This window comes from Pantoea graminicola, assembly GCF_048452665.1.
Lineage (GTDB): Bacteria > Pseudomonadota > Gammaproteobacteria > Enterobacterales > Enterobacteriaceae > Pantoea.
On sequence record NZ_JBLWSJ010000009.1, the window covers coordinates 112852 to 170054 of the forward strand.

At 58.3% G+C, this 57203-nt stretch carries 53 protein-coding genes (2 of these 53 only partly in view); 25 read left to right on the forward strand and 28 right to left on the reverse strand.

Annotated features, from left to right (window positions below; genetic code table 11):
• Positions 1-828 carry the 5' portion of a high-affinity branched-chain amino acid ABC transporter permease LivH gene (livH, locus tag ACNY69_RS18645; RefSeq protein WP_111140405.1) on the reverse strand. 99 nt of this gene lie to the left of the window's left edge, so the window shows 828 of its 927 coding nt (coding positions 1-828); the start codon lies at positions 826-828; its stop codon lies off the left edge, out of view.
• A 133-nt stretch (positions 829-961) separates the two neighbouring features.
• On the reverse strand, positions 962-2074 hold the full coding sequence (locus ACNY69_RS18650) for a branched-chain amino acid ABC transporter substrate-binding protein (protein WP_111140406.1): 1113 nt from the start codon (positions 2072-2074) through the stop codon (positions 962-964).
• Positions 2075-2468: 394 nt separating this feature from the next.
• On the opposite strand from ACNY69_RS18650, the gene panM reads away from it, so the two are divergent.
• Positions 2469-2864: an aspartate 1-decarboxylase autocleavage activator PanM gene (gene panM / locus ACNY69_RS18655; RefSeq protein WP_111140407.1), complete on the forward strand. Its 396-nt coding sequence runs from the start codon at positions 2469-2471 to the stop codon at positions 2862-2864.
• Positions 2865-2939: 75 nt separating this feature from the next.
• Here panM and rpoH read toward each other — a convergent pair whose 3' ends face one another.
• The 4 genes from rpoH to ftsY all read right to left on the reverse strand — a co-directional run bounded on the left by rpoH (position 2940) and on the right by ftsY (position 7301).
• Positions 2940-3797 carry an RNA polymerase sigma factor RpoH gene (gene rpoH, locus ACNY69_RS18660; protein WP_010253314.1) on the reverse strand — a complete coding sequence of 286 codons (858 nt, stop codon included), beginning with the start codon at positions 3795-3797 and terminating at the stop codon, positions 2940-2942.
• 243 nt (positions 3798-4040) lie between these two features.
• Positions 4041-5024 (reverse strand): permease-like cell division protein FtsX, encoded by a 984-nt coding sequence (gene ftsX / locus ACNY69_RS18665; protein WP_003852199.1) that lies wholly within the window; start codon positions 5022-5024, stop codon positions 4041-4043.
• Positions 5014-5682, reverse strand: a complete 669-nt coding sequence (ftsE, locus tag ACNY69_RS18670; RefSeq protein ID WP_111140408.1) for a cell division ATP-binding protein FtsE — start codon at positions 5680-5682, stop codon at positions 5014-5016. The genes ftsX and ftsE overlap by 11 nt, the downstream gene beginning before the upstream one ends.
• A gap of 5 nt (positions 5683-5687) precedes the next feature.
• Positions 5688-7301, reverse strand: a complete 1614-nt coding sequence (gene ftsY, locus ACNY69_RS18675; RefSeq protein ID WP_111140409.1) for a signal recognition particle-docking protein FtsY — start codon at positions 7299-7301, stop codon at positions 5688-5690.
• 232 nt (positions 7302-7533) lie between these two features.
• Between ftsY and rsmD the strand changes: the two genes are divergently transcribed.
• Together rsmD and ACNY69_RS18685 are read left to right on the forward strand one after the other, a co-directional pair.
• Positions 7534-8133, forward strand: coding sequence for a 16S rRNA (guanine(966)-N(2))-methyltransferase (gene rsmD / locus ACNY69_RS18680; RefSeq protein ID WP_111140410.1), 600 nt, complete (start codon positions 7534-7536; stop codon positions 8131-8133).
• A complete protein-coding gene (locus ACNY69_RS18685) occupies positions 8123-8395 on the forward strand; it encodes a DUF1145 family protein (RefSeq protein ID WP_009087803.1) in 273 nt (90 codons plus the stop codon). Before rsmD ends, ACNY69_RS18685 begins: the two co-directional genes overlap by 11 nt.
• A gap of 25 nt (positions 8396-8420) precedes the next feature.
• On the opposite strand, the gene ACNY69_RS18690 is transcribed toward ACNY69_RS18685, so the two are convergent.
• On the reverse strand, positions 8421-8777 hold the full coding sequence (locus ACNY69_RS18690; protein WP_111141899.1) for a DUF2500 domain-containing protein: 357 nt from the start codon (positions 8775-8777) through the stop codon (positions 8421-8423).
• 145 nt (positions 8778-8922) lie between these two features.
• Here ACNY69_RS18690 and ACNY69_RS18695 point away from each other — a divergent pair, with 145 nt between their 5' ends.
• Both ACNY69_RS18695 and ACNY69_RS18700 read left to right on the forward strand, forming a co-directional pair.
• Entirely contained in the window at positions 8923-9552 is a 630-nt protein-coding gene (locus ACNY69_RS18695) for a lysoplasmalogenase (protein WP_111141897.1), read from the forward strand.
• An 85-nt stretch (positions 9553-9637) separates the two neighbouring features.
• Entirely contained in the window at positions 9638-11923 is a 2286-nt protein-coding gene (locus tag ACNY69_RS18700; protein ID WP_418799485.1) for a zinc/cadmium/mercury/lead-transporting ATPase, read from the forward strand.
• A gap of 37 nt (positions 11924-11960) precedes the next feature.
• Here ACNY69_RS18700 and tusA read toward each other — a convergent pair whose 3' ends face one another.
• Positions 11961-12212 (reverse strand): sulfurtransferase TusA, encoded by a 252-nt coding sequence (gene tusA / locus ACNY69_RS18705; protein ID WP_010253330.1) that lies wholly within the window; start codon positions 12210-12212, stop codon positions 11961-11963.
• A gap of 204 nt (positions 12213-12416) precedes the next feature.
• Here tusA and ACNY69_RS18710 point away from each other — a divergent pair, with 204 nt between their 5' ends.
• The gene (locus tag ACNY69_RS18710) at positions 12417-13082 is read left to right on the forward strand and encodes a 7-cyano-7-deazaguanine/7-aminomethyl-7-deazaguanine transporter (protein ID WP_111141893.1); all 666 of its coding nucleotides are present in this window, start codon (positions 12417-12419) and stop codon (positions 13080-13082) included.
• Positions 13083-13261: 179 nt separating this feature from the next.
• Positions 13262-13816 carry a DcrB family lipoprotein gene (locus ACNY69_RS18715; RefSeq protein WP_111141891.1) on the forward strand — a complete coding sequence of 185 codons (555 nt, stop codon included), beginning with the start codon at positions 13262-13264 and terminating at the stop codon, positions 13814-13816.
• Positions 13817-13865: 49 nt separating this feature from the next.
• On the opposite strand, the gene iolE is transcribed toward ACNY69_RS18715, so the two are convergent.
• From iolE to iolD, 3 genes are read right to left on the reverse strand one after another with little or no spacing between them, the layout of a single operon-like run.
• Positions 13866-14762: a myo-inosose-2 dehydratase gene (gene iolE / locus ACNY69_RS18720; RefSeq protein WP_111141889.1), complete on the reverse strand. Its 897-nt coding sequence runs from the start codon at positions 14760-14762 to the stop codon at positions 13866-13868.
• A 32-nt stretch (positions 14763-14794) separates the two neighbouring features.
• Positions 14795-15805, reverse strand: coding sequence for a bifunctional inositol 2-dehydrogenase/D-chiro-inositol 1-dehydrogenase (iolG, locus tag ACNY69_RS18725; RefSeq protein ID WP_111141887.1), 1011 nt, complete (start codon positions 15803-15805; stop codon positions 14795-14797).
• Positions 15806-15856: 51 nt separating this feature from the next.
• Positions 15857-17797, reverse strand: coding sequence for a 3D-(3,5/4)-trihydroxycyclohexane-1,2-dione acylhydrolase (decyclizing) (gene iolD / locus ACNY69_RS18730; RefSeq protein ID WP_418799487.1), 1941 nt, complete (start codon positions 17795-17797; stop codon positions 15857-15859).
• A 546-nt stretch (positions 17798-18343) separates the two neighbouring features.
• Here iolD and ACNY69_RS18735 point away from each other — a divergent pair.
• A complete protein-coding gene (locus ACNY69_RS18735; protein WP_293773265.1) occupies positions 18344-20257 on the forward strand; it encodes a bifunctional 5-dehydro-2-deoxygluconokinase/5-dehydro-2-deoxyphosphogluconate aldolase in 1914 nt (637 codons plus the stop codon).
• Between the two features lie 423 nt (positions 20258-20680).
• A complete protein-coding gene (locus ACNY69_RS18740) occupies positions 20681-21523 on the forward strand; it encodes a MurR/RpiR family transcriptional regulator (protein WP_293773263.1) in 843 nt (280 codons plus the stop codon).
• A 73-nt stretch (positions 21524-21596) separates the two neighbouring features.
• On the opposite strand, the gene iolB is transcribed toward ACNY69_RS18740, so the two are convergent.
• Together iolB and ACNY69_RS18750 are read right to left on the reverse strand one after the other, a co-directional pair.
• Positions 21597-22415: a 5-deoxy-glucuronate isomerase gene (gene iolB, locus ACNY69_RS18745; protein WP_111139268.1), complete on the reverse strand. Its 819-nt coding sequence runs from the start codon at positions 22413-22415 to the stop codon at positions 21597-21599.
• A gap of 117 nt (positions 22416-22532) precedes the next feature.
• The gene (locus ACNY69_RS18750) at positions 22533-24038 is read right to left on the reverse strand and encodes a CoA-acylating methylmalonate-semialdehyde dehydrogenase (RefSeq protein ID WP_418799490.1); all 1506 of its coding nucleotides are present in this window, start codon (positions 24036-24038) and stop codon (positions 22533-22535) included.
• A gap of 422 nt (positions 24039-24460) precedes the next feature.
• On the opposite strand from ACNY69_RS18750, the gene ACNY69_RS18755 reads away from it, so the two are divergent.
• Positions 24461-25276 (forward strand): TIM barrel protein, encoded by an 816-nt coding sequence (locus ACNY69_RS18755; protein WP_418799492.1) that lies wholly within the window; start codon positions 24461-24463, stop codon positions 25274-25276.
• 65 nt (positions 25277-25341) lie between these two features.
• Here the strand turns inward: ACNY69_RS18755 and ACNY69_RS18760 are convergent, their stop codons facing one another.
• Complete coding sequence (locus tag ACNY69_RS18760) at positions 25342-26553, reverse strand: MFS transporter (protein ID WP_418799495.1); 1212 nt, start codon at positions 26551-26553, stop codon at positions 25342-25344.
• Between the two features lie 276 nt (positions 26554-26829).
• Here ACNY69_RS18760 and ACNY69_RS18765 point away from each other — a divergent pair, with 276 nt between their 5' ends.
• Positions 26830-27885, forward strand: coding sequence for an AI-2E family transporter (locus ACNY69_RS18765; RefSeq protein WP_111139272.1), 1056 nt, complete (start codon positions 26830-26832; stop codon positions 27883-27885).
• Here the strand turns inward: ACNY69_RS18765 and ACNY69_RS18770 are convergent.
• Complete coding sequence (locus ACNY69_RS18770) at positions 27874-28557, reverse strand: FadR/GntR family transcriptional regulator (RefSeq protein WP_418799498.1); 684 nt, start codon at positions 28555-28557, stop codon at positions 27874-27876. The two genes, ACNY69_RS18765 and ACNY69_RS18770, sit on opposite strands and share 12 nt — an antisense overlap.
• A gap of 146 nt (positions 28558-28703) precedes the next feature.
• Here ACNY69_RS18770 and uxuA point away from each other — a divergent pair, with 146 nt between their 5' ends.
• The 5 genes from uxuA (at position 28704) to ACNY69_RS18795 (ending at position 35894) form a co-directional block, all read left to right on the forward strand.
• Entirely contained in the window at positions 28704-29888 is a 1185-nt protein-coding gene (gene uxuA / locus ACNY69_RS18775) for a mannonate dehydratase (protein WP_111139274.1), read from the forward strand.
• A 271-nt stretch (positions 29889-30159) separates the two neighbouring features.
• Positions 30160-31764, forward strand: coding sequence for an EAL domain-containing protein (locus ACNY69_RS18780; RefSeq protein ID WP_418799501.1), 1605 nt, complete (start codon positions 30160-30162; stop codon positions 31762-31764).
• A 449-nt stretch (positions 31765-32213) separates the two neighbouring features.
• Complete coding sequence (gene proP / locus ACNY69_RS18785; RefSeq protein ID WP_111139276.1) at positions 32214-33719, forward strand: glycine betaine/L-proline transporter ProP; 1506 nt, start codon at positions 32214-32216, stop codon at positions 33717-33719.
• 127 nt (positions 33720-33846) lie between these two features.
• The gene (gene hemB / locus ACNY69_RS18790; protein ID WP_418799504.1) at positions 33847-34824 is read left to right on the forward strand and encodes a porphobilinogen synthase; all 978 of its coding nucleotides are present in this window, start codon (positions 33847-33849) and stop codon (positions 34822-34824) included.
• 101 nt (positions 34825-34925) lie between these two features.
• Positions 34926-35894: a GGDEF domain-containing protein gene (locus tag ACNY69_RS18795; protein ID WP_418799507.1), complete on the forward strand. Its 969-nt coding sequence runs from the start codon at positions 34926-34928 to the stop codon at positions 35892-35894.
• 16 nt (positions 35895-35910) lie between these two features.
• Here the strand turns inward: ACNY69_RS18795 and ACNY69_RS18800 are convergent, their stop codons facing one another.
• Positions 35911-36933, reverse strand: coding sequence for an alpha/beta fold hydrolase (locus ACNY69_RS18800; protein ID WP_418799510.1), 1023 nt, complete (start codon positions 36931-36933; stop codon positions 35911-35913).
• 308 nt (positions 36934-37241) lie between these two features.
• Here ACNY69_RS18800 and ACNY69_RS18805 point away from each other — a divergent pair, with 308 nt between their 5' ends.
• A complete protein-coding gene (locus ACNY69_RS18805; protein ID WP_418799513.1) occupies positions 37242-37739 on the forward strand; it encodes a helix-turn-helix domain-containing protein in 498 nt (165 codons plus the stop codon).
• Here the strand turns inward: ACNY69_RS18805 and ACNY69_RS18810 are convergent, their stop codons facing one another.
• On the reverse strand, positions 37740-38399 hold the full coding sequence (locus ACNY69_RS18810) for an epoxyqueuosine reductase QueH (RefSeq protein ID WP_111139281.1): 660 nt from the start codon (positions 38397-38399) through the stop codon (positions 37740-37742).
• Between the two features lie 271 nt (positions 38400-38670).
• On the opposite strand from ACNY69_RS18810, the gene ACNY69_RS18815 reads away from it, so the two are divergent.
• Positions 38671-40059, forward strand: a complete 1389-nt coding sequence (locus tag ACNY69_RS18815; protein ID WP_418799516.1) for a sugar porter family MFS transporter — start codon at positions 38671-38673, stop codon at positions 40057-40059.
• 15 nt (positions 40060-40074) lie between these two features.
• On the opposite strand, the gene ACNY69_RS18820 is transcribed toward ACNY69_RS18815, so the two are convergent.
• The 3 genes from ACNY69_RS18820 to ACNY69_RS18830 form a co-directional block, all read right to left on the reverse strand.
• Positions 40075-40752 carry an SDR family oxidoreductase gene (locus tag ACNY69_RS18820; RefSeq protein WP_111139283.1) on the reverse strand — a complete coding sequence of 226 codons (678 nt, stop codon included), beginning with the start codon at positions 40750-40752 and terminating at the stop codon, positions 40075-40077.
• Between the two features lie 173 nt (positions 40753-40925).
• On the reverse strand, positions 40926-41753 hold the full coding sequence (locus ACNY69_RS18825) for a hypothetical protein (protein WP_111139284.1): 828 nt from the start codon (positions 41751-41753) through the stop codon (positions 40926-40928).
• A gap of 1 nt (position 41754) precedes the next feature.
• Positions 41755-41952, reverse strand: a complete 198-nt coding sequence (locus tag ACNY69_RS18830) for a hypothetical protein (protein ID WP_111139285.1) — start codon at positions 41950-41952, stop codon at positions 41755-41757.
• Between the two features lie 284 nt (positions 41953-42236).
• Here ACNY69_RS18830 and ACNY69_RS18835 point away from each other — a divergent pair, with 284 nt between their 5' ends.
• Positions 42237-43223, forward strand: a complete 987-nt coding sequence (locus ACNY69_RS18835) for an aldo/keto reductase (RefSeq protein ID WP_111139286.1) — start codon at positions 42237-42239, stop codon at positions 43221-43223.
• A 6-nt stretch (positions 43224-43229) separates the two neighbouring features.
• On the opposite strand, the gene ACNY69_RS18840 is transcribed toward ACNY69_RS18835, so the two are convergent.
• Positions 43230-44414: a BaiN/RdsA family NAD(P)/FAD-dependent oxidoreductase gene (locus tag ACNY69_RS18840; RefSeq protein ID WP_418799522.1), complete on the reverse strand. Its 1185-nt coding sequence runs from the start codon at positions 44412-44414 to the stop codon at positions 43230-43232.
• A gap of 243 nt (positions 44415-44657) precedes the next feature.
• Here ACNY69_RS18840 and pitA point away from each other — a divergent pair, with 243 nt between their 5' ends.
• Positions 44658-46160: an inorganic phosphate transporter PitA gene (pitA, locus tag ACNY69_RS18845; protein ID WP_293773232.1), complete on the forward strand. Its 1503-nt coding sequence runs from the start codon at positions 44658-44660 to the stop codon at positions 46158-46160.
• Between the two features lie 35 nt (positions 46161-46195).
• On the opposite strand, the gene uspB is transcribed toward pitA, so the two are convergent.
• Complete coding sequence (gene uspB / locus ACNY69_RS18850; RefSeq protein WP_111139289.1) at positions 46196-46531, reverse strand: universal stress protein UspB; 336 nt, start codon at positions 46529-46531, stop codon at positions 46196-46198.
• A gap of 415 nt (positions 46532-46946) precedes the next feature.
• Between uspB and uspA the strand changes: the two genes are divergently transcribed.
• Positions 46947-47384, forward strand: coding sequence for a universal stress protein UspA (gene uspA / locus ACNY69_RS18855; RefSeq protein ID WP_293773229.1), 438 nt, complete (start codon positions 46947-46949; stop codon positions 47382-47384).
• Positions 47385-47609: 225 nt separating this feature from the next.
• Positions 47610-47834 carry a hypothetical protein gene (locus ACNY69_RS18860; RefSeq protein WP_418799526.1) on the forward strand — a complete coding sequence of 75 codons (225 nt, stop codon included), beginning with the start codon at positions 47610-47612 and terminating at the stop codon, positions 47832-47834.
• Between the two features lie 180 nt (positions 47835-48014).
• Here ACNY69_RS18860 and rsmJ read toward each other — a convergent pair whose 3' ends face one another.
• Both rsmJ and prlC read right to left on the reverse strand, forming a co-directional pair.
• The gene (gene rsmJ / locus ACNY69_RS18865; protein WP_111139292.1) at positions 48015-48779 is read right to left on the reverse strand and encodes a 16S rRNA (guanine(1516)-N(2))-methyltransferase RsmJ; all 765 of its coding nucleotides are present in this window, start codon (positions 48777-48779) and stop codon (positions 48015-48017) included.
• A gap of 8 nt (positions 48780-48787) precedes the next feature.
• Positions 48788-50830 carry an oligopeptidase A gene (gene prlC / locus ACNY69_RS18870; protein WP_418799530.1) on the reverse strand — a complete coding sequence of 681 codons (2043 nt, stop codon included), beginning with the start codon at positions 50828-50830 and terminating at the stop codon, positions 48788-48790.
• Between the two features lie 293 nt (positions 50831-51123).
• Here prlC and ACNY69_RS18875 point away from each other — a divergent pair, with 293 nt between their 5' ends.
• Both ACNY69_RS18875 and ACNY69_RS18880 read left to right on the forward strand, forming a co-directional pair.
• On the forward strand, positions 51124-51966 hold the full coding sequence (locus ACNY69_RS18875; RefSeq protein ID WP_111139294.1) for a 23S rRNA (adenine(2030)-N(6))-methyltransferase RlmJ: 843 nt from the start codon (positions 51124-51126) through the stop codon (positions 51964-51966).
• 7 nt (positions 51967-51973) lie between these two features.
• Positions 51974-52792: a CPBP family intramembrane glutamic endopeptidase gene (locus ACNY69_RS18880; RefSeq protein ID WP_418799533.1), complete on the forward strand. Its 819-nt coding sequence runs from the start codon at positions 51974-51976 to the stop codon at positions 52790-52792.
• On the opposite strand, the gene rnz is transcribed toward ACNY69_RS18880, so the two are convergent.
• Entirely contained in the window at positions 52789-53700 is a 912-nt protein-coding gene (gene rnz / locus ACNY69_RS18885) for a ribonuclease Z (protein WP_111139296.1), read from the reverse strand. The two genes, ACNY69_RS18880 and rnz, sit on opposite strands and share 4 nt — an antisense overlap.
• A 127-nt stretch (positions 53701-53827) precedes the next feature.
• Between rnz and gorA the strand changes: the two genes are divergently transcribed.
• Positions 53828-55180 carry a glutathione-disulfide reductase gene (gorA, locus tag ACNY69_RS18890; protein WP_111139297.1) on the forward strand — a complete coding sequence of 451 codons (1353 nt, stop codon included), beginning with the start codon at positions 53828-53830 and terminating at the stop codon, positions 55178-55180.
• 110 nt (positions 55181-55290) lie between these two features.
• Here the strand turns inward: gorA and ACNY69_RS18895 are convergent, their stop codons facing one another.
• The 3 genes from ACNY69_RS18895 to ACNY69_RS18905 form a co-directional block, all read right to left on the reverse strand.
• The gene (locus ACNY69_RS18895; protein ID WP_140917398.1) at positions 55291-56187 is read right to left on the reverse strand and encodes an alpha/beta hydrolase; all 897 of its coding nucleotides are present in this window, start codon (positions 56185-56187) and stop codon (positions 55291-55293) included.
• Positions 56188-56355: 168 nt separating this feature from the next.
• Complete coding sequence (locus tag ACNY69_RS18900) at positions 56356-56700, reverse strand: hypothetical protein (protein WP_111139299.1); 345 nt, start codon at positions 56698-56700, stop codon at positions 56356-56358.
• A gap of 23 nt (positions 56701-56723) precedes the next feature.
• Positions 56724-57203, reverse strand: the 3' end of a protein-coding gene (locus ACNY69_RS18905) for a cation:proton antiporter (protein WP_293773212.1). The gene runs 867 nt beyond the window's last position; the window shows 480 of its 1347 coding nt (coding positions 868-1347); its start codon lies beyond the right edge, outside the window; it ends in the stop codon at positions 56724-56726.

A 57203-nucleotide genomic window follows, 5' to 3' on the forward strand; every position in this document is an offset into this window, starting at 1 on the left:
ACTGAGATAGGCGGAGGTCAGCGCCTCGGCGATCCCCAGCACCAGGCCACCAATCATCGCGCCAGGAATACTGCCAATGCCGCCCAGCACGGCGGCGGTGAACGCCTTCATACCGGCCATAAAACCGATGAAGGGGTTAATCGAACCGTAGAACTGACCCAGCAGTACGCCAGCAACCGCGGCCATCGCGGCCCCGATCACAAAGGTCAGGGAGATCACGCGGTCGGTGTTAATGCCCAGCAGGCTGGCCATTTTCAGATCTTCTGCACAGGCGCGACAGGCCCGGCCCATGCGGGAGTAGCGAATAAACGTGGTCAGGGCCAGCATCGCCAGGAAGGTCACGACCCAGATCACCACCTGCATGGTGGAGATAGTGGCGGCAAAGCCGTTGCTCTCACCCACCGTCCACTGCCCGGTGATCAGACTCGGCAACGCCAGGTCGCGTGAACCCTGCGTCAGGCTGACGTAGTTCTGCAGGAATATCGACATCCCGATGGCGGAGATCAGCGCAATCAGGCGCTTCGAGGCACGCACGGGGCGATAGGCGACACGTTCAATGCTCCAGCCGTAGGCGCTGGAGATAATCACCGCCATCACAAAGCCCGCCGCGATCATCAGCCAGGTGGTGTCGATGCCCATCATCATCAGGGCAGCAATCACGATAAAGGAGACGTAGCTACCGATCATGTAGACCTCGCCGTGGGCGAAGTTGATCATGCCGATAATGCCGTAAACCATGGTGTAACCGATGGCGATCAGCGCATAAGTGCTTCCCAGGGTCACACCGTTGAACATCTGCTGAATAAAATAGAGAAACTGCTCCGACATACCTTAACCCTTACTTGTCCGATCGCAGGCGACCGGGGTACAAAAAACGCCTGGCAGTGAGGTGCCAGGCGTTCATGTCGCAGGTCAGGCAAACCGGTTACCCGGCCTGCCATCTACCCGAAAATGACCTGGTTTACTTCACAGCGGTCGAGGTGCCATCGGCATGCCATTTGAAGACGCCGAATTCAAAGCCCTTAAGGTCGCCCTTCTCATCCCAGTTCAGGTTGCCCATTACGGTTGGCACTGCGGCACCCTCTTTCAGGTTTTTCACGATGGCATCCGGCTCGGCACTCTTGCTGCGCTCCATGCCGGTCGCCAGCGACTGCAGTGCGGCGTAGGTGGTCCAGACGAACGGACCGGTCGGATCCAGTTTCTTCGCTTTCAGCGCATCCACGATAGGTTTGTTGGTCGCCACCTGGTCATAGCGTTTTGGCAGGGTCACCAGCATGCCTTCAGAGGCGGCACCGGCAATGTTCGACAGCGAGGCGTTACCCACCCCTTCCGGCCCCATGAACTGGGTTTTCAGACCAGCTGCACGCGCCTGGCGGACGATCTGGCCCATTTCCGGGTAGTAACCACCGAAGTAGACAAAATCGACGTTCTCTTTCTTGAAGCGAGCCACCAGCGTGGAGAAATCTTTATCCCCGGCGGTGATCCCTTCAAACATCACGATGTTCGCGCCCTGCTTTTTCAGGCTCTCCTGCACGGCGCGCGCCAGGCCTTCGCCATACTGCTGCTTGTCGTGTACGACAGCGATGCGCTGCGGTTTCAGCTCGCTCATCACATATTTTGCCGCCGTCGGCCCCTGATCGGAGTCAAGGCCGGTGGTGCGCATAATCAGTTTATAGCCGCGTGAGGTCAGGTCTGGTGCGGTCGCGGCCGGGGTGATCATCAGCACACCTTCATCTTCATAGATGTCAGATGCGGGCTGCGTGGAGGATGAACAGAGATGGCCAATCACATAGCGGATGCCGTCGTTAATGACTTTGTTGGCGACCGCCACGGCCTGTTTCGGGTCACAGGCGTCGTCATATTTCACCGCCACCAGTTTGTTGCCGTTAACGCCACCTTTGGCATTGATATCTTCAATCGCCTGAGTAGCGCCCGCGAACTGCATATCGCCATACTGCGCCACCGGACCCGACATGGCGCCAACAATCGCCACTTTGATATCTTCAGCCAGCGCCGCATGGCTCATCGCCAGTGCTACACATCCCGCCAGTAATGCGCGACCTTTCATTTTCATCCTGACTACCCCATCTGTTTTATCGTGTATGTTGTGAGTGTTTGCGCTGCCAGATAAAGTGGAAAACTGATTAAGCATGAATGAGTTAGCTTACTTTTCTGGCATTTATTAGTAATAAGGCTTTATTTTTCAGGTTATTAAACAGGAAGTTTCTTCTGTAAATCAACTGACATATTCAGAATTGACTGAGTGAAACAGCATAATACACTGGAGGCAATGGCCGGTTTTTCACCACTTTGCCAGCGCGTTATGCTGGGTGACCATTCGCTGTCGCTGTTTACAACTATCATCCTGGCATCCAGGCCATCTTTTGACCTGTTTTATTGATGAAAATGTGGTGGCGCGCAGGTTGTATATTTTCGCTACACATTCCCCTATTACAGAGGTTTTTGTTATGAAGCTCACTATTCAGCGGGTGACGATGCTGACCGCACAGGACCGCATCGATCTGGGCAAAGTCTGGCCGGATCTGGAGATGGAAAAACTGGCGCAGCATCTGGATGAGCGGCATCGTCTCTATGCTGCGCGCTTCAACGACCGCCTGCTGGCTGGTCTGCTTCTGGAGATCGCCGGAACCCACGGCAAGATCCAGCGGCTGACCGTCCGCGATGTGACCCGGCGACGCGGCGTCGGTCAGTATCTGCTGGAGGAGACAATGAGGCAGAACAGCTCTGTGGCAGACTGGTGGGTCGCCGATGATGGCAGTGACGATCAGCAGGTGCGGGCGGCCTTTATGCAGGCGTGTGGCTTTCGGGCACAGAGTGATGGCTGGATAAGGTCGGCAGAGTAAGCGCCAGCGGCTGAGCAGAGAGGGGGAAACAAAAAGGGCGACATCATCTGTCGCCCCTTACGGTGTTAACGTGCGTTACGCTTCGATCGCCATACGCAGTTTTTTCATGGCGTTCTTTTCCAGCTGGCGCACACGCTCGGCGGAAACGCCATACTGATCGGCCAGCTCCTGCAGCGTGGTTTTGTTATCTTCGTCCAGCCAGCGGGCGCGGATGATGTGCTGACTGCGCTCATCCAGACCTTCCATCGCATAGCTCAGCTTGTCAGCCGCGTGCGCATCCCAGTTATCCTCTTCAATGCCGTCAGCAAAGTCAGAGGTTTTATCCTGCAGGTAGAGCACCGGTGCCATCGAGCGACCTTCGCTGCTCTCATCATCAGCAGACATATCAAAGGTCATATCCTGGGCCGCCATACGCGATTCCATTTCGCGCACGTCTTTGCTGCTGACGCCCAGTTCACGCGCCACCATCTCGACCTCATCCTGGTTGAACCAGCCCAGACGCTGCTTGGTTTTACGCAGGTTAAAGAAGAGCTTACGCTGTGCTTTGGTGGTCGCGACTTTTACGATACGCCAGTTGCGCAGCACATATTCGTGGATCTCAGCTTTAATCCAGTGCACGGCAAACGAAACCAGACGCACGCCCACTTCCGGGTTGAAGCGACGCACCGCTTTCATCAGGCCGATGTTACCTTCCTGCACCAGGTCCGCCTGTGGCAGGCCGTAGCCGGAGTAGTTACGAGCGATATGAACTACAAAGCGTAGGTGAGACAGGATCAGCGTCTTTGCCGCATCCAGATCGCCCTGGTAATGCAGCCGTTCAGCCAACGCTTTTTCCTCTTCTGCCGAGAGCATCGGCCAGGTGTTCGCCGCCCGGACGTAAGACTCCAGGTTGCCAAGAGGAGCAATAGCTAAAGTTTGCATTTCTTTGGTCATTCAAACCCTCACAAATTCAGTGGAATTGCCGCACATTTCCCTGCGCAGACGATACAGTAAGTCAACGTCGCGCGAAATCCGAAAGCAATCTGTGCTACTTAGAGTGGCAAAGTTATCCACAAGTTCAATTTTACCGGTGAATATTTTACACACAGATGACAGGAAGGGAAGAGGGGGGAAGCGATCCTCTGCACCCTTTGTCGGTAGCAGAGGACCATTATAACAAAAAAATGTTGCAGGCGTTTACTGCGGCGTAAATCGGCGTAAATGTTGGACTGTTGCCAGCCAGGCCGCGACCCAGCCGATGATGGCTGCGATCAGCAGCAGCAGCAGTGCCTCATCCCACGAGAAGCCTTCCAGTGAGAAGGTAGTACCAAATACGGTCGCCACGCTGGCCACCACAGACTGGAGTCGCAGCACCAGCACTTCCGACAGCAGCAGCGACAGCACCGCACCGCTGAAGCCCAGCAGCGCCCCGCCATAGAGGAACGGGCGCAGGATAAAGCCGTCGGTCGCGCCAATCAGCTTCTGCACGTTGATGGTGTCACGCCGGGCAAAGATACTGAGCCGCACGCTGTTACCAATCACCAGGAACACCGCCACGATCATCAGCACGCCAATCATGGAGGCGATCTGCCCGACCAGTCCGGTCAGCGCCGCCAGGCGGGCAAACCAGCTATCGTCCATGCGCACTTCATCCACGCCCTGCACTTTAGTAACCCGATCGCGCAGGCTCTGCATGGTGTCTGAGTTCTGGAAATTCAGTTTCGGCGTAATGATAGCGACCGCGGGCAGCGGATTCTGCTCCAGCATATCCATTGCACCGCCAAAGCCTGACCAGTTACGGAACTCGTTCAGCGCCTCTTCCCGCGTCAGGTAGTTGACGTTATCCACCCCTTCGACCTGTTTGAGCTGCGCCACCACGTTTTCTGCCGCCGTGTCATCCAGCGTTTTGGAGAGATAGACGGTTAACTGCGGGGCCGGATACCACTGGGTGGCCGCCTGGCTGACGTTTTTCCAGACCATGTAGCAGACGCTGGGCAGCGTCAGTGAGATGGCGATGACCATCACCGTCAGCAGGGTGGCCAGCGGCTGACGCCACATGTCCGAGAGCGTGCCGCGCAGCGCATAGCGCCACTGCTCCTGCCAGCCGCCCTTCAGTGCTTTACTCTTCGACGGCTGCTTAGCTTTCGGCGCAGCCGGGCGTTTAATGCGTTTATTGACCATCGTGGCCTCCGTGCAGACGTCCCTGATTCAGCGTCATCATCCGGTAGTTGCGCCGGGCGATCAGGCCGCTGTCATGTGTCGCCATCAGAACGGTGACGCCGACGCGGTTAAACTCTTCGAACAGACGAAGAATGTCTTCGGAGAGCGCGTCGTCGAGGTTACCGGTCGGTTCATCCGCCAGCAGCACGGCTGGCTTGTTCACCACCGCACGGGCAATGCCCACACGCTGCTGTTCACCGCCAGAGAGCTGAATCGGAAAACTTTTCGCTTTGTCGAGCAGCCCGACTTTATCAAGCGCCGCCGAGACGCGACGGCGGATATCTTCGCCGCTGGCCCCGGAGATAATCAGCGGGATCGCCACGTTGTCATAGACCGAACGATCCATCAGCAGATGGTGATCCTGGAAGATCATGCCAATCTGACGACGCAGGAACGGCACCTCGCTGTTACGCAGGCGGGAGATGTCATGGCCGCTGAACCAGATTCTTCCGGCACTCGGGCGCTCAATGCCACAAATCAGCTTCAGCAAGGTACTTTTACCGGCACCGGAGTGGCCGGTCAGAAACGCCATTTCGCCAGGGCGCAGATGAAAATCGACCCCCTGCAGCGCCTGACGTCCGCCGAGATATGCCTTACTGACCTCTTCAAAGCGAATCATCCTAATTAGTCCTCTCGGGCAAACAGTGCCTCAATAAAATCGTCCGCCTTAAACGGTCGTAAATCTTCAATGCCTTCGCCGACGCCGATGTAGCGAATCGGAATACCGAACTGATCGGCCACCGAGAAGATCACGCCGCCTTTGGCGGTGCCATCCAGCTTGGTGAGCGCAATGCCGGTCAGGCCGACCGCTTCGTTAAAGAGTCGGGCCTGGCTGACCGCGTTCTGTCCGGTGCTGGCATCCAGCGTCAGCATCACTTCATGTGGCGCGGAATCGTCCAGCTTTTTCATCACGCGGGTGATTTTTTTCAGCTCTTCCATCAGGTGCGATTTGTTCTGCAGACGACCGGCGGTATCGGCAATCAGTACGTCAACGCCGCGCGATTTGGCAGCCTGAATCGCATCGAAGATCACCGATGCTGAATCTGCACCGGTATGCTGTGCAATCACCGGAATGTTGTTGCGCTGGCCCCACACCTGCAGCTGTTCCACCGCCGCCGCACGGAAGGTATCGCCCGCCGCTAACATTACCGATTTGCCTTCGGCCTGATACTGGCGCGCCAGCTTACCGATAGTCGTGGTTTTACCGACGCCGTTAACGCCCACCATCAGGATGACAAACGGCGTTTTGCCTGAGACGTCCAGCGGCGCATCGACCTTCGCCAGGATCGCGGCCATCTCCGCCTTCAGCAGGCCATACAGTGCTTCGGCATCACGCAGCTGCTTGCGGCTTGCCTGCTGGGTCAGATGGGCGATGATGCGGCGCGTGGTTTCCACGCCGACATCGGCAATCAGCAACTGCTCTTCCAGCTCGTCAAACAGGTCATCATCAATCTTTTTGCCCCGGAACAGGCTGATAAAACCGGAACCGAGGTTCTGACGGGTTTTCACCAGGCTGCGCTTCAGGCGGGCGAAGAAGCCCTCTTTGCTCGGGCGCTCCTGCTCCTGCGCGATGAGTGGCGCGGCGGCCAGCGGTAGATCGCTGACGGTATCCGCTAACGGCTCGGCGGGTGCAGTCTCCGCCACGTCGGCGTCATCCAGCGCCAGCGCAGTCAGCTCCTCTTCAGAGAGCGGCGCCTCTTCTTCGTGGTACGGGGTTTCAACGACGTCTGCGTCGCCCGGCGCCAGCGCGGTCAGTTCATCCTCAGACAGCGGCGCCTCTTCTTCTTCGCGATGCGGGGTCTCCACGACCTCCGCGTCGCCCAGCGCCAGCGCGGTCAGCTCTTCTTCGCTTAACGGCGCATCTGCCGGTGCGTCATCGGCGATTGGCGTGATGACGTCGTCGGCGTCAATAACCGGCGTCGCGTCATGTTCAGGGGGGTCGATATCCACCTGCACTTCAGGATCGGCCTCAGCCGCATCCAGCCGCTCAGGTGCCGCTTCGTAGGGCGCGGCGGCGGTAACGTCCGCCTCACGCTGCTGGTCAGCTACCGTTTCGGTGATCGCAACCGTCTCTTCCGCCTGCGCTTCAGCCTGGCGGAGTGCCGGATCGTCCTGTTCAGTCTGCTGCTGAGCGGGTTCCGCGACCGTCGGGGTCTGCTCTTCCGCTACAGGTTGTTTCTCTTCCTCTTTGCCAAATCCCAGCCAGGAAAAAAAGCCACGTTTTTTCTCTTTTGCCATTGTGTGACGACACTCCTCGATGGCTTTGTCCCGGTCGCGCGTGGTTTCCAGGGGTAAATCAATGAAAGTTGGTCAGCGCCAGACCGGCGTAAACCGCAGAATAATGCATGACTTCAGCAACTCAGTAGTCTAACACTTTCCTGCCAGCTCACCACAGCACCCTTTTTTAACGTTTCTTCTCACCGATTGGCCCGTTAAACTACGCAACAAATTATGACGAGTTGTGAGCAATATGAATAAAAACCCCCGCAGTACAGGCGGTGCCGGGCAGATCCGTATCATCGGCGGTCAGTGGCGCGGACGCAAATTGCCGGTGCCGGACAGTGCCGGACTGCGCCCGACCACCGATCGGGTGCGCGAGACGCTGTTTAACTGGCTGGCCCCGGTACTGCCAGAGGCCCGCTGCCTCGACTGCTTTGCCGGTAGCGGCGCGCTCGGTCTGGAAGCCCTGTCGCGCTACGCAGGCTCCGCGACGCTGCTGGAGCTGGAGCGTCCGGTGGCGCAGCAGCTGACAAAAAACCTGCAGACGCTGCGCGCCACGAATGGCACCGTGATTCAGACCAATGCGTTAAGCTGGCTGGCGCAGCCCGGTGAACCTTTTGATGTGGTGTTTATCGATCCGCCGTTTCGTCAGGGATTGCTGGCGCAGACGCTGGCGTTGCTGGAGCAGAATCACTGGCTGGCCGAGCAGGCGCTGATTTATGTGGAAAGTGAAGTGGAAAATGGCGCGCCGCCGGTGCCGCCAGCGTGGGACCTCTATCGCGAAAAAATAGCCGGACAGGTCGCTTATCGTTTGTATCAACGTCAACAGGAGACGCAGGATGTTACTTAATTTGGGGCGTCTGTTGATGCTATGCGTGTGGGGATTTTTACTGGCCAACGTGGTACATCCCTACCCGAAACCGCTGACCTATTTTATCAACGTTGCCCTGTTTTTCATGATCATGATGCATGGTCTGCAGCTCGTTTTACTGCGCGCAACGCAGACCAAAGATGCGCCGCCGATTGACCGCGTTACACAGATTAAGGTGTTCCTGTTCGGCGTCTTCGAGCTGGTCGCCTGGCAGAAGAAACATTTCCCACGCAAAAAATAGGGCTGGCGGGCGTTATGCCCGCCCTCTACGGCAGGGGCGTGAAGCGGATAAAGCGCGTCCCCTGCATCGTCAGCTCGCCCCGGGCGCCTTTATCCAGCTGATGATACTCCCCTTCCTTTAGCTGCACCCTGATGTCGCTGGCACCGTTCAGGGGATGAAACAGCACTTCATAGCGCATCTCTTCTCCGGCGATAACTTCGCGCTGTCGTGAACGACGATTGGGCGCAGGAAATTCGCGCTTACTGCTGACCTCAACCTGCAGAGAACGCGCAGGCGCAGCGTCATTCATGGCCCCTTCGCGACGTTGCTTAATAAACTGACGGGTCGCCAGAACGGCAATGATCGCCAGGACGATAACAAAGATTAACGGCGGTTTACTCATCGCATTCTCACGCCTGTGAAGAAGAGGGATCAGGCGGCAAAGCATACAACCAGAGTTGCCTGATTGTCACATCGCAGAGGCGTAACCTAAACTGGAAGAGATATTTTGGGATCTTTCACCATTCTGAGTAAAAAAGGGAGAAACAATGCTCTGGTCTTTCCTCGCTGTCCTTTTCTCCGGCTGGCTCTATGTCGACGCCAGCTATCGCGGCCCGCAATGGCAGCGCTGGCTGTTTAAACCGGTCACTCTGCTGCTGCTGGTCGGGCTCGCCTGGCAGGCACCGGTATTGCAGAGCACGGACTATCTGATTCTGGCCGGGCTGGTCGCCACGCTGGCGGGTGATGCGTTAACGCTGCTGCCGCGTCAGCAGATGCTCTATGCCATCGGGGCCTTTTTCCTGTCGCACCTGCTCTATACCCTCTGCTTCGCCGCCAGCATGACCATGACCTTCTTCTGGCCGATTCCGCTGACGCTGCTGATCATCGGTGCTGCCCTGATCGGTATCCTCTGGAGCCGGCTGGAAGATCTGCGCTGGCCGGTCTGTACCTTTATCGGTATGACGCTGGTGATGACCTGGATCGCCACCGAGCAGTACTTCTTCCGTCCGACCGATTACAGCTTCTCCATCATGGTCGGTGCCGGACTGCTGCTGCTGGCGAATGCTGTGTGGTTCCTCTCGCACTACCGTCGTCGCTTCGCTGCCGACAGCGCAGTTGTCGCCGCCTGCTACTTTGCCGGTCACTTTATGATCGTGCGCTCGCTGTGGGTGGTCTGATAAAAGTGCCTTGACTCTGGAGTGGACTCCAGAGTGTAGGATAGCGGGATGGGCAGCGTCGCTCATCCCCTTATCCGGAGGTCATATGCAACACCATCACGCCTGTGGCTGTGGCAAACCCCGCGCCAGCCACACCGCCACAAAACCGCTATGCCAGGTTCCTCAGGCTCGTCCCCTTACCCTTTCGATCCATGCTGCCACGCCCGTCACGGCGGATACGGCAGGCTGTTGCTGCGACAGCGACAGCAGTCCCGGCAGTGATGGCGGGGCGGCAGAGGAAAGTGACCGGCGAGGCGGCGCTTATCCTTTCAGCTGGCAGATCCAGGGGATGGATTGCCCCGCCTGCGCCCGCACCGTTGAAACCGCCGTTCGTCAGGTGAGTGGCGTGACCGACGCCCGCGTTCTTTTCAGCAGCGAGAAGCTGATGGTCAGCGCCGACACTGACGTACAGAATGCGGTTGAACAGGCGGTGAAAAAAGCCGGATTCCGGCTCGCGGCCGCGTCCTCCCCCTCTGCCCCACAGGCCGCGCCAGGCTGGCAGCAAAACCGGATGCTGATTCTGCTGGCGCTGCTGGTGCTCGCCGGTACCCTGCTCAGCCAGCTTGCGCCGGTCTGGGGCGACCGGCTGTTTGTCGTGACCACGCTGGCGGGCCTGATCCCGGTGGCGCGCGCAGCCTGGCAGCGCCTGCGCAGCGGATCGCCATTTACCATTGAGACACTGATGACCGTGGCGTCGGCAGGCGCGCTGATGATTGGCGCACACGCAGAGGCGGCGATGGTGCTGGTCCTGTTTCAGCTGGGCGAACAGCTGGAAAGGTATGCCGCCTCACGGGCGCGCAGCGGCGTCGCCAGTCTGATGGCGTTGCGGCCCGAATCCGCGATCCGCCTGCAACAGGGCAAACGTGTTGAGGTATCGCTCACGGCGCTGCAACCTGGTGATGTGATCGAAGTCGCGGCGGGCAGCCGTTTGCCGGTCGATGGCCGGTTACTCAGCCCGATCGCCAGTTTCGATGAGAGCGCCCTGACCGGCGAATCCCTGCCCGTGGCGCGGAGCAGTGGCGAGACGCTGCCTGCCGGTGTCACCAGTATTGACCGGCTGGTGCAGCTGGAGGTGGTGTCGAAGCCCGGTGAGAGTGCCATCGACCGTATCCTGCAGTTGATTGAAGAAGCGGAAACGCATCGTGCCCCGGTTGAACGTTTCATCGATCGGTTCAGTCGCATCTATACGCCGCTGGTGATGCTGCTGTCACTGCTGGTGATGGTGGTGGTGCCGCTCTCTGGCGCAGGCGACTGGCAGCCGTGGATCTACAAAGGGCTGACCCTGCTGCTGATTGGCTGCCCCTGTGCGCTGGTGATCTCTGTCCCCGCTGCCATCACCTCCGGGCTGGCGGCGGCGGCGCGTCAGGGCGCCCTGATCAAAGGCGGGGCGGCGATGGAGCGGCTGAGTTCGCTGCGCTGCATCGCGTTTGATAAAACCGGTACGCTGACGCTGGGCAAGCCCGGACTGACGCAGATCCTGCGGTTTGGCGCGCGCGACGAGACCGCGATCCTGGCACTGAGCGCCGCCGTAGAACAGGGGGCGACGCATCCGCTGGCCAGCGCCATCGTGGCGGCCGCGCAGGCGCGCCATCTGACGCTGCCTGAGGCGCACGATCAGCAGGTGCTGGCGGGACGTGGCATCAGCGCCAGGGTCGCAGACCAACAGGTTCAGCTGCTGACGCCCGCGCATGCCCCCGGACTGACGCCGGAGCAAACGGCGCAGATTGCGCAGCGGGAAGCGGAAGGGGAAACCCTCGTGGTACTGCTGTGTGAGGGCGAGGTGCTGGGTGCCCTGGCACTGCGCGATCGGCTGCGCGACGACGCGGCCGCTGCGGTGCAGGCGCTGAAAAAACTGGGTATTGAAAGCCTGATGCTGACTGGCGATAACCCGCGTGCCGCTGCCACGATCGCCCGCCAGTTGCAGATTGATTATCGCGCCAGCCTGCTGCCCGCCGACAAAGTCGCGGCGGTGCGTGAACGGAGCCGGCAGCAGCCGCTGGCGATGGTCGGGGATGGCATCAACGATGCGCCCGCCATGAAGGCGGCGACCCTGGGGATCGCGATGGGCAGCGGCACCGATGTGGCGCTGGAAGCGGCCGACGCGGCGCTGACGCGAAATCAGCTCGGTCATCTCGCGCCGATGATTGCGCTGGCCCGCCGGACCCGCCGCATCATCCGCCAGAATATCGGCATCGCGCTGGGCTTAAAGGCGATTTTCCTGGTCACCACTCTGCTGGGTCTGACCGGACTCTGGCTGGCGGTGCTGGCCGATTCGGGGGCAACCGCGCTGGTCACCGCCAACGCGCTGCGGCTACTGCGGCGGCACGCCTGAGGATGGAGCAGGCTGACGGCGGTCCGTCCGGCCGTCGTTAACCTGCCATGCCTTTGCGGATCAGGAACTGATAGGGCAGCGTGTCGGTCTGCTGCGCCAGCAGGCCATGCTCCATAAAGCGGCAGAAGCCGGGAATATCGCGGGTGGTCGCCGGATCATCGGCGATGATCAGCAACGTCTCGCCATCCTGCAGGCTGCGTACGGTTTTGCGCACCATCATGACCGGCTCCGGGCAACGCAGGCCACGGGCATCCAGCTGATGGTCGGCAGAGGAAAAAGCATCGCTCATAATCGACTCGGTTCAGGTAAGGGGCGCTCATTCTAGCGCGTGCGGGCGGTGACGCAAGGCGATAACGATTGCGCTAAAATTAACCATTGCATAAAAAGCACAACGCGATAAGATGCCGCCGCTTTTTACTCATAAAACTGCCCGCCACCGCTCGAACGGTGTCGCGCAATGGGTTCCCTCACCCCAACATTAAAAAGGTCGATTATGCTCGCATTTTCTTCACGTCAGCGCATGCATGCGCTTTTCTGGTTGTCGCTGTTTCACCTGCTGGTGATCACCTCCAGTAACTATCTGGTCCAGCTGCCGGTTGCTATCTTTGGTTTCCACACCACCTGGGGCGCATTCAGCTTTCCGTTTATCTTTCTGGCGACCGATCTCACCGTGCGTATCTTTGGCGCACCGCTGGCCCGACGCATTATTCTGGCGGTCATGATCCCGGCGCTGTTTATCTCCTATGGCATCTCTTCCCTCTTCTATCAGGGAGAATGGCAGGGCTGGCAGGCGCTGGAACAGATGAACCTGTTTGTGGCTCGTATCGCCTGCGCCAGCTTTATGGCCTACGCGCTGGGTCAGATCCTTGACGTTCACGTCTTTAACCGTCTGCGCCGGCTGCCGCAGTGGTGGGCCGCACCGGGCTGCGCCATGTTCCTGGGGAACATCAGCGACACCCTGGCCTTCTTCTTTATCGCTTTTTACAAGAGCCCCGATGCGTTTATGGCGCAGCACTGGGTCGAGATCGCCCTGGTGGATTACAGCTTCAAGGTGCTGATCTGCATGATCTTCTTCCTGCCTGCCTATGGTGTGCTGCTCAACGCGGCGCTGAAACGCCTGGCGGAACGTCAGGCCACCCGCCAGGTCAACTTCGGCTAAACCTGGCCCGGCAGGCGTCAGGGGCAGACGGACAAACAGACGTCTGCCCGGCCAGAGGCTCATCCGCTCTGCCATTCCGGCAATTATCCGCTAAGATCTTCTGACAATCATCAGGTTGCGTTTGCAGCCTGATTCCTGTTGTATGAGTGCCTGACCGGAAACTGAAAAAAGGGATTCTGATGCGCAAGCTGGTGAAATATGTAGGAATGAGTTTACTGGTGCTGGGCTTAGCGGCCTGTGACCAGAAGAAAGAGGAGGCGGCGAATGACAACGGCGTCAGCGCCAGTCAGTCAGCCCAGACTGTCACACTTATGGATGGCAAGCTGAGCTTCTCACTGCCACCAGGCATGTCAGATAAAAGCGGTAAGCTGGGTTCGCAGACCACTAACATGCACGTTTATGCCGATGAAACCGGTGCCCGCGCCATTATCGTGATTGCCGGCGAGCCGACCAGTGACGCGCTGGATGTGCTGTCACAGCGCATGGAGCAGCAGCAGCGTAATCGTGATCCGCAGTTGCAGGTGGTGTCGAACAAAGCCGTGACGCTGAAAAATCAGCCCGCGCAGCAGCTGGATACCGTGATTTCCGCCAATAATCAGACCTCATGGTCGTCCGTGATTCTGGCGAAAGTCGATGGCAAGCTTGTGACGCTGCAGATTACGCTGCCAGGCGATAATCAGCAGCAGGCGCAGAGCGACGCTGACAGTATTGTGAAAAGTATTACCCTGAAGTAAATCGCAGGCTGACTTCTCTGCCCGGCAGAGAAGTCAGCTTAAAAGCCTTTTACAGACCGGCATTCTCGCGAATATATCTGCGGGCTTTAACCGCATATTCGAAGGGATTCGCCAGCGCCGGATCCTGCTCCGCTTCCACCACCATCCAGCCTTTATAACCATAATCATCCAGAATTCTGAACACCGGCTTAAAGTCGATCACGCCATCGCCCGGTACGGTAAAGGTGCCCTTTTTGACCCCTTCCAGAAACGAGAGATGGTTCTCGCGGACGTCGGCGACGACCTCATCGCGCACATCCTTGAGGTGAACGTGGAAGATACGCGGCAGGTGCGTTTCCAGTACCGCCAGCATCTTCTGCTGTGAGCCCTCGGAGTAGTAAATATGGCCGGTGTCGTAGAGCAAACCGACCTGCTCGTCAGTCATCGCCATAAAGCGATCGATCTCTTCCGGGGTCTGAATACCGGTGCCCATGTGATGATGCAGCGTGACGCGCATCCCCTTCTCTGCCGCAATCCGCGCCAGCTCATTGTAGCCTTCTGCGGTTAAGCGCCACTCTTCATCCGTGAAAACGGGTTTCTGCTCAAACACCGCCAGTTCGGTGCCCTGAATACTTTTGCTCTGCTCTGAGCAGCCAATCACCCGTGCGCCCATCGCATGCAGGAAGTTCATGTGTTCGATGAACGCGCTGAGCGTTTTCTCTCTGTCACCACGGGCAAAAAAGGTGCTGAACCAGGCGTTACAGATCTCAATGCCGCGAATGTCGAGCATCGGTTTCAGAATCGCCGGATCGCGGGGATATTTACTGCCGACCTCGCTGCCGGTAAATCCAGCCAGCGCCATCTCACTGACCGTCTGCTGAAAAGTATTTTCACTGCCAAGCGCCGGCATATCGTCATTGGTCCAGCCGATCGGCGCGATCGCCAGTTTTACATTCTCTTTGTTCATCGTCATGTTCCCGGGCCGCATTCAGGGCGAAATCAGTTGTAAAAAGCAGGGCGTGGCGGCATCTCTACCGGCTCAATGGCACCGCTGTTTTGCGCTTTAATGCAGGCATCGGCGGCCACAGAGGCGGCAAAACCATCCCAGGCAGAAGGACCGGTCAGCTGTCCTGCCTGAATGTCGTTGATAAATGCCTGCAGCTCCACGTCATAGGCTTCGATAAAGCGATCTTTCCAGTCCACCAGAATCGTGTTCGACAGACGGGCATCTTTACGCAGCTGTACCGAAGAGGGTTCCGGCAGACGGGCAATGCCCTCTTCGCCAACCACTTCGCACTGAATGTCATAGCCATACGCGCAGTTAACGAAGATTTCGACGTCGATGCGCACCCCTTTCTGAGTTTCAAACAGCACGATCTGCGGATCTTTCAGCTGACTGTGAGACTTCGACGTCACGCGCGGGAAGACCACCTGCACCGTTTTGTAGTCGTCGCTGGTCAGCCAGCGCAGCACGTCCAGCTCATGGATCAGGGTGTTGGTAATCGCCATCGGCGTGGTGTAGTTCTCCGGCACGGTCGGGTTGCGGTGTGCGCAGTGCAGCATCAGCGGCTCACCAATGTCGCCGTCGGTGATCACCTTTTTCAGCGCACGGTAGCCCGCATCGTAGGGACGCATAAAGCCGACCTGCACCAGACGTTTTCCTGCCTGAATCTCCGCATCGACGACCCGGCGGCAGCCCTCGGCGCTCATCGCCAGCGGCTTCTCGCAGAACACCGGTTTACCGGCGGCAATCGCCGCCAGGGTGAACTCTTCATGGGTCGGATCCCATGAGGTCACCAGCACCGCATCGACGTTGGGCGACTGAATCACATCATGGCCATTCTGGAACACCTCCGCCTCGATGTTCAGGCGCTGGAGGGCGGCACGCGCACCGTCGACATTAATGTCAGAGACGGCCACAACCTGGGCACCCTGCAGCACATGGCTGCAGCGGCGAATATGTTCCTGACCAATTGCACCTGTACCGATAACACCAAGTTTCAAAGTCATAATTACACCTGTGTAGGGTTCGTACGGAGAAGAGGAAAACGGCTCTTAAAATTAATATTTTCGTGCCTGATCCAGATGGCTGTTGAGCTTATCCGCCACCGCCTGCGCGCGTTCAGTGTTTGAAGCCTGCGCCACGCCGACATGCCACCAGCTGAAATATTTGTGGATCATGGTTTTTGGCAGCACTTTGATGTCGATAAGGGTCGAAACCGTCTGAGTACGTGCATCTTCCAGCGCGGCGCTGAGTTCCTCCAGCGTGGTCACACGGTAGGTTTTACAGCCGTAACCGGCGGCGATCGCGGCAAAATCGACCGGGATAAAGCCGCCATCCAGCCTGCCACTCTCCGGATTACGGAAGCGGAACTCGGTGGTAAAACTGTCCATGCCGTGTTCCATCTGCAGATTGTTGATGCAGCCGTTGGTCATGTTATCCAGCAGCACCACGTTGATCTTCGCCCCCTCCTGAACCGACGTGACCAGCTCAGAGTGCAGCATCATAAAGGAGCCATCACCGACCAGCGCATAGACCTCGCGCTGCGGCTGGGCCAGCTTCGCGCCCAGCGCCGCATTGACCTCGTAACCCATGCAGGAGTAGCCATATTCGACGTGATAGGCGTTGTAATCCCGGGTGCGCCAGACACGCTGCAGGTCGCCCGGCAGGCTGCCCGCGGCTGCCACGATGACCGCCTCTTTCGGCAACTGCTCATTGAGGGTGCCGAGCACGCTGCTCTGCGTCAGCAGGGATTGTGTCAGGCGGCGGAACTCCGCAAATACCGCCTCGCGATCCAGATGGTCAGCGATCTCCGGCACAAAGTCGCCATCGTGATATTCGGCCTGATAGACGCGCTGCGTCTCTTCCAGCAGCTGACGCCGCGCCTGCGCAATCTGACTGCCCCAGTCGTTGCTGTAGTGCTGTGAGGCCAGTCCCGCCGTCAGCGCCGTCAGTCCCTCACGGGCGTCGGCCAGCAGCTGGACACCGTCCAGCTTGTAGCTGTCGAAGTTGCTGACGTTAACGTTCAGGAAACTCACTTCGGGATGCTGGAAAATCCATTTCGAGGCGGTGGTGAAGTCGGTATAGCGGGTGCCAATCCCGATCACCAGGTCAGCCTCTTTCGCCAGCAGGTTAGCGGCCAGCGATCCGGTCTCGCCCACGCCGCCCAGGTTCAGCGGATGATCGGAAACCAGCGTGCCTTTGCCCGCCTGCGTCTCTGCGAAAGGGATCTGATAGCGTTCGGCGAACTGCCGCAGCGCCTCGCCCGCTTCGGCGTACTTCACCCCGCCGCCGCAGATAATCATCGGCTTGCGCTTACGGGTGATCAGCGTCAGGGCATCCGCCAGCTGTGCTGCCACCGGCAGGCGGCGATCCAGACGGTGAACCCGTTTCTGGAAGAAATAGTCGGGATAGTCCCAGGCTTCGCCCTGTACATCCTGCGGCAGCGATAGCGTTACCGCACCGGTTTCGGCCGGATCGGTCAGGACACGCATGGCATTGATGCAGGCGGACATCAGCTGTTCCGGGCGGCTGACGCGATCCCAGTATTTGCTGACGGCACGAAAAGCGTCGTTGGTACTGATGCTGAGATCGTAGCTCTGCTCAATCTGCTGCAGTACCGGATCGGGCTGCCGGGTGGCGAAGACATCGCCGGGCAGCAGCAGCAGTGGAATACGGTTAGCGGTCGCGGTTGCCGCTGCGGTGATCATATTGGCCGCGCCAGGCCCCACAGATGAACTGCAGGCGATAATCTGACGACGCAGTGACTGGCGGGCAAAACCGGTGGCGGCGTGGGCCATGCCCTGCTCGTTACGCCCCTGCCAGACCACCAGATCGCCGCTGTCCTGCTCCAGCGCCTGGCCCAGCCCCAGCACGTTGCCGTGGCCGAAGATAGCGAAGATGCCTTTAACAAACTTCGTTTCGACACCATCCACATCGATAAATTGATTATCAAGAAATTTAACCAGCGCCTGTGCCGTGGTCAGTCTGATTGTGCCCATATTCATCCTTACATGCTGGTGGACCCCGACCTCCGCGACACCCCGCCATACGTGGTTATCGACGGAACAGGCGACCGGAATAACTGAAACGTGAGGCGATTATAAACAAATATATTTTTCATAAAACATGATTACAGAAGAAACATTTCATTTTGCGAGTGAGATCAAATTTAGCGGTTGCAGCGGGTCTGGCGGGAGAAAGCGGCAGGAAAATCCGGAACGTTTTACCGTGCAGCGAGCGGGATGAAAAAATTCATTTCAGTGGGGGCAGCGTGCCCTGGCGACGAAGAGATCTCTGCGATCGGCCTCACAACCCTGACATGACGCGCATCGGGATAGCGGATTGCGCGCCGGTGGGTCAGGATCAGGAGTTTTACCTGGTTCACATATTTGCGACGGATATTTCATTACAAGTTGTTTATGAAATTTTTATTCCTCATACTGCCGCTACAGCCAGTGAGACATTCACAGACCCGGGAGCCAGGCAGACATGACGTTGCTCGTTTCGCTCGCCAGCTCTGCTAATCACAGAAGGAAACCACAGGTATGCGTACAGAACAGAAGCCGCTTGATGTGATTTGTATCGGGCGAATCGCCGTTGATTTTTATGGCCAGCAGATCGGGGCGAGACTGGAAGATGTCACCTCCTTTGCGAAATATCTGGGAGGTTCGTCAGGCAATGTCGCCTATGGCACCGCCATTCAGGGACTGAAATCGGCGATGCTGGCGCGCGTGGGCGATGAGCACAACGGTCGCTTTCTGCGTGAAGCGTTGCAGCGTGTGGGCTGTAACACTGACGCGCTGATCACCGATCCGCGGCGTCTGACCGCCCTGGTGATCCTCGGTATTAAAGATGAAGAGACCTTCCCGCTGATTTTCTACCGCGATAACTGTGCCGACATGGGCCTGGTGCCGGAAGATATCGACGAGGCCTTTATTACCTCTTCCCGCGCGGTGGCGGTGACCGGAACCCACCTGTCCCACCCACAGACGCGGGCAGCCGTGCTGAAAGCGCTGGATATCGCCCGCCGTCACGGCCTGCGCACCGCGCTGGATATCGATTATCGTCCGGTTCTGTGGGGGCTGACCTCGCCGGGCGATGGCGAAACCCGCTTCATTGAGTCCTCTCAGGTCACTCAGCAGCTTCAGGAAGTGGTGCACTATTTCGATCTGATTGTCGGCACCGAAGAGGAGTTTCACATTGCCGGTGGCAGCACCGATACTCTGACCGCGCTGAAGAGCGTGCGTCAGGCGAGCCAGGCTACGCTGGTCTGCAAACGCGGCCCGCTGGGCTGCGTGGTATTTGAGGGTGAAATACCGGATAGCTGGGACCAGACGCAGCTGCACACGGGCGTGCGGGTTGACGTGCTAAACGTGCTGGGTGCGGGCGATGCCTTTATGTCTGGCCTGCTGCGCGGCTGGCTGAACGATGAGGGCTGGGAACAGGCGTGCCGCTACGCCAACGCCTGCGGCGCACTGGTGGTTTCACGCCACGGCTGCGCCCCCGCTATGCCTACCAGGGCGGAGCTGGATGATTTTCTGAGCCGCGATGATGCGGTAAAACGTCCCGATCTCGACAGTCGTCTGAACCATCTGCACCGCGTCACCACCCGCAGGCAGTCCTGGCCAGAGCTGAATGTCTTCGCCTTTGACCACCGCAAGCAGCTGGCGGAGATGGCCCAGGAGGCGGGTGTCGATGAAAGCCGCATCCCGCCGCTGAAGCTGCTGCTACTGAAAGCGGCACAGCAGGCGGCCGAAGAGGCGGGATTAGAGAATAAAAGCGGCATTCTGGCCGATACCACCTACGGACAGAAAACGCTGAATGCCATTACCGGTAAGAACTGGTGGATTGGTCGCCCGATCGAGCTACCGGGCTCACGTCCGCTGCGTCTGGAGCATGGCAATATCGGCTCTCAGCTGATCGACTGGCCCGCCGAGCATGTCGTGAAATGTCTGGTCTTCTATCATCCTCATGACAGTGCTGAACTGCGAAAAGAGCAGGATGAGCTGCTGCTTGACGTCTGGAAGGGCTGCAACAAGAGCGGTCACGAACTGCTGCTGGAGGTGATTCTGCCTGAGAGCCATCCGGACAAGAACGAGGTTTATTACGTCGATATGCTGAGCCACTTCTACAGCCTGGGCATTAAGCCTGACTGGTGGAAACTGCCGCCGCTTTCGGCCGAATGCTGGCAGACGATTGGTCGCCTGATTGAGCAGCAGGATCCTGACTGTCGCGGCATTCTGCTGCTTGGCCTGGATGCGCCCGAAGAGAAGCTCAAAGCTGGTTTTGCGGCGGCGGCTGACGCACCCTGGGTAAAAGGTTTCGCGGTAGGCCGCACCATCTTTGGTCAGCCTTCCCGCCAGTGGCTGCAGGGTGAGCTGGATGATGAGGCGCTGATTGAGACGGTTAAGGGCAACTATCTGCGGCTGATTGAGCACTGGCGCACTGCCCGTGCCTGATTCACTGCGGCTCTGCCAGACGCCATCCCGGACGGGATGGTGTTAACCTTTCTGACGACGTCTGCATGGGCTGCTGTGAGGCCGTGCAGCCACAGTGAACAGGGTCAGAGCGGAGAAACGTCATCGCCGCCATCCCTGCTCGTTAAGCTAAGCCGCTGCAGCCAGCTCCGATTGTTCAGCACTCCGCCCTCCTCCCACCCGGATGTTATTCTGACCCGTGACGCTCCTCTCCCCCGCAGACATTCCACGCCGCTCTTTACACGGTTATTGCCTGTCTGGCGGCGCGCTGACGCTAATCTGTGAACCATTTCATAAAGACATGAAATAAATTGTACTGCTGACGCAAACAAATGAAATTTTCCATCCATCTGGTACTATAGCGCTCATTATGCAGCCATTATTTCCAGGACACGGGCAGACGTGATGAACAATAATCCCACCCAACTTTCTCTGTTGCAGGACGATATTCGTCGCCGCTACGAAACGCTGAGTAAGCGGCTTAAACAGGTTGCGCGCTATATCCTTGATAACAGTAACAGTATCGCCTTTGATACCGTTGCCTCAATTGCCCAGCAGGCCGATGTGCCGCCTTCAACGCTGATCCGTTTTGCCAATGCGTTTGGCTTCAGCGGCTTCAACGAAATGAAACAGGTTTTTCGTCAGCACCTGATGGAGGAGACGGTCAACTATACCGAGCGCGCGCGTCTGTTCCGTCAGACCGCCACGGACGACAGCGCCAGTGCGCCTGAGAGCCCGGCGGAGATCCTGAATGTCTTTACCATGGTGAACAGTCAGGCCCTGCAGCAGCTGGCGATGCAGGTTAATCCTGAGCAGCTCAACAAAGCGGTGAAGCTGCTGAACGAGGCGGAAAATATCTATGTCATCGGCCTGCGCCGCTCTTTCAGCGTGGCCTCCTATCTGGTCTATGCGCTGCGCCATCTGGAGCGTCGTGCGTTCCTGATCGATGGTCTGGGGGGGATGTTTACCGAGCAGCTCAGCCTGGTGAACCCGAAGGATGTGGTGATTGCGATCAGCTACTCACCCTATGCGCGCGAAGCGGTTGAAGTGGTGGAGATGGGGGCCAAGCGCGGCGCACATCAAATCGCCATTACCGACAGCCAGGTCAGCCCGCTGGCCGCCTTCAGCGATGTCTGCTTTGTCGTGCGTGAGGCCCAGGTTGATGGCTTCCGTTCTCAGGTCGCCTCTCTCTGTCTGGCGCAGACGCTGGCGGTTTCCCTGGCGCTCAACAACGCGGAAACCTCCTGAATCTGACCGGCTCGCCTTGCAGAAAGGGCAGCCCACGGGCTGCCCTTTTTCACTGCCTGAAACCGTTCCGGCGTTACTCGGTGCGCGGATAGCGGTCGCTGTTGACCCAGGCGTGATCTTTCTCCCAGCTGAATTTCCACAGCCGCACCGGCCCTGCCATGACATTCAGATAGTAGTTGTTGTAACCCGCCAGCGTTGCCACCGGATGATAGCCGCGTGGCACCATCACCACATCGCGATTGTAGGGGGCCATACAGAGATCCAGCGAACGGTCGTCGGTGTAAACGCGCTGCATGGCAAAACCCGGCTCCGGATCGAAACGGTGATAGTAGGTCTCTTCCAGATAGGTTTCGTTTTCACTCTCCTCCTGGTCGTGCTTGTGGCTGGGATAAGAGCTGGTGTCGCCCTCGTTGGTATAGACCTCAACCACCAGCAGACTGTCTGCCGGTTCACTGTCAGGCAGAATATTGTGGACCAGGCGCTGATTGCGCCCTTTTCCGCGATGTTCGACGCCGACATCCGCAGGTGAAATCAGTCGCGCCGGCAGATTCCCCTGACCGGGTGCGTTACAGACGGCCAGTTCGAGATCGCTGTCCGCGTAAACGACCACCTCATCATCATGCGGTACATAGACGGAATAGGGCGGCACGCGCTCAAAGGGCGACATGCGCTGACCAATGCCGGGGAACTCAGCATGGCGGGTTTTTACCGAGGCCAGCCCGGCAACCAGCACCAGGCACAGCTCTTTATCACCGCTGCTCAGGTGCAGGGTTTCCCCTTTTTTAAGCAGATAGGCATCAAAGCCAACATAACGCCAGCCTGCCCGCTCAGGCGTAACATGCTGAATACGGCCCTGCGCGTCAGGGGCCTGGGCTTTCGACAGTAAAGACATCCTGATCCTCCTCTCTGTCACGATTGACGCTGCAGTACCTCGCTGCGCGGTGCCAGCGAATAACGCGACCGGCAGAGTAGCCTGCCGGTCGCGCATCCTGATCAGCGTTGAAATAGATTAGCCGAGTGTCGGCATACTGAATTCAGACACGGTCTGCTGCCCGGATGGCCAGCGCACGGTGGCCGTCTTCATTCGGGTGTAGAAGCGAACGCCATCCGGCCCGTGAACATTGAGTGCGCCAAAGACGGATCGTTTCCAGCCGCCGAAACTGTGAAACGCCATCGGCACCGGAACCGGCACGTTAACGCCCACCATGCCCGCTTCCACGTTCTGCACAAATTCACGCGCGGTATGCCCGTTGCTGGTGAAAATCGCACTGCCGTTGCCAAACTCATGGCTGTTAACCAGCTGCAGCGCCTGGGTATAGTCGGGCGCGCGCATGATGCTCAGCACCGGTCCGAAGATCTCTTCACGCCAGATCACCATGTCCGGCGTGACGTTATCGAACAGCGTGCCGCCGACGTAGTAACCTCCGGCGTGGCCTTCCACCTGGACGCGACGGCCATCGACCACCAGCTTCGCCCCTTCCTGCTCGCCTTTGTCGATGTAACCCAGCACTTTCTTCTGGTGCGCCGCCGAGACCACCGGTCCCATCTCATTCTCATCCGCGCCCTGATTCATGCCAGGGCCGATGCGCAGCGCCTTCACCAGCGGTGTCAGACGGGCAATCAGTTTGTCGGCCGTATCATTGCCTACCGCGACCACGACCGGCAGCGCCATGCAGCGTTCACCGGCGGAACCAAATGCCCCGCCCATAATGGCGTTCACAGTGGCATCCAGATCGGCATCCGGCATCACAATCGCGTGGTTTTTCGCCGCGCCAAACGCCTGGACGCGTTTGCCATGGGCGCTGGCCGTTTTATAAATATGTTCTGCCACGCCCGAAGAGCCGACAAAGCTGACTGCGGCAATGCGGGGATCTTTATAGAGCTGTTCGGCATCTTCATTTGAGCTGTGGACCACGTTGAAGACCCCATCAGGCAGGCCCGCTTCGGTCAGCAGTTCCGCCATGCGCACCGAGGCCGAAGGGTCCAGCGCAGGGGGCTTCAGTACAAAGGTGTTACCGCAGGCCAGCGCGATCGGGAACATCCAGAGCGGCACCATTGCCGGGAAGTTAAACGGCGTAATGCCTGCCACGACCCCGACCGGTTGCATCAGCGAGAAGCTGTCCACCCCGCCGCCGACATTCGGCGAGTACTCCCCTTTAAGCAGATGCGGGATCCCGCAGGCAAACTCGATGACTTCAATGCCGCGTGTCAGTTCGCCCAGCGCATCTGACCAGACTTTGCCATGTTCAGAGACAATCAGTGCCGCCAGCTCATCGCGATGCTGTTCCATCAGGGCTTTAAAGTTAAACAGCACGCGGGCGCGGCGCAGCGGCGAGGTTTTCGACCAGTCGGCAAACGCATTGTGCGCCACGCCAATCGCATGGGCCACCTCATCAGCGGTGCTTTGCGTCAGTTCACGGATGACGTTGCCCGTGGCGGGATCGTAAACAGGAATGGTTTCGTTGCTGGCGCTGAGGGTAGTTTTACCGCCAATGAAGTTACCTATGATCGTCATGATGTTGCCTCTTTAAATGGTGAAGTTCCCTGCAGACGGCCCCTGCAACCTGCCACGCTGCCTGACCAGGCAAACCTGAAAGCGTGGTATGAAGCTATTACAGTGGAATAAATTTTTCAAATAGTTCTTTTTGGAAAATTTGCTTTTAGCGGCACAGATCGCATTTTCCCGGTTGCTCTTGCCCTGAAGGCGTGCTGCTGGTCGCAGGAGGTTATCTCAGGCCAGCACACGCCTGGCCGTGTCACATCCGGGGCGTACAGGGGAGAGAACAGTGCGAACCTTAGCGGGTTTTGAGGCATCTGACTGAAACGCAGCAGGGAATTAATGCGAGGCTGATCTAACAATTTAAATTTCACAATTCCCTATTAATGAAATAAATGTTTTCTTTAGTCGCCATACCCTCCCCTTCCTGGAGTTATCGCATGGCTATCGATCCCACCCGTTTCTGTATCAATCGTAAAATTGCGCCCCGGCTTCCGCTGGAGGCTTTTTTCCAGCTGGTTCAGCGCCTGGGGCTGAACAAGGTTGAACTGCGCAATGACATGCCGGGCGGCAGCGTCACCGACGATCTCAGCAGCGACCAGCTGCGGGCGCTGGCCGACAGATACCAGATCGATATCGTGACCATCAATGCGCTCTATCCGTTTAACCGTATTGATGACGAGCTGCTCGACCGCGCGGAGTCGCTGCTTCGGACAGCACAGCAGATCGGCGCGAAGGCGCTGGTCATGTGCCCGCTGAATGAGGGCATCGCCCTGTCCTCTCAGCAGACCCAGGCGGCGATGCAGCAACTGGCCCCGCGCTTTGCACATTACGGCATTCAGGGGCTGGTTGAGCCGCTGGGTTTCCCCGTCAGTTCGCTTCGTTCAGCCGTACAGACGCAACAGTTAATCGCTGCGGCGGGCGTGCCCTTTAAGCTGCTGCTGGACACCTTCCATCATCATCTTTATGAGGAGGCTGAGCAGGAGTTTCCGGCGGGCATTGATGCGGAACAGATCGGGCTGGTGCACCTGTCAGGCGTGGAAGATCGCCGTCCGACCGCCGAACTCACCGATGAGGAGCGCATCATGCTGAGTGACAGTGATGTGCTGAAGAGTGTGGTGCAGGTCAGACGCCTTGAGATGCTGGGCTATAAAGGGCTTTACGCCTTTGAGCCTTTCTCCAGCCAGCTTAACAACTGGACTCCGGCAGAGATTGAGCGCCAGATCCGCCATAGCATTGAACTGCTGCAGGCCTGAGTGCGGCATTGCACAGGTTGCGGGCGGGCACCGGACACGACGCGGCGCCGTCGTCGTGCCCGATCCTAGTCTGAAGCGGCGTCTGCCGCCTGACGCCGCTGCAGGCGCAGCGTGCAGAAAAACGCCACACAGACCAGTAAAGCCGTCAGCAGATAGACGCGGGAAACCCCGGCGTAGGTCATGATGAATCCGGCCAGCGGGCCGGTAATGCCCAGCGAAAGATCCATAAAGGCGGTGTAGGTTGCCAGCGCGCTGCCCTGATTCTGCTGTGGCATCACTTTTACCGCCACCACGCCCAGCGCCGGAAACACCAGCGAGAATCCGGCCCCGGTCAGAAAGGCGCCCGCTTTGGCCATCCAGGGCTCGCCCGCCGCGGCAACCAGAAACAGCCCGGCCGCTTCAACCGCCAGGCAGAGGCTGGCGACCCGCAGGCCACCGTGACGATTAATGGCATTCGGAAACAGCAGGCGCGCCCCGACGAAAGCGCCGCTGAACAGCGAGAGGGCAAAGGCGGCCCCTTCCCAGCCCTTCTCCTGATAGAATAGCGTGATGAAGGTGGCAATGACGCCAAAGCCAGCCGATCCCATCGCCAGAATGGCACCAAAACCCGCAACTTTTCCCAGCACCGCCCTAAACGGCAGCGGCCTGGCCCGGCTCGCTTTTACCGCCGGGCGCGGCACCGCGCAGGCGATACCCACAATGCAGATAGCCACAATCACCAGCGACAGCCACAGCAGTCCGCCCGCCCGGAATATCATCACGCCCAGCGGCGCGCCTATCGCCATCGCGCCGTAGGTGACGATGCCGTTCCAGGAGATGACCCGGCCGATGTGCAGCGAACCGACCCGCGCCACACCCCACAGTGAGGTGCCCGTGCCGGTAAAACTCTGACCCACGCCAAGGATCAGCCTGCCCAGACAGAGCAGCATCAGGCTTAGCAGCGGTGAAGCGATCAGCGCCGCCAGCAGAATACAGAAACCGCTGATCAGGCAGCCTGCCAGGCCTATCACCACCACTTTTTTTGGGCCCCAGAGATCGGCATAGCGTCCGGCATGCGGGCGGCTCAATAGGGTCGCCACATACTGCAGGCTGATCACCAGCCCGGCCCAGAACGCGCTGAACCCCAGCTGCTCATGGACCCATCCCGGCAGCACCGCCAGCGGCAGACCGATGGTGAGATAGCTGGCGAAGTTGTAGGCCACGATAGAGAGGATCAGCAGAGAGATGCTTACATTGCCGGTTGGCGTATTCGGTTCCGCTGCAGGCTGTTCAGGCATGAGTCCTCACGCGTGTATTTGGCTGAATGATAAGGTTTATCCTTTCACTATACCTGCTTTCGTCACCGGCGCATCCGAATGGCCGGCGATCCGGCCGCCGCGCCTGCCCAGCCAGGCCGCCGTACACCGGCCGGAAAGCGGTGACGATAGCGGAATGGGGTGGCGCTGATTATCCCGCCTTTCCACCGCTGCGATTTACCGTTTCTCTGATAAATCAGATTGTTAATTTTCTTTCAGCTAAACTGGTAACAGCCAATTTACGTCACGGGAGAGGGCATGAGCGAGCTGCAACGGGAAAAGATCGGACAAAACATTCTGATTAAACTGGCGATGCTGGTCATCATCCTCGCCGGTATCCGGGCTGCGTCCGATATTCTGGTCCCGCTTCTGCTGGCGGCGTTCTTTGCCATCGTCCTCAATCCGCTGGTCACGATGCTGATGCGCCGTGGCTTCCGTCGCGGACTGGCGATCGGGCTGGTAATCACAGTGATCTTCTGTGTGATCGTCCTGCTGGGGGCGGTCATTGCCAGCTCGATGAGCGAATTTTCCGAGCTCTATCCGCAGCTGCGCGCCACTATGGAGCAGAAAATGACGGTGCTGCAGCATCTGGCGGCAGGCTTTCATCTCAATATCTCCACCAATGCGCTGGTTCAGCATTTCGACCCGAATACCATGATGAACCTGGCCAGAGCGGCGCTGAGCGGCTTTTCCGGCGCGATGACCAATACCGTGCTGCTGGTGCTGACCGTGGTCTTTATGCTGTTTGAGGTCCATCACCTGCCTTACAAGATGCGCAACGCGCTGGTGAACCCGAAAATCCGCATCGCCGGGCTGCATAAGGCGCTGAAAGGGGTTACCCACTATCTGGCGCTGAAAACTCTGGTAAGTCTGATTACCGGGCTTTCGGTCTGGCTGACGCTCTATCTGCTGGATGTGAAGTTTGCGCTGCTGTGGGCGGTCGTGGCCTTTATCCTCAACTTCATTCCCAACATTGGCCCGATTATCGCCGGCATTCCCCCTTTCCTGCAGGCGCTGCTGCTGAACAGCCTGTTTGATGCGGCGATGGTGGCGGCGCTGTTTACCGCGATCCACATGGTGTTCGGTAACATGCTGGAACCACGTCTGATGGGACGCGGCCTTGGCCTGTCGACGCTGGTGGTGTTCCTGTCGCTGGTGTTCTGGGGCTGGCTGCTGGGCCCGGTCGGCATGCTGCTCTCGGTGCCGCTCACCAGCATTACTAAAATCCTGATGGAAACCACGCCGGGCGGCAGCCGTCTGGCGATCATGCTGGGCACCGGCAGACCGAAGCGGGCGCGGGGATTAACCAAGTAGCCGCTGCTGAACGTGCTGCAGATGGCGCGCCATCGCCTGGCGGGCGGCCACCTCATCACCCGCCACAATCGCCTGCGCAATCTGCTGATGGTCAGCATTCATCTCCTGCGCAACGCTGTTATCAGCGAAATAGCGTTCCAGCCGCTGCACATGCGGGCTGTGGCGTCGGTTCCATAATTGCTCCAGCATGTCGCGCAGGAGATCGTTACCGCTCATCTCGCTGATCAGCAGATGAAAGCGTTTATCCTGTGCCAGAAAAGCCGCATCGTTTTCATTGTGCTGCTGCAGTTCTGCGGTCAGTGCCAGCAGTTCTGCCCGCTGCGCGTCAGTACCGTGCCGTGCCGCCAGGCCTGCCAGCATCCCCTCAAAGGCTTCGCGCGCCTGCAGAAGATCCTGCAGACTGCAGGCTTCACTCTCCTGCGGCATCGCGCTCTGCGGCAGCGGCTGTGCAACAAAGACGCCGGTGCCGGTGCGGATATCGACCCAGCCAGTCATCTCCAGCGCAATCAACGCCTCACGCACTGACGAGCGGCTGACGCCCAGCTGCTTCGCCAGCTCACGTTCCGGCGGCAGCAGTCCTCCCGCGACGAAGTCCCCACGCGCGATACCGTCCATAATGGCGTTGGCAATCTGGCGATAGAGACGCTCAGTTTTGATTACAGCCAGGGTCATTACCTTCTCCTTTTACTCCGCTTAACAGCGGTCGCGGCCGATGCAGTTTGTCACGCTGCGATCCGGATCACGGCCCTGTTTTTCCCGCTATCATACTCTTGGTCCAGCGGCCTGACCACTGGGCCACATCACAGTAAGGAGTGAAGATGGAACATACATGGCGATGGTACGGCCCGAACGACCCGGTTTCACTGGATGATGCGCGTCAGGCGGGCGCGACCGGTATCGTGACGGCGCTGCACCATATCCCCAATGGCGAAGTCTGGCCGGTTGAGGAGATTAAAGCGCGTCAGGCCCTGCTGGCGGAAAAAGGGCTGGTCTGGTCGGTCGTGGAGAGCATCCCGGTTCATGAGGCAATCAAAACGCAGCGAGGTGACTACCTGCGCTATATCGCCAATTATCAGCAGTCGATACGCAATCTGGCCGCCTGCGGCATTGATACCGTCTGCTACAACTTCATGCCGGTGCTGGACTGGACGCGCACCGATCTCGCCTGGACGCTGCCGGATGGCGCAAAAGCCCTGCGCTTTGACGCCGACGCCTTCGCCGCCTTTGAGCTTTACCTGCTAAAGCGGCCCGGCGCAGAGCAGGATTACAGCGCAGCCGAGCAGCAGGCCGCCGCTCAGTGCTTCGCCGCCATGAGTGAAGAGGAGAAAAACACCCTGGTCCGCAACATTATCGCCGGTCTGCCGGGTGCCGAAGAGGGGTACACCCTGGAGCAGTTTCAGGTTCAGCTGGCGCAGTATGACGGCATTGATAAAGCAAAACTGCGTGAGCATATGGCGACCTTCCTGCGCGCCATCGTGCCGGTTGCGGAAGAGACGGGTATCCGGCTGGCGGTTCACCCGGACGATCCACCGCGCCCTATCCTGGGTCTGCCGCGCATTATCTCTACCCAGGAAGATATGCAGTGGCTGAAGGAGACGGTGGACAGCCTGCATAACGGCTTCTGTTTCTGCACCGGCTCCTATGGGGTCCGTGCCGACAACGCGCTGGTTGAGATGGCGGAAACCTATGCTGACCGCATTAACTTCGTCCACCTGCGCGCCACGAAACGCGAGGAAAATCCGGCCAGTTTCCATGAGGCGGCGCATCTGGCGGGCGACGTCGATATGGTCGGCGTGATTAAAGTGATTCTGGCGGAAGAGCAGCGCCGTCGCCGGAGCGGCCAGTTGAGAGCGATTCCGATGCGTCCCGATCATGGTCACCAGATGCTGGATGACCTGCACAAACGCACGAACCCTGGCTACTCCGCCATCGGCCGTCTGAAAGGGCTGGCTGAGCTGCGTGGCGTCGAAGTGGCGCTGACGCAGATCTATTTTGCCGACTGAGCAGCAGAACCCTGGCCCGCGAGCGGGTCAGGGTTCTGCTGCCGGCTGCGGCCGCCAGGCGCGCCGTCTCTCCTCCCGTTATCAGCGGATCTGCGCTGAAAGCCAACGAAGCCAAAACAACCTGTCAATAAATGCAAAGTCTGGTCGATAATTGACCTGAGTCAGTTCTGTCGATCGCAAAAACGCTAATCTGCACCGCCCGGAGAAATGCTATGCTGCACCACGTATTAGCCCCTCCGCTCAATACGAAAAAATCTCAGAGGATTTAGCGGTGCCGCTACTGAAACGAAAACGTGATTACGCCAGGCTGGTGATTATTATTGCCGGCCTGCTTCCTCTGGTTATTGGCCTTTTCTTTACCGCGCTTGATGCGCGCCACACCGTCCACCAGCAGCAGGTGAGCGCGGCAACTACGCTGCTCTCGCAGGCCGAACGAATGAGCGACAGCGCCTGGAATATGATCACCACGCTGCGCCAGTTTCAGCATCAGCCCTGCAGCCAGATTGAAAGCCAGTTACAGCGCATCGGCTCACTGAATCCCTATTTCCGCGCCGTCGGCAAGATCGAGCGGGGTGAGATCGCCTGCTCATCAGCCTACGGTTCAGAGCCTACCCCGCTGAAAGAGATGATCATGCGTGACAGGCCGATCACCGGCAAAGCCTGGTGGAGCCTGTCAATTGCCGGAACCTCCGGCGTGCCGGATCGGCCGGCCGTGATTTTCATGCGCGAGCTGCCCGACGGTGAAGGATTCTGGGCCGTGATCGACGGGCAGTATCTGATCGATTTTATGCGCGCGATCGGCAGCACACACCATTATCGTTTCAGCATGACCTTCAGCGACGGCGCACCGATCGCGTCTGGCGCACACATCACGGCATCCCGCTGGTTTGAGCCGCTGATTTATCAGACCCGCTCCGGCCGCTATCCGCTCTCCGTCACGCTCATCGCCTCTCCCTCTGAGCTGATCGCCGCGTGGCGTCAGGTGATGTTTATCATCATGCCGATGGCGGCCATTTTCTCTATTCTGCTGATGATACTGATGTCGAACTGGCTGCAACGGCGGATTTCATGGCGCGATGAGATACGACGGGCCATCGCCAGCGACCAGTTCAGGGCGCACTATCAGCCGGTTTATGATAATCAGCGGCAACGCTGCAGCGGCGCGGAAGTGCTGCTGCGCTGGATCACGCCCGATGGTCATGGCATCCGGCCCGATATCTTTATCGGTGCGGCCGAAGCGGAGGGGATGATTGTGCCGCTGACCCGCCATCTGCTCGATCTGGTCGCCGTGGATGTGCAGACGTGGCAGGTTGCGCCCCACTTTCATCTGGCGATTAACGTGGCGGCCGATCATCTCCAGCATCCCGACTTTGTGGACGACATGCTGCAGTTTGCCGAGCGGGTAAAGAGTAAACAGTTCCTGATTACCCTGGAGCTGACCGAACGCAGCCTGATCAAAGATGGCGCGGAGGTCGCCCGCAAGCTGGACCGGTTACGGCGCTGCGGAATGAAGGTCGCCATTGATGACTTTGGCACCGGCCACTGTTCGCTGAGCTACCTGCAGACCTTCACGATGGATTATCTCAAGATCGATCGCGGCTTTATCAACGCGATTGAATCCCTTGAGGGCCGCACCCCGGTGCTGGACGCGATTATCCAGCTCAGTCATCAGCTGGAACTGGAGGTGCTGGGTGAAGGCGTTGAGAGTGCGTTGCAGTTTCGCTATCTGCAACAGCGCGGCGTCGTCTTTATTCAGGGCTACTACTATGCCCGTCCAATGGATAACGAGGCGCTGGTCGCCTGGCTGGCCGCCCAGGGTGAAGAGCCGGTTAAGCTGGAACCCCATCTGCAGAAGCCGGAGAGCGCCAGCGCCTGATCCCGCCTTAAGCCGCAGTGAAACGCCAACGCTGCGGCTCCCCTTCATCCGCTTTCAGCGCAGTTCCGGCCCCGAAACCGCTGTTTCTGCTAATCTGAATCGGTGCCGGCAGCCGATTTTCGGCATTGCTCATCATTTGACGCTCATTTTTCCTGTTTACCCGCTGAAAAAACCGGCAGTCGTCACGCAGCGTGATAATTTTCTGGCGTCGCTAAACAGCGTAAATCCCCACCCCTGACGGTCAGTTATGGCTCAAACATGACAGATATCACACAAAAACGGTATACTCTGTCGCTGTTCGGAATAATTACAACAGTAATTATTGTATCGGCGAACGCCTGAATAGCGCTTATTTACGGCTATGCTTAAATTTCTCAACGCAGCGGTCTGACTGCTTCATCCCGGCTCGCGCCGTTGAGAACTTTCGTGTTCCATTACAGGGTAATTCTATGAAATTGCGTAGGAAGCGTGTAAAACCAATTGGGATCAATGATGTCACCATCATTGATGATGCCCGTTTACGTAAAGCCATCACCGCAGCCTCTCTGGGTAACGCGATGGAGTGGTTCGACTTTGGTGTTTATGGCTTTGTTGCCTATGCGCTGGGTAAAGTCTTCTTCCCCGACGCGTCACCGGGTGTGCAGATGATCGCAGCACTGGGCACCTTCTCCGTGCCCTTCCTGATCCGTCCGCTGGGTGGTCTGTTCTTCGGTATGCTGGGCGACAAATATGGTCGCCAGAAAATTCTCTCTATCACCATTATCATCATGTCGGTCAGTACCTTCTGTATCGGCCTGATACCTTCTTATGCCTCTATCGGCATCTGGGCACCGATTCTGCTGCTGCTCGCCAAGATGGCGCAGGGCTTTTCGGTGGGTGGTGAGTACACCGGCGCCTCGATCTTTGTCGCCGAGTATTCGCCTGACCGTAAACGCGGCTTTATGGGAAGCTGGCTCGACTTTGGCTCCATCGCAGGCTTCGTGCTGGGCGCGGGCCTGGTGGTACTGATCTCCTCGATTATCGGCGAAGCCAACTTCCTTGAGTGGGGCTGGCGTCTGCCGTTCTTCGTGGCGCTGCCGCTGGGGATTATCGGTCTTTACCTGCGCCATGCGCTGGAAGAGACCCCGGCCTTCCAGCAGCATGTGGATAAGCTGGAACAGGGCGACCGCGAAGGCCTGCAGGATGGCCCGAAGGTGTCGTTTAAAGAGATTGCGACCAAACACTGGCGCAGCCTGCTCTCCTGTATCGGTCTGGTTATCGCCACCAACGTCACCTACTACATGCTGCTGACGTACATGCCGAGCTACCTGTCTCACAACCTGCACTACAGCGAAGATCACGGCGTGATGATCATCATCGCCATCATGATCGGTATGCTGTTTGTTCAGCCGATGATCGGCATGATGAGTGACCGTTTTGGCCGTCGTCCCTTTGTGATTATCGGCAGCCTCGCCCTGATGATCTTCTCGATTCCCGCCTTCATGATGATCAACAGCGGCGTGCTGGGTATGATTTTTGGCGGTCTGCTGCTGATGGCGGTGATCCTCAACGCCTTTACCGGTGTGATGGCCTCTTCCCTGCCAGCGATGTTCCCGACGCACATCCGCTACAGTGCGCTGGCCAGTGCGTTTAACATTTCGGTGCTGATTGCCGGTCTGACGCCAACCCTGGCGGCCTGGCTGGTTGAAACCACGGACAACCTCTACATGCCCGCCTACTATCTGATGGTGGTGGCCGTGATTGGTCTGATTACCGGTCTGTTCATGAAAGAGACGGCGAACAAGCCGCTGAAAGGCGCAACGCCGGCCGCCTCTGACATGGAAGAAGCGCGCGAAATTCTGCAGGAGCATCACGATAACATTGAGAACAAAATCGAAGATATCGACGCAGAGATCGCCCGTCTGGAAGCGAAACGTAAAAACCTGGTGCAGCAGCACCCGGATATCAACGAGTAATCGTTCTGCTCTCCCGCCGCCCGGCGGGAGAGCACTTTTCCCCGCGCACGACCGCACACAAACCTTCATGCCCCGCAGGCAAAGAGAGTAAACTGTCGTTACTTTTTTCACCTGTGTAAGAATGAAAATGTCTGATTATTCCCTTATCCAGCGCCCAAGAAGATTGCGCGCCAGCGCCCCGATGCGTGAACTGTTCCAGGAGTCTTCACTGAGCCTGAACGATCTGGCTCTGCCTATCTTTGTTGAAGAAGAAGTCGACGATTACAAACCGATTCAGGCGATGCCTGGCGTGATGCGAATCCCGGAAAAGCGTCTCGCGTATGAAATCGAGCGCATCGCTAAAGCGGGCATCCGCTCGGTGATGACCTTTGGTATTTCACACCATACCGATGCCACCGGCAGCGATGCCTGGAATGAAAACGGTCTGGTGGCGCGCATGTCCCGCATCTGCAAGGAGACCGTGCCGGAAATGATCGTGATGTCCGACACCTGTTTCTGCGAATACACCAGCCACGGCCACTGCGGCGTGCTGTGCGATCACGGTGTCGATAATGACGCCACCCTGGCTAACCTGGGCAAACAGGCAGTCGTCGCAGCCGCAGCCGGTGCCGATTTTATCGCCCCGTCAGCCGCGATGGATGGTCAGGTGGAAGCGATCCGTCGGGCACTCGACGCGGCGGGCTTTACCCGGACGGCGATCATGTCCTACTCCACCAAGTTCGCCTCGTCGTTCTACGGGCCGTTCCGCGAAGCCGCTGGCACCGCGCTGAAAGGCGACCGTAAAACCTATCAGATGAACCCGATGAACCGCCGGGAAGCGATCCGTGAATCCCTGATCGACGCGACACAGGGTGCCGATTCGCTGATGGTGAAACCGGCGGGTGCCTATCTGGATATCCTGCGCGATATCCGTGAGCGCACCGAACTGCCGCTGGCGGCTTATCAGGTCAGTGGCGAATACGCGATGATTAAATTTGCGGCCCAGGCCGGTGCCATTGATGAGCGTAATGTGGTGCTGGAAAGCCTCGGTGCGATCAAACGTGCCGGTGCAGACCTCATTTTCAGCTATTTCGCCCTTGATCTCGCAGAACAAAAAGTGCTCTGATCCCCTCCTCATAAAGAGCGTGGTCGCTATGCCGCGCTCTTCTTCTCCGCCGTAAGGCAAACACCAGAACCTGGTTTCAGCTCAAACAAAAGGTCTCTGTGATGAAAGCACCTGGAATTCCTGCCGATGAGGCACAACGTTTATCGCAGTTGCGTGCGCTGAACATCATGAACACCCCAGCGGAAGAGCGTTTCGATCGTCTGACCCGCCTGGCGCGCCGCCTGTTTGACGTTCCTGTCGCGTTAGTCAGTCTGCTGGAAGCTGACCATCAGTGGTTTAAATCCGCCCAGGGCTATGAACCTGCAGGATCGCCACGCAACATCTCCTTCTGCGGTCACGCCATCCTGCAGGATGAGATCATGATCGTTGAAGATACGCACAATGATGTCCGCTTTCATGATAATCCGCTGGTGACCGGCGAGCCACACATCCGCTTTTATGCGGGCTGTCCGCTGCGCGCGCCGGGCGGTGCAAAGATGGGGACGCTCTGCATCATCGGTCGTGAGCCGCGTCAGTTTAACGAAGAGGATCTGGCCACCATGCGTGACCTGGCGGCAATGGCTGAAGCGGAGCTGGTCGCGTTTCAGACCGCCACCTGCGATGAACTGACGCAGATTACCAACCGGCGCGGTTTTATGACGCTGGGACAGATGGTGCTGAATGAGTGCCGGATGAAAAACCGCCTTGCCTGTCTGACCTTTCTCGATCTCGACAGGTTCAAGCAGATCAATGACACCCTGGGCCACTGCGAAGGCGACCGCGCGCTGATGGACTTTGCTGATGCGATGAAAGTGGTATTTAAGCACTCCGATCTGTTTGCCCGTCTGGGCGGTGATGAGTTTGTGGTGCTGCTGAACGGGCGATGCCAGCAGCAGAGTGAAGCTCTGTTAGCGCAGTTTGCCCGCTACCTGCGCCAGCAGTCTGTCAGCCTGAATCGGCGCTATCAGCTGCAATTCTCTTCCGGCGTCGTGGAGTTTGATCCGGCCCATCCGCAAACCCTGGAGCAGTTGCTGCACGACAGCGATCAGCAGATGTACCGGAGCAAAAAGCAGAAGCGGGCCACGGCATAAGGCCGGGCCCGGCGGTTCAGGGGCGCGCCAGATCGTCGAGCAGCGTCTGGTTAAATGTCGCCGGCGCCTCCATCTGTGGCGCGTGTCCCATGCCAGGAAATTCGATTAACCGCGCGCCCGGAATGCGTTGAGCCGCCGCTTTACCCAGGACCGCATATTTTCCCAGTTGCGCTCTGACCGCCGGTGAGGCGATGTCGCTGCCGATTGCGGTGGTATCGGCGGTGCCGATCATCAGCGTCGTGGGCACCTTCAGGTCACCCAGCTCATAGAACACGGGCTGCGTGAAGATCATGTCGTAGAGTAAGGCGGAGTTCCAGGCAACTTTCTGATGCCCTGGCCCCCCGTTGAGGCCCGCCAGCATATCGACCCAGCGATCGTATTCCGGTTTCCAGCGTCCGGCATAGTAAGTCTGCTGCTCATATTTCCGGATGCCCGCAGCGCTGAGCCTGAGCTCGCGCTGATACCACTGATCGACGGAGCGCCACGGTGCGCCCTTCGCCTTCCAGTCCTCCAGCCCGATCGGGTTAACCAGCACCAGCTTCTGCGTCTGATCCGGATACATCAGGGCATAGCGGGTAGCCAGCATTCCGCCCGTGGAGTGACCGATGATCACCGCCTGTTTCACCCCCAGCCGGGCAAGCAGCTGATGGGTATTGTCGGCCAGCTGCTGGAAACTGTACTGGTAGCGATCGGGCTTGGTGGAACTGCAGAATCCAATCTGGTCGGGCGCGATTACACGATACCCCTGCTGACTCAGCACCCGAATCGTCTCTTCCCAGGTCGCGCCGCAGAAGTTTTTGCCGTGCAGCAGCACCACCGTTTTGCCGTTGGCCTGCTGCGCCGGTCTGACATCCATATAGCCCATGCTCAGCGACTGCTGCTGGGAGTGAAACTCAAAATGGTGCAGCGGCCAGGGATAGGTAAAGCCTTCCAGCTGTTCGCCATACACCGGCGTGGCACTGGCAGAGGCCGGTGCAGATAAAGCCAGCAAGGTGAGCAAAGCGGCAAGCGGTTTTTTCAACGCGTATGTCGGGCTCATCCGGGGTTCTCCTGATGAAAGATGAACCCTAAGCCTGGCATGTCACCGTCAGAAATCTATTGATGCGACGTGCGATAGCGATAATGAGAAAACGTGTTTTCTGATAATGTGGCGCGGCGAATTATTTTTATTTCATTACTTCATAATTATCAACACATCAATTACAACTCATCCTTTTTATTAAAAAAGGATGGTCAAATGAGCATCTCTCGAAATAAATATTAAAATACTGAAAAATCTTTTACGCAAGGAATAAGCACATTAAGATAAATAATTCATCATTGCCGGACCTGAAACAGGGAGGCTCTATGACCGACAATAAACATAACGAAAGCGTAATTATTTCTATAACCGAGTGGATTAATCACAATCTCGATCAGCGTTTAAGCGTGGACGATATTGCAGAAAAAGCGGGTTACTCAAAATGGTATTTACAGAAGCTCTTTGCCCGTTATCACAATGAAACGCTGGCGCGCTATATCCGCAAGAAAAAACTCAACGCCAGCGTGAATGATTTAAAGAACAGCCGCGCCCCGATCATCGCGCTGGCGCTGAAATACCATTTCGAAAGTCAGCAATCTTTTACCCGTTCATTCAGGCAGATCATGGGCTGCACGCCCAGCGCCTGCCGGAAGCGTCAGCTGAGCGACGCGGCAAAGCAACAGCCGGGCTATACGGATAACCCCTGTGCGCAGTGCTGTTACGGGCAACACGACAGCGGACCGGACGGCAGCGTTACGCTGCGGCCGGTGATGACCGCCACGCACGGCCATGCGCAGGCCGCGGCGTTTCACGATGCCGGATAATCAGGACTCATCAGGCTGATAATATTGCACACCAATCTGAATACGCTCACGTCCCTGGGCGACGCGATGACGATTGGTGTCGCGCAGGGAATAGACGCAGCCGCAATACTCCTGCTGATAGAAACTTTCGCGCTTGCTGATTTCAATCATGCGCGCCGAACCGCCGCCTTTACGCCAGTTAAACTCCCAGTAAAGCAGGTCCGGATAGGCCGCCGCGGCGCGTACACCGCAGCTGTTAATCTGTTTCATATCTTTCCAGCGCGAAATCCCCAGGCAACTGGTCATGACCGGGAAGCCGTTCTCATGCGCATAGAGTGCCGTACGCTCGAAGCGCATATCAAAGCACATGGTGCAGCGCTCGCCCCGTTCCGGCGACCACTCCAGTCCGCGCGCGCGCTCAAACCAGTTATCCCGGTCGTAGTCAGCATCCACAAAGGGCACGCCAAACTTTTCGGCAAAGCGGATGTTCTCCTCTTTACGCAGTTCATACTCTTTAAGTGGATGAATATTCGGGTTGTAGAAATAGATCGTGTAATCAATGCCGGAGGCCAGCATCGCTTCCATGACTTCGCCCGAACAGGGCGCGCAGCAGGAGTGCAGCAGGACTTTGTTATGACCGCCTGGCAGAGGCAGTGGCTGACGCTGGAAAGGTTCAGACATAAGCACCTTCAATCAATGGCAGAAAAGCGGCAGTGTAATGCCGCAGGCGGAGAGTTGCAAAAGCCGCCCTTTCCTGCCTGGTTTTGCGTAATCGTGCCCCACTTCCCTTTTCCCGCCATTGGGCCATCCCGCTGATCTCTGGCGTTTTCTTTTCGCCATCCCTTCTGCCAGGCAGGGTGATGCGTAAAAGTGTGATCGGCACCACACCAGCATCAGCTATGTTTACATAACGTTAACAATATTGACATAACATCGGCGCAGGGAGACTCGCATGGGAGCAGCTAAACGATCGGGACATCAACAGAACCGCTTTACCTGGTTCGTCTGTTTTATGGCGGCGCTGTCCGGCCTGCTGTTTGGCCTGGATATCGGCGTGATTGCCGGTGCCCTGCCATTTCTGGCGAAGGATCTGCAGATCACTAATCATCAGCAGGAGTGGGTGGTCAGCGCGATGATGTTTGGTGCGGCGCTGGGTGCGCTGGCTGCAGGCTGGATGTCGTCAAAGCTGGGCCGTAAAAAAAGTATGCTGGCGGGCGCGACGCTGTTTGTCATCGGTTCGCTGTGGTCGGCCTTCTCTCCCGATGTCACCTCGCTGGTCTGCGCCCGCGTGATGCTGGGTCTGGCTGTCGGAATCGCCTCTTATACCGCCCCGCTCTACCTGGCGGAGATCGCGCCGGAACGGATTCGCGGCTCCATGATCTCGATGTATCAGCTGATGCTGACCACCGGCATTGTGGTGGCCTATCTCTCTGATACCGCCTTCAGCTACAGCGGCAACTGGCGCGCCATGCTGGGTATTATCGCTATTCCGGCGGTAATCCTGTTTATCGGCGTGCTGTTTCTGCCGAACAGCCCGCGCTGGCTGGCCGCCCACGGTCGCTTTAATGAGGCGCAGCGGGTGCTGGATCGCCTTCGCAACAGCAGTGAGCAGGCGCGCGAAGAGCTGGAAGAGATCCGCGAGAGCCTGCAGGTGAAGCAGCGCGGCTGGTCACTGTTCCGCTCGAACACCAATTTCCGCCGCGCGGTGTGGCTGGGGATGCTGCTACAGGTGATGCAGCAGTTTACCGGCATGAACGTGGTGATGTACTACGCGCCGAAGATCTTTAACATCGCCGGTTTCTCCAGCACCAGCGAGCAGATGTGGGGCACGGTGGTTGTCGGGCTGGTCAACATGCTGGCGACCCTGATTGCCATCTTCTTTGTGGATCGCTGGGGACGTAAACCGATGCTGACCACCAGTTTCCTGGTGATGGCGATCGGAATGGGGGCGCTGGGCACGCTGCTGCACGTCGGCGTGGAGACAGATTTCCGCAAATACTTTGCCGTCGCGATGCTGCTGATGTTTATTGTGGGCTTCGCTATGGCGGCCGGGCCGGTGATCTGGCTGCTCTGCTCAGAGATTCAGCCGCTGAAAGGGCGTGACTTCGGTATCACCGCCTCCACGACCACCAACTGGGTCGGCAATATGATTGTGGGCGCGACCTTCCTGACGCTGCTGGACCAGCTGGGCAACGCCAATACTTTCTGGTTCTACGGTGCGCTCAACCTGGTGTTTATTCTGCTGACGCTGATGCTGGTGCCCGAGACCAAGCATGTGACGCTGGAGCACATCGAACGCAATCTGATGAAGGGCAAAGCACTGCGTGATATCGGGGCGTAACCGCCCCGCGTCAGCCTACCATTGCAGCGTCTGGCCAGCGTAGTCGACATAGTGATGGCCACCGCGCCCCCGCCAGTGGGCGAGCTGCTGAACAATGCCCGCTGCGCTCTCTTCGGCGGTCAGGGGCGCACTCTCACCGCCCATATCCGTTTTTACCCAGCCGGGATGCAGCGTCAGCAGCGTCCCGCGCTGCGCGTCAACCGCGCCTGTCAGCGTGCGGCTCAGCATATTCAGCGCGGCTTTGCTGGCCGCGTAGATCGGCATCTGCGCCGTGGGGTTTTCGTTCAGGCTGCCGAGCTGCGAGGAGGTGATCGCCAGCACGCCCTCCGGCTGCAACAGCGGCAGCAGGATCTCTGCACTGCGCACCGGTGCAATCGTATTGGTCAGGAACAGCTGTGCCAGCGCCTGATCGTCACTCTGTAACAGCGACTGATGCGCAGGGCCGCTGATCCCGGCGTTGATCAGCATCGCCGCAAACGTCCCTTTATGCAGCTGGCCGGCAAGCTGCTGTACCGCCGCCGTGTCGGTCATCTCCAGCGCATGCCATCGGATGCCAGAGTGGTTGCCCTGCGCCGGTATGCCGCTGCGGTGCGTGGCCGTAACCTGCCAGCCCTCATCGGCAAACGCCCGGGCGACGGCCAGACCAATGCCGCGCGATGCACCAATAATCAGAATCTCTTTTTGCTGAGCCATATTCACTCCTGGTTGATTGTCTCATGACAAGCTTAACCGCTAATCCGCTCAGGCCATGGCCAGGTGTGCTGTCTGGCGGAGAGTGCGCCTCTGCCAGGGCAGCGCGCGGGTAGGGAGAGGTCAATGTATCTGATTGTCCTCTGGCCTGCGGTCAGAGGAACCCATGGAACGGTTTAATCCGGCGTGTCCCGGCTTTCTGCATCCGGGCGGTCGCCATCCTCGGTGCCCTGGCTCTTTTCGACCTCCTGGGGATGTCCCATGGAGAGCGCGGTGGCACTGGCAGGATCGAACAGCGACAGGCTCTCAATCTGGTCAACCATGATCACTTTGCGGAACGACATTGCATCCTTAGGCGATGAGTCGAGCGTGATGTTGTGCTCGGCGTACCATTTGCTGTAGTTGTGCTCCACCGCCAGCTTCAGCGTCTTGCTGTCGCGATACCCGCTCAGCATCGGGATCAGCACAATGTTCTTGGTGCTCTCATACTCAAAGGTGGAGGCGTGCACCATGCCGATATAGATACGGCGTGACTTCAGGGTAATCCACGCCAGCTCCCCCTCTTCCATGCACTGAAACAGCAACTGCTCTACGCCGTTGGAGCGCGAAAGGCGCTGATAGAGATCTTTACGACCGGAGACGTTGAGCCGCGCGCTGCCTGCCCAGTTCGAGCGATAGAGGCAGAGCAGAATGGCAAAGGCGAGCATGACCACCACCGGTGCCTGGATGCCGAGAAAGCTCCAGTTCATAAACTCCACCTGCCACTTCAGATGGACGCCAGGGATCATCTGTACGGCATTGGCGATGCCGGAGACGCAGAGCAGCAGCAGCCAGACCAGCCCGGTCGCGAATACCCCCTGCAGAACGAAGATACAGCCGTAGAGCGCCACCAGGAAGTAGACATCCCAGCCTGACGAGCGGCGGATTTTAAAGCGGCTGTTTAAATCACGGCTGGTATACCAGTAACCACTGACCATCAACACCATAAATATCGCGGTACCCACCTTATACTCCCTTTAATGTGTTCACATGGCGGGCAAAATCTTCATGGACTTCCTCGCTCAGCGTATTGACTGAGATATTGCCGTTCTCATCAATGATGATCCGCTCACCTTCCGCGATCGAGTCGTTGATATCCTGACGGCTCATGATCTGCAGAAACTTCTCGGGACTGGCAAAGACCGACGAAATAAATTTAAACATGGCGATCCACCTGGTAGCCTGAAAACATGAAGTATGTGACCGAATCCACACTCTCGCCTGTTTAATTTCAGGTGAAATTTCTTAAAATCAATTAATTAGCGAAGCGGTGAAGGCCCGGACGCCGCCGTTTTTCCCGGAAAACGTCAACGTTACCAGCAGCCTGCCGATGCGCTGCACCGCGACGAACTGCCGCATCATCCGGTCGCCTCTGCGCCGGAAAGCGCTAAGCTCAATGGTTAGCCCTCTTCTGTCACCCTGTCTGAAACGCATCGAGGAATGTTTGCATGAAACTACGAACACTGGGCCGTACCGGTCAGCGCGTCTCTGAAATTGGTTTTGGCGCATGGGCCATTGGCGGCACCTGGGGAGAAGTGAGCCTGGAGGATGCCAGAGCAGCCCTCAACGCTGCGCTGGATGCGGGCATAACCTTTATTGATACCGCCGATGTCTATGGCGATGGCCGCTCCGAAAAAATCATTGCTGAGGTGCTGAAGGCGCGCGGCGGGGAACGCCCGTTTGTGGCCACCAAGCTGGGCCGTCGCCTCTCGCCCCACGTCGCTCAGGGCTACACGGCAGAAAACCTCAACGCCTTTATCGACCGCTCACGGGAAAATCTGCAGACCGACACCCTGGATCTGGTGCAGCTGCACTGCCCGCCAACGGAGGTTTACTACAACCCGGACGTGTTCGCGGTAATGGATGAGATGGTGGCCGCCGGGAAGATCCGTCATTACGGCGTGTCCGTTGAAAAGGTCGAGGAAGGTCTGAAAGCGCTGGAATTTCCCAACGTCTCGTCGATTCAGCTGATCTACAACATTTTCCGCCAGCGTCCGGCGGAACGGCTGCTACGCGAAGCGAAACAACGTGAAGTGGCAATCATCGCCCGTGTGCCGCTGGCCTCTGGCCTGCTGACCGGTAAGATGCGCGCCGACAGCGTGTTCGCTGCGGACGATCACCGCAGCTTTAACCGTAATGGTGAAGCGTTCGATAAAGGCGAGACCTTCTCAGGCGTGCCGTACGAGGTTGCCCTGGAGGCGGTCGAGGAGATTCGGCGGCTGGTGCCGGGTGATATCACGATGGCGATGTTTGCGCTGCGCTGGATCCTGATGAATGAGGATGTCAGCGTGGTGATCCCTGGCGCGAAGAACCGTGAGCAGGCGGAAGCCAACGCCCGCGCCAGTGACGTTGAGGCGCTCTCTGCGGAGACAATGACCGCGCTGAAGCAGATCTATCAGGAGAAAATTGCACCGCATGTGCATCAGCGCTGGTAAACCGGCTTACAACGCCTGGGCGCAGGCCCAGGCGGAACTCCAGGCCCACTGGAAGTTATAACCGCCCAGCCAGCCGGTGACATCGGCGACTTCACCGATAAAGTAGAGTCCCGGCACCGTGCGCGCCTCCATCGTTTTTGAGGAGAGCTGGGTGGTATCGACGCCGCCGAGCGTCACTTCCGCCGTGCGGTAACCCTCGGTGCCATTGGGCTGGATGCGCCAGGCGTGCAGCGCCTGCGCCAGCTCGCTCTGCTGTCTGCTGTTAAGCTGCTTCAGGGTGACATCCGGCACCCTCTTCATCCCCTGTAATACTTCCACCAGCCGCTTCGGCAGGATCTTCGCCAGGCTGTTTTTCAGGCTCAGGTTCGGGTGCGCGTTGCGCTGGGCCGTCAGAAACGCCTCCAGCGGCGTAGCGGGCGACAGATCGATCGTAACGAACTCACCCGGCAGCCAGTAGCTGGAGATCTGCAACACCGCCGGGCCGGAGAGGCCGCGGTGGGTGAACAGCATCGCCTCTTTAAAGCGGGTGCCATCCTGCGCGTCGATGGTGGTATCCAGCGCAACGCCTGACAGCGTCTGTAACTGCTCCAGCAGCGGTTTATGCAGGGTAAAGGGCACCAGCGCCGCCCGCGTCGGATAGACGCTCAGGCCGAACTGCTCCGCGATTTTATAGCCAAACGGCGAGGCACCCAGGCCTGGCATCGACAGACCGCCGCTGGCGATCACCAGCTTCTGCGCCTGAACCGCGCTGCCGTTGAGTTGCAGCGTATAACCGCTGTCGTCACGCGCCACGCTGAGCACCTCGCTGCGCAGCCGCAGCGTCACGTTCCCTTTGTCGCATTCGGCCAGCAGCAGATCGACAATCTGCTGCGCGGAGTCGTCGCAGAAGAGCTGACCCAGGGTCTTCTCATGCCAGGCGATGCCGTGGCGATTCACCAGATCGATAAAATCCCACTGGGTGTAACGCGCCAGCGCGGATTTACAGAAGTGGGGATTGTGCGACAGATAGGCCGCCGGTTCGGTGTAGAGATTGGTGAAATTGCAGCGGCCACCGCCAGACATCAGAATCTTGCGTCCGGGCTTTTTGCCATTATCCAGCAGTAACACGCGGCGCCCCCGCTGCCCGGCCTGAGCGGCACAGAACAGCCCTGCGGCACCGGCACCAATGATGATAACGTCAAACTGTTCCACTGCGGTTCACTCACTTTACTGGAAAGGCGCAGATTGTAGTGATCTGCTCACGGAGACGCCAGCGTCAAAAAATTGCCGTAAATGTGTCATATTGTATCTGACTGATATCTGACCCTTTTTCACCCAGCTGACTGTTACTCTTACGACGAAAGGTCAAATCAGAACTATATTTTGCTTTCCCATACCGCACGTTGTCGCGGATAATGCGCCGCGTTCATGTCCTCCAAAAATGGCGTAACGTTTATGCTACATTTGTTTGCTGGTCTAGACCTCAGTACTAGCCTGTTATTGGTTCTTGCCCTGCTGTTTGTATTGTTTTACGAAGCAATCAACGGTTTTCACGACACGGCCAACGCAGTTGCGACGGTCATCTATACCCGTGCCATGCGGGCCCAGCTTGCTGTGGTCATGGCCGGTGTATTCAACTTCCTTGGCGTACTGCTCGGTGGATTGAGCGTCGCATACGCTATCGTTCACATGCTTCCCACCGATCTGCTGCTGAATGTTGGATCGGCGCACGGTCTCGCCATGGTGTTCTCTATGCTGCTGGCGGCGATTATCTGGAACCTCGGTACCTGGTATCTCGGGCTGCCTGCCTCCAGCTCCCATACGCTGATCGGCGCTATCATCGGTATCGGCCTGACCAATGCTCTGATGAGCGGAACCTCGGTCGTTGATGCGCTCAACATCCCGAAAGTGCTGAATATCTTCCTCTCGCTGATCCTGTCGCCGATTGTCGGTCTGGTGCTGGCGGGTGGCCTGATCTTTATTCTGCGCCGCTACTGGAGCAACACCAAAAAGCGGGCGCGCATTCATATGACGCCTGCTGACCGCGAGAAGATCGACGGCAAGAAAAAGCCACCGTTCTGGACCCGTATCGCCCTGATTGTTTCGGCAATTGGCGTGAGCTACTCGCACGGCGCGAACGATGGTCAGAAAGGAATTGGCCTGATCATGCTGGTATTGATCGGGGTAGCACCGGCCGGTTTTGTGGTCAACATGAACGCCTCCGGTTATGACATCACGCGTACCCGCGATGCGGTCAATCATCTGGAGCAGTACTATCAGCAGCATAACGCATCGCTGACGCACATCATCCAGATGGCACCGCCTGCGCTGCCAACACCGGAAGAAGTGCCTGCGAGCAGCCCGAAAGAGTTCCACTGTGACAGCGCGCGGGCACTGCAGGCGGTACAGGGTGCACAGGTGCTGCTGAACAATCTGCAGAGCTACGACCAGCTGACCGTAGACCAGCGCGGTCATATGCGTCGCCTGCTGCTCTGTATCTCTGATACCGCAGACAAAGCGGCCCGTCTGCCGGAAACCTCAGCGGATGACAAACGCTTCCTCAACAAACTGAAAAGCGACCTGCTTGGCACCATCGAGTATGCGCCGATCTGGATTATTGTGGCCGTCGCGCTGGCGCTGGGCACCGGTACGATGATTGGCTGGCGCCGTGTTGCCACCACCATCGGTGAGAAGATTGGTAAAAAAGGGATGACCTATGCGCAGGGTATGTCAGCGCAGGTGACCGCCGCGCTGTCGATTGGCATTGCCAGCTACACCGGGATGCCTGTCTCCACCACGCACATCCTCTCCTCTTCGGTGGCCGGTACGATGCTGGTCGACGGCGGCGGATTGCAGAGCCGGACCATCAAGAATATCGCTATGGCGTGGGTCTTCACCCTGCCGGTCTGTATTCTGCTCTCCGGTTCGCTCTACTGGATTGCCCTGAAACTGGTGTAATCTCCGCGAAAAAGGGCGACTCAGGTCGCCCTTTTTTAATGCCAGATCGCCAGCCCCACCAGACTGATCACCACCAGCCCGCACAGTGCACTGGTCAGAATAAACTGTCCTCTAACCCGCTCACAGCGCCGGATGAATTCATCATCATGGTGGTCAAGGTAACGCTTTGCCCAGATATAGGTCACCAGCCGCACCTGTTTGCTCGGCTGGCCGTGAGAAGTGAAAAATCCCGCACCATCGACATACTGATACAGCAGCGGATCACAGCCCCGCAGAACCGCCAGCAGCGCGCGCAGCGATGAAAAATAGCGCGCCATATTTACGATACATACCACACAAAGCGCCCAGAAAAGTGCAATAGTGCTGATCATTTTCTCCCCCTCCCGGCCGGAATCGCAGCCACAGACCCCGCATCATGCACTGAGCCCGCCTGCCGATATAACCCGCCACTGAATCACCGGACTGCCAAAGTTTTCGACCCCCTGAGCGGCTGCGAATCGGACCGCCTTTTTTCAGTGTAGGAGAAATCTTTACATTTTTTCCAACGATGATTTTCGTTCAGCGCGAGTAAATTCTGAACAGCCTTGATCTGCTGCACAAGCCAGGCGGCAACGGCAGCATTTGCGGTGAGAGAAGGCTATACTCAGGGGATAACAACATCATCACCTGCAACGCAGGCAGACACGTTGGTGGCGCTCATCGCCCGCTCGCGCAAGGGATTTCGCTAAGCTGTGACGCGGCAGGAACACTGGATGCCATCCTTAATCTCGTGAAAGGAGTTTTATCATGGCTTATAAACACATCCTGATTGCAGTAGACCTTTCCCCGGAAAGTCAGTTGCTGGTGGATAAGGCCGTCTCGCTGGCTCGCCCCTACGATGCCAGAATTTCCCTGATTCACGTTGATGTGAATTACTCCGACCTCTACACCGGCCTGATCGATGTCAATCTGGGGGATATGCAGAAGCGGATCTCCGAAGAGACCCATACCGCGCTGAAAGGGTTGTCAGACGCGGCAGGTTATCCTGTCAGTGAGACGCTGAGCGGCAGCGGCGACCTGGGGCAGGTGCTGGTGGATGCGATTAAGAAATATGATGTCGACCTGGTCGTGTGTGGTCATCATCAGGATTTCTGGAGCAAGCTGATGTCCTCTGCCCGCCAGCTGATCAATACCGTGCACATCGACATGCTGATTGTGCCGCTACGCGATGAAGAGGACGCATAATCCCCGTTTCTGAAAGCCGGCACCCGCCGGCTTTTTTCATGCAGGAAGACTATGACCCGTGCCTGGTTAATTCCTGACAGCAAAAGGGAACTTATCAAAGTATTACGATAGGCAAAGATAACGGCATTCGTTGTCTTTTTCTGGCTTGCTTGTTTTCTTTACACAGGAGAGCAGCGCGAAAGAGTCGCTTTAACTGATTCAGAGAAACTAATAAGGATATTAACGATGAGAGAAATTAACCCGGCAGAAATAACGGTGGTCAGTGGCGCCTGCCTCATCGGTATGATGGGTGACGTCAGCCAGTGCGAAATGAATGTTCCGGAATTAATGAACAAGGTTATCGCCCCCCGATACCCGCTCACCGTTCCGGAAACAAACTGGAACCCGTCAGAGATCCGTCCTCCTGTCGCCGTTGTGCCACCGACGTTTCTGGACAATCTGTTAAATTAAGCGTCCCGCAGAACCCCGGCTGAAGCATTATGCCGCGATAACGCGAAGCGTTTATAAAGCATGGCTGAAATTATTCAGCCATGCTTTATTTCATCCGTCACATGATGAGATGCGCGTTACGAACCCGGTACGGCAGCGTGCCAGATAAACCGGGCGGGCGCGCTGGTGAAAGCGGGCAGATTAGGATGCGGGCGGAGCCGCCAGCGGGGGATAGATATCGAAGCGATGACTTTTGGTGACCACCGCCGCCTGCGTCTCCACCCCTGCCAGCGGCGGGGCGTAGTCTGGCCGTTTGACCACGATGCGCTTCTTCGCCAGCCGACGGGCCGGTTCCAGTAACGCATCCGCATCTTCATCGGGGCCAACCAGCGACTGGAATACCCGCATCTCTTTTTTCACTAGCGCACTTTTCTGGCGATGGGGATACATCGGGTCAAGATAGACCACATCGGGCTGAGGCGTAATCTCGCCCAGCGCCTGCGCGCTGGCAGCATGGATCAGCGTCAGCCTTTCGCGCAGCCAGGGACCGATTTCCGCATCCTGATAACCGCGCTGCAGGCCATCGTCCAGCAGTGCAGCCACCACCGGATGGCGTTCCAGCATCCGTACCCGGCAACCCAGTGCCGCCAGCACAAATGCATCCCGCCCCAGCCCGGCCGTGGCGTCAACCACATCCGGCAGATAGCTGCCTTTAATGCCAACCGCTTTCGCCACGGCTTCGCCGCGCCCGCCACCAAAGCGACGGCGATGCGCCATCGCGCCAGTAACAAAATCAACAAAAATGCCGCCCAGCTTTGGCTCATCGCGCTTGCGCAGCTCCAGATGCGTGGCCGTCTGCACCAGGGCCAGCGGCGTGGCGTCATCGTGCTCCAGCAGCCAGCGTTGCGCTAAACGTGATAAGGCGCCGTTTCCGGCGCCCGATTCATCAAGTAAACAGATTTTCACGAACCGACTTATCCCTGAATGCCGTAATGTTCCAGCATCGCATCGAGCTGCGGCTCACGGCCGCGGAAGCGTTTGAACAGCTCCATCGGCTCTTCGGCCCCCCCGCGCGTCAGGATATTATCCAGGAACGACTGACCGGTTTCACGGTTGAAGATGCCCTCTTCTTCGAAGCGGGAATAGGCGTCGGCCGCCAGCACGTCGGCCCACAGATAGCTGTAGTAACCGGCAGCATAGCCCCCTGCGAAGATATGGCTGAAGGCGTGCGGGAAACGTCCCCATTCCGGGCTCGGAACGACCGCCACGCGGCTTTTCACTTCGCGCAGGGTTTCCAGGATCTGCGCGCCTTTCTCCGGGTTAAACTCGGTGTGCAGACGGAAGTCGAACAGACCAAACTCAAGCTGACGCAGGATAAACAGTGCCGCCTGGTAGTTTTTGGCCGCCAGCATTTTATCCAGCAACGCTTTCGGCAGCGGCTCGCCCGTTTCATAGTGTCCAGAGATAAACGCCAGCGCATCCGGTTCCCAGCACCAGTTTTCCATAAACTGACTTGGCAGTTCTACCGCATCCCACGGCACCCCGTTGATACCCGATACGCCCGGCGCTTCGATGCGGGTCAGCATGTGGTGCAGGCCGTGACCAAACTCATGGAACAGAGTAATCACTTCGTCATGGGTAAACAGCGCCGGTTTGCCTTTTACCGGGCGGTTAAAGTTACAGGTCAGGTAGGCGACCGGCTTCTGCAGGCTGCCATCAGCTTTACGCATCTGACCCACGCAGTCATCCATCCAGGCCCCGCCGCGCTTGTGCTCACGGGCATAGAGGTCGAGGTAGAAGCTGCCGCGCAGTTCACCGGTTTCATCGAACAGATCGAAGAACTTCACGTCAGGATGATAAACCTCGACGTCGGTGCGCTGCTTCGCCGTGATGCCGTAAATGCGTTTTACCACTTCAAACAGACCGGCGACGGCCCGCTCTTCCGGGAAGTAAGGACGCAGCTGCTCGTCGCTGATGGTGTAGAGATGCTGCTTCTGTTTTTCACCGTAATAGGTGAGATCCCACGGATTGAGTTCCGTCACACCATGCTCTTTCCGGGCGAAGGCGCGCAGCTGCTCCAGCTCTTTTTCGCCCTGCGGACGGGCGCGTTCCGCCAGGTCATTCAGGAAGTCGATCACCTGAGACGGGCTCTGTGCCATTTTAGTCGCCAGCGATTTATCGGCGTAGGAATCAAAGCCCAGCAGCTGTGCCAGTTCGTGACGCAGCGCCAGCTCTTCCGCCATGACAGGACCGTTATCCCACTTACCGGCGTTCGGTCCCTGATCGGAGGCGCGTGTTGCGTAGGCGCGATACATCTCTTCACGCAGCGCGGCGTTGTCGCAGTAGGTCATAACCGGCAGATAGCTTGGGATATCCAGCGTCAGCAGCCAGCCTTCCTGCTCTTTGGCTTCGGCCTGGGCTTTCGCCGCGGCCAGCGCGCTTTCCGGCATCCCCGCCAGTTCGCTTTCGTCGGTGATCAGCTTGCTCCAGCCCATGGTGGCATCCAGCACGTTGTTGCTGTAGGCCGATCCCAGTTCGGAGAGGCGCGCGGCGATCTCGCCATAGCGCTGCTGCTTCTCTTTGGGCAGACCGATACCGGAAAGTTCGAAATCACGCAGGGCGTTATCGACCGCCTTCTTCTGCGCCAGATCCAGCGCAGCATACTCGTCGCTCGCTTTCAGGCTGCGATAAGCCTGATAGAGGCCTTCATGCTGACCGACCCAGGTGCTGTATTCAGAGAGCAGCGGCAGCGTCTGCTCATAGGCTTCGCGCAGCTCCGGGCTGTTTTTGACCGAATTAAGGTGGCTGACCGGGGAGAAGATACGGCTCAGGCGGTCATCGGTTTCCGCCAGCGGCTGAACCAGATTATCCCAGGTATAGGGCGCGCCCTGCGCCACGACTTTTTCAACTTCTGCGCGACACTGGCTGAGCACTTCCGTCACAGCAGGCACCACATGTTCAGGCTGAATGGCAGAAAAAGGGGGAAGCGTAAAAGATGTCAGTAGCGGATTGGTCATAGCGCAGTCCTTTATGGATGTATGGGGCGCAGCGGGTCGCGCCACGCAATCTAAGTAACATGCGGCTTAGTGTAGCGAAAATCAATGGCAGCCAGAGAGAGGTGGGGAAGAAACGCGCCGATTTGTTCTCTCGCTTTCGACCCATCACCCCGCCATCCCTGATATAATCGCGGATTCTCATGCTTTTCCTGCGTCGGTTGCTGTGCGTCGTTCTGTGGGTAATACGTGAGGTAATAATTGGGATAAATTGATTTTCCATCAATTAAAACCTTATACATTCAACAGGATAAACAATGCTGAGTTATCGCCATAGCTTCCATGCCGGCAACCATGCCGACGTGCTGAAGCACACCGTTCTGAGCCTGATCATCACGGCGCTGAAAGAGAAAGAGAAACCCTTTTTCTACCTGGACACCCATGCCGGTGCCGGCCGCTACCAGCTCAGCGGCGAACACGCCGAGCGTACCGGTGAATATCTGGAAGGGATCGCCCGCATCTGGCAGCAGCCCGACGCACCCGCACTGCTGCAGCCCTATTTTGACGCGATCGGCGCGCTGAATCGCGGCCCCGCGCTGCGTTACTATCCCGGCTCCCCGCTGATCGCCCGTCACCTGCTGCGTGAAGATGACAAACTGCAGCTCACCGAACTGCACTCCAGCGACTATCCGCTGCTGCGTAACGAATTCAGCAAAGATAACCGCGCCCGCGTCGATCGCGCCGACGGGTATCAGCAGCTGAAAGCGAAGCTGCCCCCGCTGTCGCGTCGCGGTCTGGTGCTGATCGATCCGCCGTATGAGATGAAAAGTGACTATCAGGCGGTCGTGAAAGGGATCCAGGAAGGCCACAAACGTTTCGGCACCGGCATCTTCGCGCTGTGGTATCCGGTGGTATTACGCCAGCAGATCAAGCATATGCTGCGCGACCTGGAAGCGACCGGCATTCGCAATATTCTGCAGATCGAGCTGGCAACCCGTCCGGACAGCGATCAGCGCGGCATGACCGCCTCCGGCATGATTGTGATCAACCCGCCGTGGAAGCTGGCCGATCAGATGAACACCGTGCTGCCGTGGCTGCACAAAAAACTGGTTCCGGCAGGCACCGGTCACTTCGTGGTAAACCAGATCGTTCCTGAATAACGCCACGATGTGGATGCTGCTGGCGGCCGCACTGGCCGCTCTGCAACCCGCCCGGCGGCTGGCGCTGCTGCTGTCAGCCTTCGCCGCGCTGGCGGGGTTTTATCATCAGGTCCTGACGTGGCCGGTTCTGCCGCTGCTGGCCGGCACCGCCGCGCTGGTTGCGCTGCACCGCGATGACCCAGCCCGTTCCCGATATGCCCTGCTGCGCGAAGCGCTGCTGCTGCTGATCGCGCTGGGGCTGCTGCTCCATCTCTTTCCCGGTTTTAACAATCCTGTTCAGGTCGATGCGGTTAAGGTGGGTGCGCAGAGCCTGCCGTTCAGTTTCTCCTTTAATTTCGACAAGGCGCTGATCCCCTTCGTGCTGCTGGCCTGCCTGCCGACGCTGTTCCGCGCCCGGGCCTGCCCGCCGCGTTATCCGTGCATCGCGGCGCTGGCGCTCATCGCCGCCGTGCCGCTGCTGCTCTGCTGCGCCGTGCTGCTGGGCGGTCTGGCGTTTGAGCCGCACCTTCCGTCGTGGCTGCCCGCATTTATGCTGGCGAATCTGTTTTTTGTTTCGCTGGCCGAAGAGGCGCTGTTTCGCGGCTATCTGCAACAGCGGCTCCGGGCGGCACTGGGAGGCGTGCCCGCGCTCGCGATCAGCGCACTGCTGTTCGGGCTGGCGCATCTCACCGGCGGCGTACTGCTGGTGATTTTTGCCACCCTGGCGGGCCTGCTGTATGGCCTGGCGTGGCACTGGAGCGGCCGGTTATGGCTGGCGACCGCCCTGCACTTTACCCTTAACCTCACTCATCTGCTGCTCTTTACCTATCCGGCACTCCAGCACTAAACCGTGAAAACGGCCAGATCCGAAGCCAGCTCGGTGCAGGGAAAAATCGTCTGACACTCCGCCAGCAGGCGGCTCATGTCTCTGGCCAGATAGCGGGAGCTGAAATGGGTGGCGATCAGCCGTTTTGCCCCGGCGCGTTTCGCCAGATCGGCGGCCTGCAGGGTGGTGGAGTGGCCGCGTCCGTTGGCCTTTTCCACCATCGCCGCCTCCAGCGTGGTTTCATGCACCATCAGATCAACATCCGCCGCCAGTTGCAGCGCGGCCTCGGTAGGGGCGGTGTCGCCAAAGATAGCCAGCTTTTTGCCAGGCGTCGCCGGCCCCAGATAGTCCGCGCCGTTGATCACCCGGCCATCCTCCAGCGTGACGCGCTCGCCCTGTTTGAGCTGCTGAAACCACGGCCCGCGTGGCACCCCTTCGGCCTTAAGCCGCGCCGCATCCAGCAGGCCGGGTTTGTCATGCTGCTCAATGCGGTAGCCGTAGCACTCTACCGGATGGCTCAGCGGCCAGGCGCTGATGCGGAAGGCCCCGTCATCCAGCGTCCAGCCCGCCTCAATCTCGACGATCGTCAGCGGATAGTCGGTGTAAGAGCCGCTGATCGACAGCGCCGTCTCCACAAAGGTTTTTAACCCCTTTGGCCCGTAAACCGTCATCGGTGTGGTCAGCCCGGCCATCGATCGGCTGGTGAGCAGGCCCGGCAGCCCGAAAATATGATCGCCATGCAGATGGGTGATAAAAATTCTGTCCACTTTGCCCGGTTTCAGGCTGGAGCGCATAAACTGTAATTGCGTGCCCTCCCCGCAGTCGAACAGCCAGGTTTCACCGCTCTGCGCACGGGTAAAAGCAATGGATGTCACGTTACGTTGCAGGCTGGGAGCACCGCCGCCGGTGCCAAGAAAAGTGAGGTGCATGGTATGCTTCCCTGTCAGCGATGAAAAAACAGAACCCTATTACAATCATAGGCGCAAACTTTGCGTCATTTCGACCCGCAGCGTTACACTCAACCCCAATTTTTTATGCAACCGGATGGATACTTCAATGACCCGACATTTCGACTATCTCGCCATTGGCGGCGGCAGCGGCGGTATCGCCTCAATTAACCGTGCGGCTATGTATGGCCAGAAATGCGCCCTGATTGAAGCGAAAGAGCTGGGCGGCACCTGCGTGAACGTGGGTTGCGTGCCGAAAAAGATCATGTGGCACGCCGCGCAAATCGCTGAGGCTATCCATCTTTACGGCCCGGATTACGGCTTCGACACCACCGTGAACCGCTTCGACTGGGCCACGCTGGTGAAAAACCGCAGCGCCTATATCGATCGTATCCACAACTCCTATGACAACGTGCTGGGCAAAAACAAAGTCGAAGTAATCAAAGGCTTTGCCCGCTTCGTCGATGCGCACAGCGTGGAAGTTAACGGCGAGATCATCACCGCTAACCATATCCTGATCGCCACCGGCGGTCGTCCGGTTCACCCGTCGATTCCGGGTGCGGAATATGGCATCGATTCCGACGGTTTCTTCGAGCTGGATGCGCTGCCAGAACGCACAGCGGTGATCGGTGCAGGCTACATCGCGGTCGAGCTGGCGGGCGTAGTGAACGCGCTGGGCTCAGAAACCCACCTGTTCGTGCGTAAGCATGCGCCGCTGCGCAGCTTCGATCCGCTGCTCTCCGAAACGCTGGTCGAAGTAATGAACACCGACGGCCCGACGCTGCACACCGAAGCCGTGCCGGAATCGGTGACGAAGAATGAAGATGGCAGCCTGACGCTGCGGCTGGAAAACGGCAGCGAATACACCGTGGATTGCCTGGTCTGGGCGATCGGCCGTGAGCCGGCGACCGACAACCTCAACATTGACGCTGCGGGCGTGGCGCTGGACGACAAAGGCTATATCCGCGTCGATAAATTCCAGAACACCAATGTCTCCGGCGTCTATGCGGTGGGCGATAACACCGGTGCGGTCGAGCTGACGCCGGTCGCGGTGGCCGCAGGCCGTCGTCTCTCTGAGCGTCTGTTTAACAACAAGCCGGATGAGCATCTGGATTACAGCAATGTGCCGACCGTGGTCTTCAGCCATCCGCCGATTGGCACTGTCGGCCTGACCGAGCCGCAGGCGCGCGAACAGTATGGCGACGATCAGGTCAAAATCTATAAATCATCGTTTACCGCGATGTACAGCGCGGTGACTCAGCATCGTCAGCCGTGCCGCATGAAGCTGGTCTGCGTGGGTGCCGATGAGAAGATTGTCGGGATTCACGGTATCGGATTCGGCATGGATGAGATGCTGCAGGGCTTCGCCGTGGCGCTGAAGATGGGCGCGACCAAGAAAGACTTCGACAACACCGTGGCGATCCACCCGACCGCCGCGGAAGAGTTTGTGACCATGCGCTAAGCCGCACGGGCTTCAGCAACAGAACAGGCGGCTCCGGCCGCCTGTTTTTTTATCTCTCTGCCGCCTGCCAGGTTTACTGAGCGTGCAGCCCTGCACCGCACCAGAGCCCCTCAGCCGACCCGATCCAGCCAGCGGACATACGCCTGATCCCATAACGCCGCGGGCGTTCCCGCCTTGCCCAGACCAAATCCATGCCCGCCTTTGCTGATCTGAATCAGCTCAACCGGCACGCGATTGCGGCGACAGGTGTCGCGCATCAGCTCGGTATTAAAGGGATTGGAGGTGTGATCGTCCTCGGCCTGCGCCAGAAACGTCGGCGGATAGTGCCGGGTCACAAAGTTCTGTACCGACCAGTTCGCCTCATCCTGCGGCGTGGCATTTTTGCCGACCATCATCAGATGGGTGTTGGTGTGCTGATAAGGCGCTTCCAGGGTAATCACCGGATAGATCAGCCCCACGCTATCAACGCCAGGCACCACTTCATCCAGCGAATCGATGGCGGGATAGGATTGAAAGTCCGGCCGCGCCGCCGCCAGCCCCAGCAGATGCCCGCCTGCCGAGAAGCCCAGCACATGCACCCTGCGTTCGAAAGATCGCACCAGCCGGATGGCGCGCTGCGCATCCTGCAGCGGTGCCAGCCGGCCCGCCTGCCACTTCTCATGCGGCAGCCGGTAGCTGAGCACATAGGCGGTGTAGCCACTGGCGTTGAGCCAGCGCGCCACCGGCCAGGCTTCGCGTGCCATGCCGATCCAGCGATAGCCGCCGCCAGCGGCGATCAACACCGCCTCGCCATTGGGATTCTCGGGCTTAAAACGCTGAATCGCCGGGCTGACGATATTCGACCATGAACCGGTACTGTTAATCCGCAGCTGACCCGATGGGCCGCCGCCGCCGGGCGGATCGTCCGGCCAGAGGGGAATAATGTCATCGCGGGCAAATAATTTGCCGGTGGTCATGGAGAGCCCAAGCGCTCCCGTGCCGAGAATAAAGCGTCGACGCGTAATCATAATGCCTGTTAAGTGATGCCAGAGTAATAAGCCAGCCGTTGCGGCGGGCTGAAGGAGAATCAACAGATGCAAGGCGGATGCCATGGCTGGCGATTATGTACGCAATGTCCCCTGAAAAGCCATAAAAAAACGCGCCCGTCAGGCGCGTTTTTCTCTGATGCAGCGCGGTTAATCTTCCTGCTGGAACTGCGCCATGACCGCCTGTTCACACTGCTGTTCATTGACGCGCAGTTTGGCGCGCTCATCGTCACCCAGCTGCAGCCAGGCGCTGGCGACTTCACGCGCCGACTCTTCATCAAATTCGGGCTGATTCATCGCCGACGGCGACTGGCTGCTCGCTACAGCCGACTTCATCTGTTCGACATAGTGATCCGCCGTCGCGACCTTTTTTTCGCCGCTGACGATGTGGCACAACTGGCTGGCATAGACATTCTGTTCTGTGTCAGCGTCGTCCGCCGCCAGCGCACTGCCGGACGCGAGGATGCTCAGCAACACTATCTGAGTCACTTTCATTTTTTAACTCCTGTTCTTGCGGGTTAAGCCTTGCGCTGAAGGGCTTCAATGCGTTTCTGACGCCAGTTCAGCAGCGACGTCACGGTGGTGCCGTGGATCACCACGCTGCAGACCACCAGTGTTAACGCCATGTTCGTCATGATTTCCATCTGCGGGCCTTCCATGCCGTGCGTCCAGGCGTAGGCGATGTAGTTCAGGCTGCCTATCCCCCGGATGCCCAGCCAGCCGATCAGCAGGCGCTGCCCCAGCGGCAGCCCGGCGCGCAGCGTCACCAGCCAGACAGCCAGCGGCCGCACCACGACGAACAGCGCCAGCCCGAGCAGCACGCCGTAGAGATTCCAGTGCTGCGCCAGCGTCACGCCCAGCACCACCATCATGCCAGCCGCCAGCAGACGTTCAATAGTATCGCCAAAAGAGAGGGCGTCGCCTACCACAAACCCAATCGATTTCACCATATTGCTGTCGCCCTGATGCGCCAGTCGCTTGTTGGGATTGACCAGCGC

Bases quoted from the DNA above. Each gene is read 5' to 3' on its own strand.
- ACNY69_RS18650 (WP_111140406.1), bottom strand. From the start codon at position 2,074: ATGAAAATGAAAGGTCGCGCATTACTGGCGGGATGTGTAGCACTGGCG.
- panM (WP_111140407.1), top strand. From the start codon at position 2,469: ATGAAGCTCACTATTCAGCGGGTGACGATGCTGACCGCACAGGACCGC.
- rpoH (WP_010253314.1), bottom strand. From the start codon at position 3,797: ATGACCAAAGAAATGCAAACTTTAGCTATTGCTCCTCTTGGCAACCTG.
- ftsX (WP_003852199.1), bottom strand. From the start codon at position 5,024: ATGGTCAATAAACGCATTAAACGCCCGGCTGCGCCGAAAGCTAAGCAG.
- ftsE (WP_111140408.1), bottom strand. From the start codon at position 5,682: ATGATTCGCTTTGAAGAGGTCAGTAAGGCATATCTCGGCGGACGTCAG.
- ftsY (WP_111140409.1), bottom strand. From the start codon at position 7,301: ATGGCAAAAGAGAAAAAACGTGGCTTTTTTTCCTGGCTGGGATTTGGC.
- rsmD (WP_111140410.1), top strand. From the start codon at position 7,534: ATGAATAAAAACCCCCGCAGTACAGGCGGTGCCGGGCAGATCCGTATC.
- ACNY69_RS18685 (WP_009087803.1), top strand. From the start codon at position 8,123: ATGTTACTTAATTTGGGGCGTCTGTTGATGCTATGCGTGTGGGGATTT.
- ACNY69_RS18690 (WP_111141899.1), bottom strand. From the start codon at position 8,777: ATGAGTAAACCGCCGTTAATCTTTGTTATCGTCCTGGCGATCATTGCC.
- ACNY69_RS18695 (WP_111141897.1), top strand. From the start codon at position 8,923: ATGCTCTGGTCTTTCCTCGCTGTCCTTTTCTCCGGCTGGCTCTATGTC.
- ACNY69_RS18700 (WP_418799485.1), top strand. From the start codon at position 9,638: ATGCAACACCATCACGCCTGTGGCTGTGGCAAACCCCGCGCCAGCCAC.
- tusA (WP_010253330.1), bottom strand. From the start codon at position 12,212: ATGAGCGATGCTTTTTCCTCTGCCGACCATCAGCTGGATGCCCGTGGC.
- ACNY69_RS18710 (WP_111141893.1), top strand. From the start codon at position 12,417: ATGCTCGCATTTTCTTCACGTCAGCGCATGCATGCGCTTTTCTGGTTG.
- ACNY69_RS18715 (WP_111141891.1), top strand. From the start codon at position 13,262: ATGCGCAAGCTGGTGAAATATGTAGGAATGAGTTTACTGGTGCTGGGC.
- iolE (WP_111141889.1), bottom strand. From the start codon at position 14,762: ATGAACAAAGAGAATGTAAAACTGGCGATCGCGCCGATCGGCTGGACC.
- iolG (WP_111141887.1), bottom strand. From the start codon at position 15,805: ATGACTTTGAAACTTGGTGTTATCGGTACAGGTGCAATTGGTCAGGAA.
- iolD (WP_418799487.1), bottom strand. From the start codon at position 17,797: ATGGGCACAATCAGACTGACCACGGCACAGGCGCTGGTTAAATTTCTT.
- ACNY69_RS18735 (WP_293773265.1), top strand. From the start codon at position 18,344: ATGCGTACAGAACAGAAGCCGCTTGATGTGATTTGTATCGGGCGAATC.
- ACNY69_RS18740 (WP_293773263.1), top strand. From the start codon at position 20,681: ATGAACAATAATCCCACCCAACTTTCTCTGTTGCAGGACGATATTCGT.
- iolB (WP_111139268.1), bottom strand. From the start codon at position 22,415: ATGTCTTTACTGTCGAAAGCCCAGGCCCCTGACGCGCAGGGCCGTATT.
- ACNY69_RS18750 (WP_418799490.1), bottom strand. From the start codon at position 24,038: ATGACGATCATAGGTAACTTCATTGGCGGTAAAACTACCCTCAGCGCC.
- ACNY69_RS18755 (WP_418799492.1), top strand. From the start codon at position 24,461: ATGGCTATCGATCCCACCCGTTTCTGTATCAATCGTAAAATTGCGCCC.
- ACNY69_RS18760 (WP_418799495.1), bottom strand. From the start codon at position 26,553: ATGCCTGAACAGCCTGCAGCGGAACCGAATACGCCAACCGGCAATGTA.
- ACNY69_RS18765 (WP_111139272.1), top strand. From the start codon at position 26,830: ATGAGCGAGCTGCAACGGGAAAAGATCGGACAAAACATTCTGATTAAA.
- ACNY69_RS18770 (WP_418799498.1), bottom strand. From the start codon at position 28,557: ATGACCCTGGCTGTAATCAAAACTGAGCGTCTCTATCGCCAGATTGCC.
- uxuA (WP_111139274.1), top strand. From the start codon at position 28,704: ATGGAACATACATGGCGATGGTACGGCCCGAACGACCCGGTTTCACTG.
- proP (WP_111139276.1), top strand. From the start codon at position 32,214: ATGAAATTGCGTAGGAAGCGTGTAAAACCAATTGGGATCAATGATGTC.
- hemB (WP_418799504.1), top strand. From the start codon at position 33,847: ATGTCTGATTATTCCCTTATCCAGCGCCCAAGAAGATTGCGCGCCAGC.
- ACNY69_RS18795 (WP_418799507.1), top strand. From the start codon at position 34,926: ATGAAAGCACCTGGAATTCCTGCCGATGAGGCACAACGTTTATCGCAG.
- ACNY69_RS18800 (WP_418799510.1), bottom strand. From the start codon at position 36,933: ATGAGCCCGACATACGCGTTGAAAAAACCGCTTGCCGCTTTGCTCACC.
- ACNY69_RS18805 (WP_418799513.1), top strand. From the start codon at position 37,242: ATGACCGACAATAAACATAACGAAAGCGTAATTATTTCTATAACCGAG.
- ACNY69_RS18810 (WP_111139281.1), bottom strand. From the start codon at position 38,399: ATGTCTGAACCTTTCCAGCGTCAGCCACTGCCTCTGCCAGGCGGTCAT.
- ACNY69_RS18815 (WP_418799516.1), top strand. From the start codon at position 38,671: ATGGGAGCAGCTAAACGATCGGGACATCAACAGAACCGCTTTACCTGG.
- ACNY69_RS18820 (WP_111139283.1), bottom strand. From the start codon at position 40,752: ATGGCTCAGCAAAAAGAGATTCTGATTATTGGTGCATCGCGCGGCATT.
- ACNY69_RS18830 (WP_111139285.1), bottom strand. From the start codon at position 41,952: ATGTTTAAATTTATTTCGTCGGTCTTTGCCAGTCCCGAGAAGTTTCTG.
- ACNY69_RS18835 (WP_111139286.1), top strand. From the start codon at position 42,237: ATGAAACTACGAACACTGGGCCGTACCGGTCAGCGCGTCTCTGAAATT.
- pitA (WP_293773232.1), top strand. From the start codon at position 44,658: ATGCTACATTTGTTTGCTGGTCTAGACCTCAGTACTAGCCTGTTATTG.
- uspB (WP_111139289.1), bottom strand. From the start codon at position 46,531: ATGATCAGCACTATTGCACTTTTCTGGGCGCTTTGTGTGGTATGTATC.
- uspA (WP_293773229.1), top strand. From the start codon at position 46,947: ATGGCTTATAAACACATCCTGATTGCAGTAGACCTTTCCCCGGAAAGT.
- ACNY69_RS18860 (WP_418799526.1), top strand. From the start codon at position 47,610: ATGAGAGAAATTAACCCGGCAGAAATAACGGTGGTCAGTGGCGCCTGC.
- prlC (WP_418799530.1), bottom strand. From the start codon at position 50,830: ATGACCAATCCGCTACTGACATCTTTTACGCTTCCCCCTTTTTCTGCC.
- ACNY69_RS18875 (WP_111139294.1), top strand. From the start codon at position 51,124: ATGCTGAGTTATCGCCATAGCTTCCATGCCGGCAACCATGCCGACGTG.
- ACNY69_RS18880 (WP_418799533.1), top strand. From the start codon at position 51,974: ATGTGGATGCTGCTGGCGGCCGCACTGGCCGCTCTGCAACCCGCCCGG.
- rnz (WP_111139296.1), bottom strand. From the start codon at position 53,700: ATGCACCTCACTTTTCTTGGCACCGGCGGCGGTGCTCCCAGCCTGCAA.
- gorA (WP_111139297.1), top strand. From the start codon at position 53,828: ATGACCCGACATTTCGACTATCTCGCCATTGGCGGCGGCAGCGGCGGT.
- ACNY69_RS18895 (WP_140917398.1), bottom strand. From the start codon at position 56,187: ATGATTACGCGTCGACGCTTTATTCTCGGCACGGGAGCGCTTGGGCTC.
- ACNY69_RS18900 (WP_111139299.1), bottom strand. From the start codon at position 56,700: ATGAAAGTGACTCAGATAGTGTTGCTGAGCATCCTCGCGTCCGGCAGT.